Here is a 50,126-nt window from a genome sequence, read left to right on the forward strand (position 1 = left end):
GCGGCCTGCGCCCGGCGCCCGTGCCCCGCCCGCACGGGCACCCGGCGGCGCCCTTCATCCCCTCGCTGCATCCGTGACGGCCTGACGCCGTGCCGCGACCTCGGGCGCCGCCCCGTCGCGCCGGTGCCCGCGCCGTGCCCATGCGCGGGCGTTGCGCACGCACCCGGGCAAACGCCCGGACAAATGCGCCGCGGGCCAGGACATTTTTGTCCTGCCGTCGCCCCCCGCCTTCGCGGGGGCCGGCACGGCGGCGCGGGCCGGGCGGCGTCGGGACGAATCCGTCCACCCCGCCGCCGTTGCCGCTCCAGAAAGGCCTGCGGCGACAGGCACTTGCCGCTCTTCGTTGCGCTGGCACCGCTCTTGCGCTGTAGCGGCACCGCCAGCGAGGTGACTGGTATGCCTTCTGACCCGGACCTCATGACCCTCGTGCAATGCCTCAGCCGCTACCTGCGTGAGCACCCGGACGCCTGCGACACGCCCGACGGCATCGCGCGCTGGTGGATCGCCGCGGAGCTGCCGGCCGCGCCCGTGGCGCTGGTGGAGCAGGCCCTCGACGGGATGCAGGCCTGCGGCGCGGTGGAGTCCTCGCAGGCGGCCGACGGGCGGGTGCGCTTTCGCCGCGCCGGCGCGGCCGCCGGCATCGAGGCGCGGCTCGACGCGCTGGCCGCCGACCCGGGCCCGCTGCTGGAAGCGGCGGCGCGGCGGCCCGGCGGCAAGCGTGGAGGGATGCACTGATGGCCACCGTCTCCGCCATCCACGCGGTCGTCAGCGGCGTGGCGCAGGTGCTGTCGCGGGCCTACCAGCTGCGCCCCATCGCCGGCATCAGTAGCAAGTTCGAGCCGGTGGGGGTGTCGGACTTCAAGAAGCTCGACGGGCAGGACACCAAGGTCACGCTGATGCTTTACCGCGTCAGCCACAACGAGCACCTGCGCAACCGCCCGCCCGCGACGCTGCCCACGGGCCGCGCGGTGCCGCTGACGGTGAACCTGCACCTGCTCGCGACCGTGTGGGCCGACACTGCGCTCAAGGAGCAGAGCCTCGTGGCCTGGACGCTGCGCGAGCTGCACCAGCGCCCGGTGCTGGACCGCGGCAGCTTCGCCGACAGCGGCGGCTTCGGCCCCAACGACCTCGTCACGCTGTTCCCGGAGGAGCTCTCGCTCGATGACCTGAGCAAGCTGTGGCAGGTGCTGACGCCGCCGCTGCGCCCCTCGCTGGGCTACGTGGCGCGCAACGTGATGATCGACCTTGACAGCGCACCCGACGCCGAGCCGGTGGTGGCCACGCGCTTCTCGGTGGGCGACGCCACGGCCAGCGGGGAGGGCGGCCGGTGATCGAGCACGTGGAACGCCGCGTCTTTGGCGCCATCGAGTTCCTCGACGACGTGACCGGCGCGCGCGTGCTCGCGCCGCTGTCCGTCGCCGGCCCCGGCCTGCGCATCGTCCCCAACCATGGCGGGCTGTACGTGCTGCGCGCCTGGGCCGGCCACGACGACTACACCCGCGCCTTCGACGGCGCGCCCGCCGACCCGCCGCGCAGCGAGGTGGCGCTGAGCGTGCACGACCCGGCGCGGCGCTACCTGCCGCGCGCCTTCAGCCTGGCCTTGCCGCGGCGGCTGCCCACGCCCGGGCAACCCGTGCCCGATGCCGACAACGCGCTGCGGCCCGTGCCCGTGCGGCTCGCGCCCGCGCCCGCGCTGCCGCTGCGCGGCAGCTGGGCGGTGCTGCGGCTGCAGGTCGTCGCGGACGGCAGCACGCCGCCGCTGGGCCTGGCCAACGTGCTCGTGGAGGCCACGCCGGCGGTGGCGGGGCTGGCCGTGCAGCGCACGCTCACCGATACGCGCGGCGAAGCCCTCGTCGCAATCGCCGGCGTGCCGCCGCTGCTGCCCGATCCCGGCCCCTCCGGGCTGACGCGCGAGTTCGGCCTGGCGCTGCGGCTCGTGCTCGACCGCGCCGTGGTGCGCACCAGCGCCGAAGCCGCCGATTCCAACCTTCCGCTGGCCGACCCCGACCTGATCGCGCGGCGGCTCGCCGCCGCCGACCCCGCCGTGCGCGCCGTGGCCGCCGACGCGCCCCCGCATCTCTCCGCCGGGACGAGCCGGCGCTTCCAGGCGAGGGTGACATGGCCCTAGCCGCCGTCAACCCACAGGAGGTCCACCGTGCCTGAATACCTAGCACCAGGCGTCTACGTCGAGGAAGTCAGCTTCCGCTCGCGCTCCATCGAGGGCGTGAGCACCAGCACCTGCGCCTTCGCCGGACCCACGCGCAAGGGACCCAGCGGCCTCGCGCCGGAACTGCTCACCAGCTTCGCCGACTTCGAGCGCACCTACGGCGGCGTGGACGACCTGGCCTTCGACGGCACCACCAGCGCCGTGCACAACCGCAACTACGTCGCGCACGCGGCGCAGGCCTTCTTCAACAACGGCGGGGCGCGGCTGTACGTGTCGCGCGCCCTGGGCAGCGGTGCCCGGCCGGCCCGCGCCACCCAGGCGGTGGTGGCCGCCGCGGCGCCCGCGCCGGGCCCGGCTCCCGCACCGGCGCCCGGGCCCGCACCGGCTCCGGGCCCAGCACCGGCTCCCGGCCCCGCGCCCGCGCCGGCCCCCGCCGCCAGCCCGCGCGCGCGCTTCGAGGCGCGTTTCGCGGGCTCGCACTACAACCGCGCCGTCGTCACCGTGACGCAGGTCGCCACGCCCACGGGCCGCCAGGGCATGGACAACGCGCCCGACGGCAGCGTGGTGCGCGTGCACCGCAAGGACGCGGACGGCAGCCTCGTGGGCCTGTGGACCAAGGCCAACGGCGCCTGGTCGGCCGTGGCCAGCCCGGCGCCGCCCGCACCCGCCCCCGGACCGGCCCCGGCCCCCGCGCCGGAACCCGCCCCCGCACCGGAGCCCGCGCCCGCGCCCGAGCCCGCGCCCGCGCCCGCTCCTGGGCCTGCACCTGCGCCCGCGCCGACGCTCACGACCCTGCCGGACGATTTCGACGCCCGGAACTTCAGCGCCGTGCTGCTGAGCTTCGACGTGGCGGTGCAGACCGCCTCGGGCGAGCGCACGGTGTACGAGGGCCTGACGCTGGGCCGCGGTCAGCCGCAGTTCATCGGCACGCGGCTGGCGGCGCAGCCCGCGCGCCGCGCCGACGAGCTCACGCAGGGCATCGCGCTGGTGTTCAGCGGCGCGCCCGTCAGCGCCACCGAGCTGCTCGCCGGCCTGGGCGGCGGGCGGCCCGGCAGCGACGGCGCCGAGCCCGTGGCCACCTTCACCCTGGACGGCGGCAGCGACGGCGCCGCGCCGCAGTTCGGCGACTACGCCGACGCGCTGGCGCTGCTCGAAGGGCTGGACGACGTGTCCATCGTCGCCGCGCCGGGCTACTCGGCCTTCATCGACCTCAACAACGGCGTGACCAGCGGCGCCATCCAGCAGGCGTTGCTCACGCACGTGGCCGACCCGCGCCGCTACCGCATGGCCGTGCTCGACGCCCCGCCGGACTACACGCCCAACCAGATGCGCGACGCGCGCGGGCAGGTGGACTCCACCCGCGCGGCGCTGTACTACCCCTGGGTGGTGGTGGCCAACCCGCTGGCGGGCCCCAGCAGCAGCCAGCCCGCGGAGATCGCGCTGCCGCCTTCGGGCTTCGTGTGCGGCATCTACGCGCGCAACGACATCGAGCGCGGCGTGCACAAGGCCCCGGCCAACGAGGTGGTGCGCGGGGCGCTGCGCTTCGAGCCGCCGGTGAGCTTCGGCCAGCAGGAGCTGCTCAACCCGATCGGCGTGAACTGCCTGCGCGCGCTGTCCGGGCGCGGCCTGCGCGTGTGGGGCGCACGCACCATCTCCAGCGACCCGGAGTGGAAGTACGTCAACGTGCGCCGCTACTTCAACTACCTGGGCGCGAGCATCGACCGCGGCACGCAGTGGGCCGTGTTCGAGCCCAACGGCGAGCTGCTGTGGGCCAACGTGCGCGGGACCATCTCGGACTTCCTCTACACCGAGTGGCGCAACGGCGCGCTGCTGGGCACCAAGCCCGAGGAGGCGTTCTTCGTGCGCTGCGACCGCAGCACCATGACGCAGAACGACCTGGACAACGGCCGGCTCATCTGCCTGGTCGGCGTGGCGGTGGTCAAGCCCGCCGAGTTCGTGATCTTCCGCATCGGTCAGAAGACGGCCGACGCGAAGAACTGAAGGAGCGCTTCGCATGATCCAACGCGACACCCCCTACGGTGCCTTCAACTTCCTGGTGGACCTGGGCACCGGCGTCGTGGCCGGCTTCTCCGACGTGTCGGGGCTGGTCACGGAGATGACGGTGGCCGAGTACCGCAACGGCAACGACGCGGAGAACCACGTGCGCAAGATCCCGGGCGTGCACAAGGTCGGCGACGTCACGCTCAAGCGCGGCCTCATGGGCACGGCCGACCTGTTCGAGTGGATCAAGCAGACGCGCACCGAGGGCTACAAGGCCAAGCGCACCGTCGTGATCCACCTGCAGGACGAGGGCCGCAACGGCCCGGTGGCCACCTGGCGGCTGCAGGGCGCCGTGCCGCTGAAGTACACCGGCCCGACGCTGGCGGGCAAGGGCGGCGGCGACGTGGCCATGGAGGAGCTGGTGCTCTCCTGCGAGGGCTACGTCGTCGAGTGAGGCCGCCGGGCCGCCTGCCACCCCGAGCACCCCCATGGCCGATTCCCGCTTCCAGCCGCGCCCGCGCCTGGGCCTGAGCTTCGAGCCGGCGCCCGCGCCGGCCAGCCACCCGCTGCGCACCGACATCGCCTGCTTCGTGGGCACCGTGGCGCGGCGCCGCCGCGCCGCCGTGGCCGGGCTGCAGCCGATGCCCGCGGTCCTGGCGCGCTGGCTCGGTGCGCGGCAGGTGCGGGCCGTGGGCGGCGTGCCGGTGCAGCAGCTGCGCGTGAGCCTGGAATCGGGGCCGCGCTTCGTGGACAGCGTGCTTGCGGCGGCCGAGCCTGGGCCGGAGCACGCGGCGCTGGCCGAGTTCTTCCGCCAGGCCGTGGCGGCCGGCGCCGCGGCGCCGCGCTTTGCCGCGCTGCTGCGCGCCTGCCGCGAGCTCGCGCCCGTGCCCGAGGGCGTGCTCGAAGACCTGCGCCAGCGCGGCCTGTACCCGGGCCAGCTGCTGGCCGGCGACGAGCTGGGCGCCTGGTTGCGCATGCAGCGGCTGCTCAACCTGCCCGTGGCCGTGGACAGCTTCGACGCCTTCGACGCGCTCTTCGCCTGGGAGCGGCGCGGCGTGCGCGACCGCGTGGTGCGCGAGGGCGACCCGGTGGTCGTGACGGCGCTGGGCGCGGCGCTGCGCGCCTTCTTCGGCGAGGGCGGGCGCCGGGCCTGGGTGGTGCGCACGGGCGACCCGAGCGACCTGTTCGACTCGCGCGTCGGCCGCTTCGCCGCCTGCTTTCCCGAGCCCGCCACGGGCGGCACGGCCTACGACCGGGACGGCGACCGCTGCCCGCAGCTGCCCGGCATCGCCCGGCGCGAGCTGCAGGCCGAGGTGCAGGGCCTGCGCGAGCCGGGCCGGCCGGTGGCGTTGTCGGCCGCCGACTGGGTCGGGCTGGAGCACGTGTACGACCTGGGCGACGTGAGCTTCGCGCTGCTGCCCGACCTGGTGGACGCGGCCGCGCGCGCCGTGCCGGCCACGGTGCCGCCGGCTGAGGTGGTGGCCGCGCGGGAGGCCTTCGCCGAGTGCGTGGAGGAGGCCGCGCCGGACACGCTGCCCGTGGGCCGGCGCCTGCCGCCGCCGCGCCTGGACGCGGGCGGGCTGGCGCTGTGGCGCGAGCTGGTGCTGGCCGCGCTGGCGCTGCTGGACAACGCCGGGCGTGCCCACCACCGGCGCGACGTGCAGCTGCTGGCCTCGCTGCCGCTGCTGGGCGACGCGCGCGGGCTGCCGCCGGCGGGCAAGTGGCTGGCGTGGATGGCGCAGCCCGCCGGCTGGCTCGATGCGGGGGGTGCCCGCGCGCTGCTGAGCGACCGGCTGCAGCTGGCCTATCCCTGGGTCGTGAGCCGCGACAGCGCCGACTGCCCGGGCGGCTGCGAGGCGCCGGAGGGCACGCTCGCCGGCGTGCTGGCGCGCAACGCGCTGGAGCGCGGCGCCTGGCGCTCGGCCGCCGGGCGTGCCCTGCACCGCTGGCAGCGCAGCGAGCCGGCGCTGGCCTGGGCCCAGGCCACGCAGCAGTCGCTGTGGACGCCGCTGGGCGCGCTCACGCTGGGCGAGCGGGTGTGCCTGCTGGGGCCCTCGCCGCGCGGGCCGCGGCTGCTGTCGGACGTGGGCTGCGGCGCCGACCCGCGCACGCGCCAGGCCAGCGTGCGGCGCCTGCTCAACGTGGTGCTGCAGGCCGCGCGCGGCACCGGCGAGGAGCTGGCCTTCGAGCCCAGCGGCGAGGCGCTGTGGGCGCGCGTGCGCGAGCGCCTGGCCGACCTGATGCGCGTGCTGCTGGCCGGCGGCGCGCTGTCCACCGACGGCACGCCGTTCACCGTCCGTTGCGGGCGCGACACCATGACGGCCAACGACCTCGACGCCGGGCGCGTGATCGCGCACGTCGAGATCCTGCCGGCGCAGCCGATCCAGCGCATCGTCGTGGTGCTCAACCTGCGCGACGCGGGGCCGGCCTCGGCCTTCGCCAGCGCCGCCTGACGCGAGGACGCCGCCATGGCCGACACCGCAACCGACTTCGATCCCCCGCTGTTCGGCCTGCGCTTCGCGGTGGCCTTCACGCGCGAGCCCATCGCCGCGCGCGGCGGCGGCAGCGGCGCCGGCGGCGAGGAGCCGCTGTGCCGGGGCGCGTTCTCGGAGGTCACGGGGCTGGACGCGTCGATGGAGGCCAGGACCATCAAGGAAGGCGGCGCCAACTACGGCGCGCATCAGCGCGCGGGCCCGGTGAGCTTCGGCACCGTGGTGATGAAGCGCGGCATGACCGCCGAGCGCGACCTGTGGAACTGGTGGGGGCTGGTCGCCGGCGGCGGCACCAGCGACGGGCGGCAGCGGCCCAACGGCGCCTTCGCGTACCGGCTGACCGTGCGCATCACGCTGCTCGACCTGGACGGCACGCCGCGGCTGAAGTGGCGCCTGGAGCGGGCGCTGCCGGTGAAGTTCAAGACGGCGGACTTCAACGCGCGCGGGGCGGAGGTGGGCATCGAGGAGCTGCACCTCGTGCACGAGGGCCTTTTCATGGAAGCGGTGTGACGGCCATGCGCATTCCCGACGAACACAAGGCCAAGCTCTACAAGGTCAACCAGGCCAGCCCGGGCCAGGAGCCCAATGCCGACAGCCCCGACGCGGTGGTGGTGCAGTTCAACCCGACCAGCCTGTCGTACTCGGTGCAGAACACGCTGGAGAAGAAGGGCCGCGACGCCAACGCCAAGCAGTTCGTGGCGCAGACCACGGCCAAGCTGGAGTTCGACCTGAGCTTCGACAGCACGCACGACGGCAGCGACGTGCGCGGCGAGACCGACCGCATCAAGCAGTTCCTCAATCCCGGCGACAAGAAGGGCAACAAGGACCAGGCGCCGCCGCTGGTGGGCTTCCGCTGGGGCACCTTCCAGTTCAAGGGCATCGTCGAGTCGTTCAAGGAGAACCTGGAGTTCTTCTCCGCCGAGGGCGTGCCGCTGCGCTCCACGCTCAAGATCGGGCTGTCGGCGCAGGACCCCAAGGACGTCTTCGCCGCGCTGCCGCCGGGACACCCCGATGCCGACGCCGCCGCGGGCGCGGACGTGCGCCTGGCCGCGCTGAGCGAGCGGGGCACCAGCGGCACGGCGGCGCAGGGCGGCAATCCCGGCGCGGGCCGCGCGCTGGCCGCGTCCAACGGCTTCGAGAGCATGCGCAACCCCGGCGCGGGCTTCGCCGCCGTGGCCGGCGCGGGGGTCGAGCTCAAGGCGGCGGCGAGCTTTTCGGCCGGCGTGTCGGCGAGCGCGGGCGTGGGCGCCGGCTTCGGCGTCGGTACCGGAATGGACCTGGGCGCAGGCGTGTCGGCCGGCGCCGGGTTGGGCGGGGGCCTGGGCGGCAGCCTGGGTGCCGGCGCAACGGCCGGTGCCACCAGCCTGCAGGCCTTTGCCGGCCTGGGCGCGAGCCGCACGCCCACGGCGGTGCGGCTGGATGCCGCGAAGCTGATGCCGCCGCCGCGCGCGCCGTCGGTGGCGGTGGGCAGCGAGTTCGCGCTGGGCGGCAAGGCCGTGGGCGCGGGCTCCGCGGGCATGAAGGCCGACGTGGGCGTAGGCGCCCGCATCAAGTTCGACTGACACGCGAGGAGGCACGCCATGCCGGTGGAGATCCAGGAGCTTGAAGTCCGCGCGCAGGCGGAGCCGCCACCCCCGCCGCCAAGCGGCGCCGCGGAGTCGGCCGCCGCGGCCGCGGACATCGACGAGCACGCACTGCGCGCCGCGCTGCGGCGCGAGGCGTGGCGCCAGGAACGGCTGCTGGCCGACTGAAGCACCGGGAGCGCTGCACCGTGGGCGAGATGAACCTGTCCCCGCTGGCCTACTACTCGGCGCGGCCGACGCTGCGCATCGACGGCCAGGACCACGACATGGCCGCCACGCTGCTGCAGTCGCTGGTCATGCGCGAGCAGGAGGGCGGCCTGTCCTCGCTGGAGCTGGCCTTCGTCAACTTCGGCGCCCGCGACGGCGGCGAGGTGGGCCTGGCCTTCGAGGACGAGCGCGTGCTGCGGCTCGGGTCGTCGCTGAAGGCGTACGCGGGGGAGGCGGCGGCGCCCACCGAGATCTTCGCCGGCGTGGTCAGCGCGCTGGAATTCGCCTTCGACAGCGAGGGTCCGCCGCGCCTGCTGGTGCAGGCCGAGGACGCGGCGCAGAAGGCGCGCATGGCGCGGCGCATCGCGGTGTACGAGCAGAAGTCGGTGGCCGACATCGTGCGCGAGCTGGCCGCGCGCATGGGCCTCACGCCCGTCGTCACCGGCCTGGACGCGGCCTCCGCGCTGGAGGTGCAGGCCGACGAGAGCGACCTGGCCTTCCTGCGCCGGCTGCTGCGCCGCCACGGCGCGGACCTGCAGGTCGTGGGCAGCGAGCTGCAGGTGGCCGCGCGCCGCGACGTGCAGCGCAACCAGCTCACGCTGCGCCTGCACGGCCAGCTGCACAAGCTGCGCGTGGTGGCCGACCTGGCGCACCAGGTCACGCAGGTGCAGGTCAGCGGCTTCGACCCGGCGCAGGGCGCGGCCGTGCAGGGCAGCGCCGGCGGCGCGGCGCCCGGGCCGGGCCGCGGGCGCACGGGCCCGGAGCTGCTGCGGCAGGCCTTCGGCGAGCGCGTGCAGCACAGCGCGCACCGCCTGGCGCTGAGTCAGGCCGAGGCCGACGCGCTGGCGCAGGCCGAGTTCGAGCAGCGCGCCCGCCGCTTCGTGACGGTCGAGGGCGTGTGCGAAGGCAACCCCGCGCTGCGCGTGGGCACGCACCTGACGCTGGCGGAGGTGTCGCCGCGCTTCGACAACACCTACTACGTCACCGCCTGCACCCACCGCTACGACATGAGGCGGGGCTACGAGACCGAGTTCCAGGCCGAGGGTGCGCACCTCGGCGACGCGGCGTGAGCCGGGATGGAAAGACGCCCATGAAACGAGACCTCGACTTCGCCGTTCCCGCCCACGCGCTGGCGCAGCCCTGGCTGGGCCGCGTGGTGGACGTGGCCGACCCGCAGAACCTGGCCCGCGTCAAGGTGGAGCTCTACGCCATGGACACCCCGGCCGACACCGCGCTGTGGGCGCGCGTGGCCAGCCCGTTTGCCGGCGACGGGCGCGGCGGCTTCTTCATCCCGCAGCCCGGCGACGAGGTGCTGGTGCTGTTCGTGGGCGGCGACGCGCGCCATCCCGTCGTGGTGGGCGGGCTGTGGAACGGCGCGGCCGCGCCGCCGGAGACGATCGGCGCCCAGGTGGACCGCTGGTCGATCACGGGCAAGGCCGGCACGCGCATCGCCATCGTCGAGCAGAGCGCAGCCACCGCGGCCATCGAGTGCAGCACGCCGGGCGGCGTCAAGCTCAGGCTCAGCGACGAGGGCGGCGGCAAGGTCCGGGTCGAGTGCGCGGGCAACACCGTGACCATCGACCCGCAGGGCGTGGCCGTCGAGGCCGCGGTCAAGGTCAGGGTGCAGGCCGCGCAGGTCGAGGTCAGCGCCGCCATGGTCAAGGTGGACGCGGCCATGAGCCAGTTCTCCGGCGTGGTCAAGTGCGACACGCTCATCAGCAACACGGTGGTGTCCACCGCCTACACGCCCGGCGCGGGCAACATCTGGTGAGGCCGGCCGTGGCAGCGCTCCCGCTTCCCACGTCGCCTGCCGCCGCGGCCCGCCCGCTGGCCGTGCGCGGGCCCCGCGCGCCGGGTGACGGCACGCCGCACCCGGTGCACCTGTGCGGCCTGCGCCGCGGCACGCGCGCACCAGCGGTGCCGCCGCTGCTGGTCGAGCGCCGCGACCAGGACTTCGTCCAGGGCCTGCTCGACGACCTGGCCGACCCGGCGCAGCACGCGGCGCTGGCGCAGCCGGCGCGCCAGGACGGCACGCCCCGGCTGTTCCCGCCGCTGCAGCGCGTCTTCAACCTGCTGGTGCTCGAAGCCTTCTGCGACACGCCGGGGCAGCCGCGGCTGGACCCGGCCAAGATCGACAGCAGCGGCTTCGTGCTGCGCCGCGTGGACGGCGCGCGCCACCTGGCCTGGCTCAAGGCCGGCTCCAAAGTGTTCGGCTGGGAGGCCGTGGACGAGGACATGGACCCGGCGCAGGAGCGTCGCGCTCGCGCGGTGTCGCTGGGCCATCCGCTGCTCGATGCGCTCGCACCCAGCCAGCGGCGCGTGCGCACCGCCGGCTCGGCGCGGCTGGCGGCGTCGAACGCGGCGGTGAGCGAGGACGTGCAGCCGCTGTTCGTGGCGCCGCCCCAGGTGTGCGCCGGCGCCGGGCGCACGCTGCTGTTCGGCAGCCTGCGCGTGGTGTCCTCGGAGCTGACCGAGGCACCGTCCGCGCCGCCGGCCTTCGGCACCGACGCGGACGAGCGCGCGGCGCTGCGCGCCGACATGGTCAGCTACCTGCTCGAAGGCGGCGCGCGCAGCTTCCCCGTGCCGGGCCTGCGCACGGTCTCCACCGAGCAGGTGCGCCAGGCGGCGCAGACGCCGGCCGACGCGGCGCAGCAGGGCGCGCTGCGCCGCGCCGAGTACGACGCGCTGGAGCGCACGCTCGGGCTGTTGCTGCTGCAACTCAACAACCAGTACGACGCCTTCGGCGCGGGCAGCGGTGCCGTGGCGCTGCAGCGGGCGCTGGCGGCGCTGCAGGTCGAGGAGGACGTGCCCGCCGCCGCCGGCCAGCCCGCGCGGGTGGAGCGCCGCGGCGCGCTGGACTTCCTGCGCGAGGCGAAAGCCGTGTTCATCGACGGCACGCCGGGCGCGAGCGTGCGCATTCCCAACCGCTGGGGCGCGGTGGACGGCGCCACGGCCGCGTCGATCTTCGAGGCGTCCCTGCAGTGCATGCAGCAGCAGTTCGCGCGGCTGCAGCCGGCCTCCGGGCGCTTCGACAAGGGCCGCAACGGCAGCGAGCCGCGGTACGTGGTGCGCGCCTTCGTGCGCCTGAAGCCCGAGCACGAGGGCTGCCCGGGGCGGCTGCTGTGGTCGCCCTACAGCGAGGCGTTCACGATCGCGCCCTGGTTCGAGAGCGCGGGCGCGCCGGTGCCGGTGATCCCGCTGCCCGACCTGATGGACCGCGCGCAGCTGCGGCGCGTCAAGCCTACGGTGGCCTTCGCGCTGCCGCCGAAGCTGGCCCACCTGCTGCGCCAGGACGCCAAGGCGCTGCGCGACGGCGACGGCAAGGACGGCGGCGGCAGCGGCCTGGGCCTCGGCTGGATCTGCTCCTTCTCGCTGCCGATCATCACCCTGTGCGCCTTCATCGTCCTGAACATCTTCCTGACGCTGTTCAACCTGATCTTCTGGTGGCTGCCCTTCCTGAAGATCTGCATCCCCATCCCGAAGGCGAAGGAGTGACGCCATGGCCGGCCCCGTGAACCCCTTCGCCGAGCCCATAGGCTGGCCGCTGCTGCCCGTGCCCGATGCCCAGGGCCGGCTGCAGTACCCGGACCTGGCGCGCAGCGTGCGCGAGATGATCCAGGTGCTGCTGTCCACGCGGCCGGGCGAGCAGCTCATGCGGCCAGGCTTCGGCGCCGGGCTGGAGAACCTGCTGACCGAGCCCAACACGGTGGCCACGCGCGCGCGCATCAAGGAGCTGGTCGAGGACGCACTCAAGCAATGGGAGCCGCGCATCGTGGTGGACGGCGTCGCGGTGGACCCCGTCGCCGACCCGGCCAGCGGCGTGGCCGATGGCGTGCGGGTGGAGATCGCCTACCGGCTCAAGCGCACCGGCACGCCCGCGCGGGTGGGGCTCACCCTGGTGATGGAGTCGCGCCATGCCCATTAGGCCGCCCGCCCTCGACGACCGCAGCTTCGACGACCTCGTCGCCGAGCTGCTGGCGCGCATCCCGGCGCACACGCCGGAGTGGACGCACCCGCGCCCGGGCGATCCGGGGCGCACGCTCATCGAGCTGTTCGCGTGGCTGGGCGACACCATCCTGTACCGCGCCAACCTCATCCCCGAGCGCCAGCGCCTGGCCTACCTGCGGCTGCTGGGCATGCCGCTGAAGCCGGCGCAGGCCGCGCGCGGCCTGGTGTGCCTGCAGGTCAAGGCGGAGCGGCAGGCCGTGGCGGTGCAGATGCCGCCGGGCTCGGCCATCGACAAGCCCGTGCCCTTCAGCACGCTGGGCTTCTGCACCGCCTACCCGGTGACGGGGCGGGCTTACCTGCGCCGCCGGCTCACGCCCGACGAGCAGGCCGACTTCGACGCGCTGCTGCCCGACCTGCAGGCCGTGTACCGCGCCACCGAGGGGCGGCCGCAGGGCTACGTCACGACCGAGGTGTTCGCGCCGGGGCAGGACCTGGCCACGGGCGTGGACGTGCTGCAGTCCAGCGTGGACGGCGCGCTGTGGATCGCGCTGCTGGCGCCCTCGGCCAAGCTGTTGCCCGACGCGCGCCAGGCGCTGGCGGCCGATGCGCAGGGCACGCCGCGCGCGCTCAACGTGGGCCTGGCGCTGGCCCTGGACGTGGCGGCCGGCAGCGAGGCCCTCACCGCGCGCACGCCGCTGCCGCTGGCGTGGGAGCTGAGCACCGGCAGCGACGCCGCGACGCCCGACGTGCCGGACATGGTGGCGCTGGACGTGCTGGAGGACGGCAGCGCCGGGCTCACGCGGTCGGGCGTGGTGCGGCTGGCACTGCCGGGCATCGAGCGCATCGGTGCGCCCGTCAACGACCCGCGCCGCAACCTGCGCGCCGGCGTGGGCGACGCGCCGCCGCGGCTGGAAAGCGACGAGGACGCGGCACGGCTCGTCACCTGGCTGCGCCTGCGGCTGCAGCCCGGCGCCGCCGTGGACAGCCTGCGCCTGGCCTGGGCCGGCCTCAATGCCGTGGCCGTGGAGCAGCGCCAGGCGCTGCCCGGGCGGGCCATCGGCGTGTCCGACGGCGGCTCGGACCAGGTCATGGACCTGGCCGTGGGCGCGCTGGGCAGCGCCGACCCCGCCACGCTGCAGCTGCTGGTGCACGACCCCGTCACCGGCAGCGCGCCCTGGTCGCCGGTGGACGACCTGGGTCGCTGCGGGCCGCTGGACCACGTGTACCAGCTCGATGCCGAGGCCGGCACCGTGCGCTTCGGCGACGGCGTGCACGGCCGCGTGCCCAGCACCGGCAGCCGCGTGGTGGCCACGGGGCTGCGCGTGGGCGGCGGCGCGGCGGGCAACCTGGCCGCGGGCACGCTGTCGCGCCTGGACGCCGTGATCGACCTGGCCAGCGGCGCCCGGCGCAAGCCGGAGGTCGCCATCGACGTGTGGCAGCCGCTGGCGCTGCGGGGCGGCGCCGACACCGAGACGCTGGACGCGGCCGAGCGCCGCATCCCGGCGTACTTCCAGCACCGCGACCGCGCCGTCACGGCGGCCGACTACCGCGCGCTGGCGCGCGAGGCACCGGGCGCGCAGGTGGCGCGCGTGGAGGTGCTGCCGCGCTTCAAGCCGCACGAGCGCGCCGCGGCGGTGCCCGGCGCGGTGTCGGTGATGGCGCTGCCCGCGCGCGACACGCAGGACTGGGCCGCGCCGCTGCCGCGCGCGGACCGGCCGCTGCTGGAGGCCGTGCACGGCTTCCTCAACGAGCGGCGCCCGCTGGCCACCGAGCTGTACGTGATGGGCTGCGAGTACCGCGAGATCGGCGTGTCGGTGGCGGTGCTGGTGCGCGAGGGCCATGCGCGCGAGCAGGTGCTGTCCGACGTGCGCCTGGCATTGCGCCGCCACCTCTGGCCGCTGCCCATCGGGCTGGACGGGGCCGACGGCCCCTGGCCTGCCAGCGCCGGCAGCGACGGCGGCTACCCGCTTGGGCGGGCGCTGACGGACCGGGAGCTGGAGGTGGTGGTGGCACGCGTGGCCGGCGTGGCCGGCGTGTCGCCACTGCGGCTGTTCGAGAAGCGCGACGGCGCCTTCGCGGCGCTGGCCGACGACAACCGCGGCGTGACGACGCTGGCGCTCGAAGCCTGGCAGCTGCCCGAGCTCACGGCCGTGCTCGTGGTCGAGGGCGCGGTGGCGCCGGGCTCGATGGACGACCCCTTCGCCGGCGCCGGCGGGCAGGGCGGCAGCGACGGGCAGGGCGGCGGCGGGGCCGCGCTGTACCTGCCGGTGGTGCCGGAGTTCTGCTGATGGACGTCAACGGCCTGCGCTGCTTCGGCCTCTCCTGGGGCGGCGGGGGCCTGCAGGCCTGGCGCGTGCCCGTGCCCGGCGGCGTGCCGCAGGCCACCGTGGAGGCCGCGCCGCAGCACCGGGTGGCGGGCGTGCGGCTGGCCAGCCGGGCGTCCGCCGCGCCGACACTGCAGGAGGACGCGGCCGGCGCGGACGCGGTGGCGCTGCCGCCGTCGATGGCGGTGGATGCCTTCGGCAACCACGTGCAGTGGGACGGCACGGCGCTGGTGAGCAGCTCGCACCTGGCGGCGGCGCACGGGCTGGCGCCGCGCGCCTTCAGCCTGCCCGTGCCGGCGCGGCCGGTGTCGGACCTGGCCGTGGGCGACGACGACGTGCTCTACGTCGCCGGCGGCGGCATGCTGTGGCTGATCGACCTGCGCGGGCGCTTCGAGCTGGCGCAGGTGCAGCCGCCCGCAGGCTTCGTGCCGCAGCGCCTGGCCGCGGCGCCGGGCGGGGGCGTGTGGGTGCTGGACACGGCGCAGGGCGCGATCGCGCGGCTGCGCGGCCTGCCGCTGTTCACCAGCCCGGTGTTCGTGGGCCGCGATGCCGGCGCGCGCTTCCACGCAGCCGACCCCAACCCGCAGCCGCCGGCCTGGCAGGCGTGGCCGCAACGCGTGCCCGCCACCGAGCGCGCGGTGGCGCTGGCCGCGGGACGCCAGGGCCTGCCGCTGGTGCTGAGCCTGCTGCGCCCGGCCGGCGGGGCGCGCGTGCGCGCGCTGCTCGACGGCGGGCGGCTGTCGCTGCCGCTGTCGCTGGCCGGCCCGAAGCTGCCCCACACGTTGGGCTGGCTCGACGCCGAGCGCATCGCCGTGGCCACGCGCGGCCACCTGCAGGGCAGCGGCGGCGAGCGGCGCGACCCGGGCGTGTGGACCTACGCGCTGCCCGCGGCGCTGCTGGAGCGGCTGGCCGCCGCCAGCGCCCAGGACCCGCCGCGGCTGCCGCCGGAGCTGGAGGCGCCGCTGCCGCCCCAGGGCGACTTCTACCCGCTGGCCGGCTGGAGCGGCGGCCCCTTCGCGGCCGGCCGGCCCGGCGAGCGGCTGCACTATCCGCGCGAGGCGGACGGATCGACCGTGCCGGCACGGGTGGCGCGCGTGTCGGTGGCGGCGCGCGCGCGGCGCGGGCTGGTGGTCAACGCGGCGCAGGACCGCTCCGCGGAGGCGCGCAGCCGCGCCGCGCTGGGCCGCCTCGACACCCGGCAGCCCGGCACGGTGTGGCACCGCCTGGCCGTCGAGGCGGTGGTGCCGCCGGGCTGCGCGCTGCTGGTGTGGCTGGCGGCCAACGACACCGACGCCCCCGAGTTCGACCCAGCCTATTCCGAGCGGCGCGCGCTGTGGTTCCCGCACCTCGTGGGCGAGCCCGCGGCGCTGCCGGCCGAGGTGCGCGCGGCGCTGCCGCCCGACCTGCCGCGCGCGGCCTGGAGCAAGGAGCCGACGGAGGTGGCCTTCGGCCAGGGCCTGCTGTGCTGCCCGGGCGGCGCGGCGCAGGCCGGCCGGGCCGGGCTGTTCACGGTGCTGATCCAGCGTGCCGGCACCACCGTGCGCGCGCTGCAGGGCGCGCGGCTGTGGGTGGCGGCCGAGCTGTTCGGCGACGGGCGCGCCACGCCGGAGCTGGTGGCGCTGCGCGCCTGGGCCGGGCGCGTCTCGTACCGTGACCGCTACCTGCCCGCGCTCTACCACGAGCGCGTCTTCGGCGAGGACGCCGAGCGCCCGGGCCCGGCCACGGGGGCGGATTTCCTGGACCGCTTCCTGCACCTGTTCGAAGGCCTGTTCACCGACATCGAGGGCCGCATCGCCGCCGCCGCACTGGCCAGCGACGCCATGGCCTGCCCGGCCGAGACGCTGCCCTGGCTGGCCTCGTGGGTGGGGCTGGCGCTGCAGCCGGGGCTGCCGGCCGAGCGCGCGCGCTGGATGCTGGCCAATGCCGGCCGGCTCGCGCGCCGGCACGGCACGCTGGCCGGGCTGCAGCTGGCGCTGGACATCGCCACCGACGGCGCCGTCACGCGCGGGCGCATCGTGGTGGTGGAGGACTTCAGGCTGCGCCGCACGCTATCCACGATCCTGGGTGCCCGGCTGGAGGACACCACCGATCCGCTGACCACCGGGCTGACGCGCTCGGCCAACTCCGTGGTCGGGGACGCGCTGTTCCTGGGCGATGCCCGGGCCCTGCGCGACGGCGAGCTCAAGACCTTCCTGGCGCTGTTCCGCAGCATCGACGCCGACACGCCGGCCGCGCGCGCGCAGCTGCGCTCGGACCGCGCCGCGGCGCAGCGCTCGCTCTACGACGACCTGGCGCACCGCGTCACGGTGCTGGTGCACGAGAGCCTGGATGCCGACGAGCTGGGCCGGGTGCGGCAGCTCGCCGAAGCGGGCGCGCCGGCGCACGTGCTGGTGCGCGTGGTCGCCGCCGCATACCCGTTCATGGCCGGCGTGGCCGCGCTGGTGGGGGCCGACACGTACCTGCGCGCGGCGCCGGCGCCGCGGCCGGTGCGCGCCGGGCCGGGCCCGGAAACCTCGGCCCTGGGCGGCGTGGACACGCTGCGCGGCGAGGCCTCGCTCGACGCGCATGCCGGCGCCTTCGACGGCGTGCTGGCGCCGCACGTGCCGCATGCGCCGCCGGTGGCGCGCGTCGCGGTGCAGGGCCTGGCCGACGGCCTGCACGCCGGCATCGGGCAGCCGTTCCGCCTCGACGGCAGCGCGTCCAGCGCCGACGCGGGCCTGCGCATCGAGAGCTACGACTGGACGCACCTGCCCCCGGAGTGAAGCCCGGACTCCAGCCCAGACACCCGCAACCCCAGCCCCCGAAAGGAGACCGCCATGGCCAAGTTCGTTCCCGGCGTCGATGAACGCGTCAAGTCCGACGAGCCGCTGCTCGACGTCGCCGTCGATGCCAATGCCCTGCTCAAGCCCGGCAAGCACGTGTTCCAGCTCGTCGTCACCGACGACTCGGGCAACGAGTCGGACGTTGCGAGCGTGACCATCATCGTGCAGGACACCGAGCGGCCCACGGCCGTGGTGGACCTCATCGACGAGCGCGGCGAGCGCCGTCCGGAGCCGGAGCAGACGGTGCCTTTCGGCAAGGGCTTCCGCCTCAGCGGCGAGCGCTCCGTGGACACCGGCGGCGGCACGGTCAGGGTCTGGACCTGGACGCTGCTGCGCGGCTGAGCGCGCGCCGGTGCCGCCATGGAAACGCTGAAGCTCTCCGCTCCCCTGACCACGCGCGAGCCCGTGGTGCTGCTCGACCCGCGCCTGCCGCCCGGGCGCTACCGGGTGGAGCTGGTCGTGGCGTCGGCAACCGGGCGCAGCGAGGTCGCGGTGCTGTTCATCAACGTCAAGGAGTAAGCATGGGAGCCGCCAACAACGGCGTGGCCACGCAGCAGGTGGACGACCTCGTCGCCGAGAGCCTGGCCGTGCGCGGCGTGCCGGAGCGCGTCCACTACGCCACCGGCGTGCTGCTGGACGCGCAGGATTTCGCCGCCGAGCAGCTCTACACCCGCGCGCGCCAGGGCCGCGCGCTGGCGGCGCTGCACGGCTTCGGCACGGTGGCGGGGCTGCGCGTGAGCTGCCCGGCCCACGACAACCCGGAGATCGAGGTGCGGGTGCTGCCGGGCGTGGCGCTGGACCGGCTGGGCCGGCTCGTGGAGGTGCGGCGCACGCAGTGCATCCACGTCGCGCGCTGGCTCGCCGAGCGCGCCGCGCAGGCCGCCACCGCCGCCGAGCGCGTGGCCGTGACCGACGCGGTGCGCGAGGACGTGCCCGGCGAGAAGCGGCTGGTGTTCGACGTGTTCCTGCGCTTCGCGCCCTGCGCGCACGGGCGCACGCCGGCCTTCGCGGCGGGCCCCTTCAACGCCACCGACTACGTCGTGCCGGCGCGGCTGGCCGACGGCTTCGAGCTCACGCTGCAGCTCGCGCACGCCACGGGCGAGAGCGAGTCGGCGCCCAAGGGCACGCTGGCCGTGCCGCGGCCGCGGCCGCCGCGGCTGGAGGCCCTGCGCCGGGAGGTGGAGCAGCTCGCCGACCCGGCCGAGCACGCCGCGGCCTGGCGGCTGTGGGCCCAGGAGAGCGTGCTCGATGCCTGGCCCGCCGCCTCGGTGGAGGACCCCGGGCGGCTGCCGTTGCTGGCCGAGCACGCCGCCGTAGCCGACTGGGACAAGGTGCTGCTGGCGCGCGTGTCGGTGCCGGTGCGGCAGGACAGCCCCACGGGCTTCCCGACGCTGGACGAGGCCGCCATTGCCGCCATCGCCGCGCGCACCAGGCCCGCGCCCGGCGAGGTGCCGGAGTGGCAGCGCCTGGCCGACCAGGACCCGCGCGAGCTGGCCGACAACGGGCTGCGGCCCATCGTCTTCAACCCCCACGCCTGGCGCGGCGCGCCCTGAGCGCGGCGCACCTACAGGAGCGACGCATGCCCATTTCCGACAGCGAGATCACCATCCGCGACGCGCAGGACGACGTGCGGCTGCAGGCCCAGCTGGCCGCGGGCGCGCTGCTGGTGGACCCGGGCCGGCGCCGGCCCTTCTACTTCGACGGCCGCTTCCTCACGGCCGACGACCTGACGGCGGACCAGGACTACATCCGCGCCCGGCAGTCCGGCCTGGCGCAGGCGCTGGGCGCGGGCGTGATCCGCGGGCTGCGCGTGGGGCTGGGCACGCAGGCCGCGTCCAACAGCCCCACGCTGGTGATCGAGCCGGGCATCGGCATCACGCCTTCGGGCGACCTGGTGCAGGTCGGCACGGCGCAGACCCTGTCGCTCGGGGCGCTGCCGCAGGCGGCACAGCTCGATGCGCAGCTGGGCGTGAAGCTGCTGCCCGCGGCCGGCTCGGCCAACCGCAGCGGGCTGTTCGTGCTGGCGCTGCGGCCCGTGGAGTTCAGCAGCACCCCGACCGCGGCCTACCCCACCTCGCTGGACGGGCAGCGCACGGTGCGCGACGGCGACATCGTCGAGGCCACCGCCGTCACGCTCATCCCCTACCCGGACCGCGCCGGCGTGGAGGACGCCAACGCCCGGCGCTCGCGCGTGGCGCGCGAGATCTTCTTCGACGCGCAGCGCCCGGGCGTGCTGCAGGACGCGCTGCCGCTGGCCATGCTGTGCCTCGACGGCGGCGCGCTGCGCTGGCTGGACGTGCACATGGTGCGGCGCGAGGTAGGTGCGGAATCGACGCTGTCGGCCGGGCTGGCGCCGCGCCCGCGCGCGCTGCTGGAGGCCTGGCTCCAGCAGCACCAGGCGCAGCTAGACGACGTGGACACGGCGACGCTGCAGGCCGGCTTCGCCGCGGCGCGCCAGTTCGAGGTGCTGCCGCCGGTGGGGCCGATGCCCGCGTCCACGCTGCGCTTCGAGACGCAGCTCGGGGCGCTGACGCTGCTGCAGTCGTACTTCCCGCCGCTGGTGGACTGCGAGTTCGCCTTCGTGCCCAGCGACGAGCTGGCGGCGCTGGTGCAGGAGTCGCTGGCGCTGCCGCCCATCGACCTGCGCGCCGCCGACGCGGAGCTGGACCACCTGTCGATCCTGGTCGTCGCGCCGGTGACGCGCCAGGAGCTGGAAGCGCTCAAGCGCTCGCTGCTGAGCGTGCGCCGGCCGCTGCGCTCGGCCTCGGCAGCACTCGTCGCCAAGCGCTCGCCGCTGGAGTCGCTGCTGCGGCTGTCGCAGCCGGACTCGCTGGCGCGGCCGCAGGTGATGGACGCGGCCCCGGACGCGCTGGCCCAGGCCTGGCAGCGCGCCATCGAGGCCGTGCGCACGCGCCTGGCAGCCAACCAGGGCGGGCGCGCCACCTTCTGGTACCTGCGCAAGCGGCACCTGCCCTACACCGCCGAGATCAGCAGCGCCACGCTGCGCCTGGCCGGCAACGCGCGGGCGCTGGACCAGGAGGTGGCCGCGCGGGTGGCGGCCGACGGGCTGGCCGAGCGCTTCGGCGGCCTGGTCGCGGCCATGCCCACGCTGGCCCGCGCCGAAGCCGTGAACCTGCTGGCCGCGCCGCGGCTGGCACTGTCGCCGACGGCCACGAACCAGGTGCTGGCCACCTCGGACCTGCTGCGGCGCAGCGTCTTCGCCGCGCTGGCCCGGCGCGCCGACGCGCGCGGCGAGGAGGGCGTGGCCCACGAGGACGTGCTGGAGGTGGCGCGCGAGTTCGGCGACCCGCGCCTGGGCGAGGGCTTCGACGCCGCGGCGCAGGCGGCCGAGCCCGAGGTCCGCAAGGACCTGCAGGCACCCGAGGCGGTGCAGGCCGTGGCCGACAGCGGCGTCGCGCCGCAGATCGACCGGGCGCTGCGCGAGCTGCCGACCACGCAGCACGCGGCCTTCGCGCTGCGGCTGCGCGACGCCGCCCTGGACCCCGACGCCGCGGCCAGGCTGCGCGAGCTCGCGGGCCTGAAGCCGGAGCAATGACATGAAGATCCTGCGCGGCATCGACCACCCCTTCGCCGGCGAGCAGGTGCTGGCCTGCGTGCCCGCGCCCGGGCCCTACGCGCGCGCGGGCGCGGGCGAGCCGGCGCTGCGCAAGCGGCTCAACTTCTTCCCGCAGCGCTCGCTCACGCACACGGCGCTCACCGAGGAGCAGCGCAGCCGCATCGACGCGGTGATGCGCCTGGCGCAGGCCGTGTCGCCCGGCGTGGTGAGCGGGCTGGAGCTGTCCATCGAGGGCTCGCGGCTGGTGGTGCTGCCCGGGCACGCGGTGGCGCCGGACGGCGCGGACCTGGAACTGGCCTATCCGCTGCACATCGCCTTCGACGCCATCAGCGTGATCTCGCCGCGCGTGGACGCCGCGCTCGACGCGCTGCACGGCGCCGACCCGGCCTGGGCGCGCGCAGCCGGCCTGCGCCGCCAGGCCTCGCTGGCCCAGGTGCTGTCGGAGCTGAGCGGCGCGGCCGTCCTGCCGCACGCGATGGTGCTGGTGGCGGTGCCGCGCACCATCGCGCTGGACCGCAGCGCCGCGGCGGACTCGCCCTGTCCCAACGCCACCGACGGCGGCGCCACCAGCCGCGCAGCATGGGAGGACGGCTTCCAGCTGGCCTGGGTGCCCTGGCCCGAGGACCGGGCGCTGCCGCCCTGGAGCAGCGACGGCAGCAGCGTCGATGCGCGCTTTCGCAACCGGTTGGCCTACGCGGTGTTCAACGCCGAGCGCCAGCGGCTGTCCATCGAGCCGCCGGGCTCGATGCGCGCCTGGCTGGAGCGCGCGGGCCTGTCGCAGGCCGGGCTCGACGCGCTGGCGCAGCAGGCGGCGCAGCGCGCGGCGCTGGGCCAGCCCTGGCCCTGGGAGTCGCTGGGGGTGCCGCTGTCGATCGTCGCGTTCGACGGTGCCTTCAAGCCGGTGTTCGCCGACCGCGGCACGGTGGTGCGCCAGGGCGGCGGGCGGCGCAACCGCAGCGCGCTGGTGCCCTCGGCCGGCGACGACGTGCTGTGGCAGGCGCGCGTGGCGCAGTGGCTGGAGCACCTGGCGGAGCTGCCGCCCGCGCAGCGCCAGGCGCACGCGCTGCAGCAGCAGTTCGACTGGCTGCCGCCGGCGGGGGTGCTGCCGCTGTCGGTGGCGGACTTCCGGGCCGCGCGCCAGGGCTTCTTCCCGCCGCACTTCGACGTGCAGGCGCAGCCCGTGCCGCTGGACATGGTGGACGCGCTCATCAAGGAGTCCGCGCCGCTGCTGCCCTTCAACCTGTCGCTGCGCGACCAGGTGCAGCTGCTGGTGCCGGTGCCCGCGAGCCATTACGACCCGGAGCTGCTGCAGCTCGATCCGGCCGTCAACCCGCTGTTCGACCTGGAGATCGCGCGGCTGACGCGCGAGCGGCTGCGGCTGCTGACGCGGCGCGACGCGCTGCGCCGGCGTTTCGACGTGCTGACCCGGGCCGTCGCCGGGTCGTGGCCGCGTTATGCCATCGACGACCCCAACGCGCTGCCGGACGAGGCCGGCGGGCTGGCGGCCCAGGGTTTCGCCCGCATCCACCGCTCCCGCGCGCCGGCCGGCGGCAGCGAGGAACACGGCTTCAGCGGCGCGCAGGCCAGGCTGGCGTTCCAGGCCTCGGACGAGTTCTTCGTGTACGTGCGCCTGGACACCCCGGTGCGGGCCATCGCGGTGCGGCTGGCCGGCAGCGGCGAGCCGCCGGACGCCGCCGTGCCGGAGCGCGCCTTCGCGTGGGGCGATCTGCCGGGCCAGGCGCAGGGCCAGCGCATCGGCGCGCTGCCGCCCGTGGGCACGTGGACGCGGCTGTCGCTGCCGATGTCGCTGGCCGGCCTGGCCGGCTCGCGCATCGACGCCCTGACCTTCGCCGTGCTGGCCGGCCGGGAGCCGGCGCAGGTGAGCTGGGGCCACGCCGGCAGGGCCGGCAGCGGCAGCGAGTGCTACTGGGTCGGCGACGCGCTGCCGCCCGGGGCCCGTCCCGGCTCGGCCGCGGGCTGGGAGTGGGTGGAGCAGGGCGACGCGGCCGATGCCGCCGAAGACCTGGGGCTGGGCCTGCCCATCGTGGCGCCGGCCCAGGGCGACGCCGCGCAGCCGCCGGACGCGCACGCGCGCCGCGTCGGCGAGCTCGACGCGCTGCGCGACAACTGGCGCAACTTCCGCAACGGCGTGCTCATGGGCGAGCTGGGCGAGCCCGCGGGCGGGCGCACCGCCACCACGCCGCCGCGCACCGTGGACGGCGGCCTGGACGAGCTGATCCAGCGGCTCGACGGCCGCATCCGCGCCGCCAACGACCACGTGGACTTCGGCTTCCTGCGCGCGCGCGTCGACCTCTTCCGGGTGCGCCAGAGCGTGCTGGGCACCGACGACGCGGGCCGTTTCCTGACCTCGCCGGCCGCCGCCGAGCTGGTGCGGCGCAACGAGAACCCGGTGGCCACGGAGAAGGAATTCGCCGAGTACTTCCAGCGGCTGAACCAGAAGGCGGCGCCCTCGCCCTATCCCCCGTCGCCCGCGCCGGCGCCCGCGTCCGCGCCCAGCGCCACGCCGGCGCCGAACATGCGCGCCGCCGTGCCGCAGGCCGAGGCCGCCGCGCCGGCGCCCCTGTTCATGGCGGACCGGCTGGCAGCCACCACCTCGCCGCAGGCGTCGGCGCGCCTGGCGCTGTCGGCGCAAGGCGGCGCGCTGTTCGGCAGCACCGTGCCCGCCTCGGCGCTCACGCCCGTGGCCGCAGCGGCGGCGGTTTCCGTGTCGCGGGGCCTGACTGGGGAGGTGGCCATGGCGGGCGCGCTGGAGCGCATCGACCTGGCCGGCCCGCGCGTGGGAGGCGGCATCAGCGGCGCGGTCCTGGGCGAGACGGTGCGGGCCCAGCCCCTGGTGAAGGTGGCCACGGTCAAGCCGGTGCGGCTGAGCGCGGAGGTGCCGCCGGCGGTGAAGGACGTGGTGGGCGCGAGCCTCGTGGGCGCCACCTACAACACCGTCACCGTCGCCGAGCGCTTCTCGCTGCCGGCCTCGGTGGTGACGAGCAACGTGGCCGCCACCGGCAAGGACAACTTCGTGCGCGGCGGCCTGGCCGGGCTGAAGGCCGCGGGGCTGGCGGTGGACGACCTGCCGGTGTACGGCTACCAGAAGGGATCGGGCAGCGACGCCCGCAAGGACCTGACCGCCGCGGAGCTGCTGGCGCAGGACGGCGTGAGCGACACCGACAACGTGGTGGACAACAACGGCGACCAGCACGAGTCGGTGTATTTCCGCCGCAGCGTCGATGCCATCGACAACGCCATCCGCTTCCTGCGCGGCATGGAGCTGCGGGCCGAGGACTACCGGCGGCTGCAGGCCGACGCCAAGTCCGCGCGCGAACGCATCACGGCGGCGACCACGCGGCTGCAGGCGCTGCTGGGCGAGCTGGCGCTGCGGCTGGCCGAGGTGCGCCACGACCTGTCGGTGGCGCGCTCGCTGCGCGAGGAGGAGGCGGCGCGGCTGGCGGCGCTGGTGGCGCGGCGCCGCGCCGTCCTGGAGGAACAGGTGCCCTTCCTGGTGTTCCGGCGCCCGCGCTTCACGCTCACGGCCGAGGACGTGCCGCGCCTGGAGGCGCAGCCCGCCGACGTGGCCGACCCCGTGCCGCGCTGCCGGGGCGACGCGCACGACGCCCCGGCGGAGCTGCTGGCGATGGTGGACACGCTGCGCGACGTGCCCGTGCGCTGGCTGCTGCCGATCGTGCGGGCCTTCCCGCTGCTGGACCGGGTGGCGGACCTGGACCGCGTCATCGTCCAGGCGCAGCAGCGGGTGCTCGGCGGCGGCGCCCGGGCGCAGGCCGCCGCGGCGCTGGTGGTGTCCGAAGGGGCCGGCACCGCCACCGGCACGCTGCTGGGCGCCACCTTCGCGCGCCACCTGCAGCGCCTGGCCGACGCCGACGACGCTGCCGCGGTGCGGATGGCGCGCTTCGACGCCGCGTCGTGGCGCCAGGCGATCGAGCCGGCGCAGCACATCGTCAGCATCCGCGACCTGCTGCAGGCGGGCATGCAGCGGCGCGAGCTGGGCCTGGCCGCCGCCGGGCTGCTGGACGACGTGGCCGGCGTGGCGGCGTGCATGCACGCGGCCTTCTGCACCGTGCCGCCGGCCACGCGGCTGCGCTGGGCCGAGCTGTTCTCGCAACTCGACCCGGCCGTGTCGCTGCGCCAGCTCACGGTGCTGCCCGGCTTCGGGCGCGAGAGCCTGGGCGTGGACTACATCGCCTGGCGCCAGATGCAGCGCATGGTGGACTGGCTGTTCACGCAGGTCAGCGACGACGACGCCGCGCAGCAGGCCGTCAACGACCTGGTGCGCGTGTGCCTGCTGCTGTCCGCGCATGCGCCGGTCCGGCGCATCCTGAGCGCGCGCATCCGGCGTCCCGTGCCAGCCGTGGTGAACACGCGGCTGGACATCGCCATCGACCCGCGCGTCACGCGCATCGGCATGCAGGTGCTGGTGCACGAGCCGCGCACGCAGACGCTGCTGGCGCGCGCGGTGGTGGAGGACCTGGCCGAGGGCGTAGCCACCGCGCGCATCACCCACGCGCCGGCCGGCGCGGCGGTGACGCTGGACGCGAGCCTGAGCGTGCAGGTGCAGGCCGGCCCGCCGCTGACCACGGCGGCGGTGCAGCGGGCGGAAGCCGCGGCGGTGAAGGCCGACGTGCTGCCGGCAGCCGCCCGGGAGCCGGCAGCCAAAGGCGCCACCCCGGTCGCGCAGGCCGCGCCGCGTGCCGAGAAGCAGCTGCAGGCGCTGCGCCAGGGCGCGGCACGCGCGGCGAGGATGCGCTGAGATGGCTGCCGCGCGGCTGTCGGCACCGGAGGGCGAGCGCGAGGCCGTGTCGGGACGGCGCGCACGCGTGGTGCGGCAGGCCGTGCTGTGCCCGGCCCGGGCCGAGGAGGCGGCGCAGATGCGCTTCGCGGTGGAAGACGCCCTGAACACGGCCGACTTCGCCGACTGCGGCCGCCTGGTGCTGGTGCGCCGGCTGCGCCTGGACGGCGTGCCGCCGCGCGCGAGCCCGGCGTGGATGTCGCGTGCGCTGGAGGCCGCGTGGCGCGAGGTGGCGGCGCGCGCGGTGCCGGCCTGGCACGAGGGCGCCGATCGGGCCGAGGCGGTGTTCTTCGCATCGCGCTTCGAGGCCCGGCTGTCGTGGCTGGCGCGCGTGGCCGAGGCGGGCGCGGTGTCCGCCTGGTTCTGGAGCGCGGCGCTGCCGGAGCTGCGCGACGAGGCCTGGCACGGCCGGCCGGCGGCGCTGGCGGCGGTCGTGGCGGCGCTGCTGCGTGAAGGCCCCGCGGCCCTGGCCCATGCGCTCGCGGCCTGGCCGCCGGCGCGGCTGGCCGCCCTGGCGCGGCCGCTGGAGCCCTCGGTGCACGCCCGGCTGGAGGCCGTGCTGGCGCCGCCGTCTGCAAGCGCAGGCGTGGCGGGCGGTGCGCCGGCCGGGCCTGCACCCGGCGCGGCGCACGACGCGGCAGCGCCCGCGGCGGCCTCGGCCGCGCTGCTGGAAGTGGCCAGGCGGTTGCATGCGCATTCGCTGGCGGGCTCGCCGGCCTCGCGCTGGGTGGCGGCGGTGTGGTTGACGGCGCCGGCCAGCGGGCCGGCCGCAGCGCCGAAGGACGTGGCCGCGCAGGTGGAGCGTGCCGTGGCGCTCGCCCGGGCACCGGCCGGTCTCGCGGCGGCGGCTGCGGCATCCGTCGAGCGGCCGGCAGCGGCCCGATGCGATGCCCCCGCGCAACGAGGCGGCGCGGTCACGTCGGGCGCCGCCGTGGCGCAGGAGGCGCCGGGGACTTTCGGTGCCAGGCCCGGTACCGGGTCGTTGCCCGAGCCGGCACCGGACCGGGCGGCGGCGCCGCCGCCTGTTGCCGCCGCCCGGCCCGCGGCGCGGCGCGTGTCCGTGCCATGGCTGCCGTGGCTGGCTGACGCTTCTGCCAGCGCCTGCGGTGGCCTCGTGCTGCTGCTCAATTTGCTGCGCGCGCTGCGCTTCGACGACTGGTGGCGCGCGCAACCGCCGGCGCTCGCCGCGGACGTGGCCGAGGCCCTGCTGTGGCGGGCGCTGGAGCAGGTCGGCGCGCCGCGCGACGACGCGCAGCGCGACTGGTTCCGCGATGCGCCGACCGCGGCCGCGCCGACTCGCGCCGAGGCGCGGCGCTGGCTGGCGCGCTCGCGCCGTGCGCTGCGCCGCCATGCGCACATGAGCCTGCGCGAGCTGGTGTGCCGGCCCGCCTGGGTCAGCGCCACGCCCACGCACATCGACGTGATCCAGGGCCTGGACGCCGCCGACCTGCGCCTGCGCCGCCTGGGGCTGGACGTGGACCCCGGCTGGGTGCCCTGGATCGGGCGCGTGGTGAGCCTGCATTTCATCGACCCGGCGCTGCTGCCGCGCGACGGGGAGGCCGGCCATGGATGAGCGCGTGCAAGCACCACTGCAGCGCCGCGTGCTCGCCGCGCTGGCGGCGCTGCTGCCTCAGGACCTGATCGCGCATCCCGACGCGACGGCGCTGCGCGAGCCGCAGGCGCCGCCGCCCCTGGACGAAGGGCGCCTGGCGCGACTGTGCGCGGCGCTGGCGCTGTCGGAGGCCGAGCAGGTGGCCGTGGCGCTGGCGGCGTGGTGCGAGCTCGATGCCGGCATGGCCGCGGCGCTGTCGCTGCTGCAGGGCAACGGGCCGCGCAGCGGCGGGCCGCGGCCCACGCTGGGCCTGGTGGCGCGGCTGGCCGAGGTGCTGGACGAAGCGGGCGCCCTTGACGCGACGCGGGCCATGGCCGCGATGCTGCGCGGCACGGCGCTGTCGTGCGGGTTGCTGCAGTGGGCGGACCCGGGCCAGCCGGCGCACGCGCGCGGCCTGCTGCTGCCCATGCCGCTGCTGCCGCTGCTGGCGGGCGACGAAGCGCTGGCGCAGACGGTGTCGCTGCAACGCCTGCGACTGCGGCCGCTGCATGCACCGGACTGGCCGCTGCCACGCGCCTGGCAGGCCGCGGTCGCCGACCTGGTGCCGCGGCTGCTTGGCGCGGGCGCGTGCGTGCTGGTGCTGCGCGGGGCCGACGCGCAGGAGATGCGCGCGCTGGCCCGGGCCGTCGCGGTGCGGGCCGGCCGCGAGGCGCTGGAGGTCGAGGGGCTGGACGACCCGGGGGCCGCGCCGGAGGCCGAGGTGGCGCGCGAGGGCGTGGTGCCGGCGCTGCTGCTGGCCGGGGCCTGGCCGGTGTGGGCGGTGCAAGGCGCGCCAGGCAGCGTGGTGCGGCTGTCGCCGTGGCCGCTTTGGCCCGGGCCCTGCGTGGTGCTGGCCGCGCCCGACGTGGCCTTCGACACTGCGTTGCCGCTGTTCGAGTTCGAACTGGGGCTGCCCGACGCGGCGGACCGTGTCGCGCTGTGGGCGGCGCGGCGTGGCGTGAGCGAGGCGGCGCTCGCGCCGCAGGAGCGCGACGCGGTCGCGCGCTCGCGTTGCGGCATCTCGGTGCTGGCGCAGGCGGCGGCGTCGGCGGAGCCGGTGCAGGCGGCCATCGGGCAGGCGGTGCGCCGCAGCGCGCGCGCCCTGTCGGCGTGGGCGCAGCTGTCGAGCGACCGCATCCCGGCCGATGCCTGGGTCGGGCCGGCCGAGGTGCGGCGCGAGCTGGGCCTGCTGCTCACGCGCTGCCTGGCGCGCGCCGATGCCTGCGAATCGCTGGGCCCGCTGCTGCGCGGCCGCACCAGCCCGGGGGTGAAGGCGCTGTTCATCGGCGCCTCGGGCACGGGCAAGACGCTGGCGGCGCAGTGGCTGGCCGACCGGCTGGCCCGCCCGCTGGTGCGCGTGGACCTGGCCGCGGTGGTGAGCAAGTACATCGGCGAGACCGAGAAGAACCTGGCGCAGCTGCTGGCGCGTGCCGAGCACCTCGACGCGGTGCTGCTGTTCGACGAGGCCGACTCGCTCTTCGGCGCGCGCACCGACGTGAAGCAGGCCAACGACCGCTACGCCAACATGCAGACGAACTACCTGCTGCAGCGGCTGGAAACCTTCGGCGGCGTGGCGGTGCTGACCTCCAACAGCAAGGCGCGCTTCGACGACGCCTTCCTGCGCCGGCTCGATGCCGTGCTGCAGTTCCAGTTGCCCGACGTGGCCGAGCGGCGCCAGCTGTGGCGGCTGCACCTGGGCGAGACCGGCGCCCTGGACGCGGCGGCGCTGGGCGCCATTGCGGCGCTGGCCGACCTGCCGGGCGGGCACATCCGCAACGCGGTGTTCACGGCGGCGCTGCTGGCGCGGCAGCGCGCCGAGGAGGGCGAGGGCGGTGCCGGCGCCGGCGCCGCGGCGGTGTGCGCGCAGGACCTGCGCGAGGCGCTGGCGCTGGAGTACCGCAAGCTCGGCCAGCGCGCCCCCGACAGCCTCTGAACCGGGCGCACGGCCGTGTTCGACAGCGCCAGCCCGAGCCGAGCCGACCCGAGGCGGCGCCCGCCGCTGCCGGGGGAGCTGCCGCAGCTTGCCGTGCCGGCCGAGGCCGCCGAGGCCCAGGCGCTGCGGCCCGGGGAAGCCGCGGCAGCGGCGACGGCGGCTGCGGCTGCGGAGCAGCGGGCCTTCGCGGCACCGGGCGGCGCTGCCGCCGGGCCGCGGAACACGGTCGAGGGCGCAACGGCCTCGCCCGCCAGCCGGTTGCCCAACTACCTGCTGGGCCGCCGGGCCGTGGCAGGGCCAGGAGGTGCCGCGCCGCCGGCAGGCGCGCGGGCGGGGATGGCGCCGGCGGATGCAGTCCCGCCCATGCCGGGCGTTCCGGTGCCGGGAGCGCGGGCGCCGGACGCGGCCCTTCCACGGGTGGCCGGCGCACCGGCCACGCGTGCAGAGCTGGCCGACACCGCGGTTCGTACCGCGCCGGGGGCGCCGGGCTCGAAGCCGGCGCAGCCGCCGGCCGCTGCGCCGGAAGCGGCGGCGGCCCAGGTTTCCCAGCGTGGCGGCGAGGCGTCCGGCCCACTGACCGGCCCTCCGGCGCCGAGCGGGCAGGTCGCGCAGGACGCGCCAGTCCTGAAGCCACGCAAGGAGGAAGCGCAAGTCCGGCCAGAAATGCAGCAGGCCGCCGCTGGCCGGGCCGGCAGGGCCGAAGCGCCTGCCAAGGCTGCGGCGGGCGGGGCGGCCGGGGCCGGTGCGGACCAGGCGCCGGCGCGGGGCGCCGCAGGCCCAGCCGGCGCCGCGAAGGATGCCGCGGCCCGGCCCGGTTCGGCCGGCGCCAAGGCCCAGGGGGCCGCGCCGGCGGAGAAGCCCAACGAGGCCGTGCAGGGCGAGCTGGCGGCGTCCGGCGCGACCGCCGGCACGGCCTCCGAAGCGCCGGCGGGCGTTGCCGTGGCGTCGGGTGGCGCCGGGGCTGCCGCCGGTGCGGCCGGAGGCGCGGGCAGCGGTGCCGGCGCGTCCCTGGCCGACGCAGGCGGCGGCGGTGCCGAGGCGGCGGCCGAGCCCGGTGCCGGCGGCGAGGCGGCCGGGCCGGCCGAGCAGGCGCAGGACCGGACTCAGGAGCGCATGGCGGCAGCGGCGCCCGAGGCGGCGGAGGAGGAGGCACAGGCCGAGGCCGGGGAGGCCGGTGGCGGCGTTGGCGCCGAGGCGGGTGAGGCCGTGTCGGGGCAGGCGCCGGGCGAGGCCGCGACGGCCACCGGCGGCGAGGCGTCCGGCACCGCCGCTGAAACCGCCGCGGCGGGCGACGAGGCCGCGGCCGGCGGCGGGGATGCCGGGGAGCCGGGCGGCAGCCCCATGGCTGAAGCCGTGGCTGGGACTGCACCCGCAGCGGCGCCTGACGCGTCCGGCGCGGCCGGGACCGATCCCGAGGCGCAGGAGCGCTCGCAGGCCGCGCGCGTGGCGCGCGAGCAGCAGTCCGACGATCGCCGGGTGGCCGAGGCCGGCAGCGAGGAGCACGCGCAGGAGCAGGCCGAGCAGCAGGCCGACTCCGGTGCCGGCGCGCCGGCCGCCGCCGCCAACGCCGATGCCGAGCTCAGCCCCGCGGAGAAGAGCGCGGGCATCGCCGAGCTTGGCGAGAGCGTGGGTGGCGGCGGCGAGGGCGGCGGTGGCGGGGGAGCCGCGGGTGGAGGAGGCGGCGGTGGCGGCGCGCCGGCCGCCGTCGAGGAAGGGCCGCCGCCCGACACCGCCGCGCAGGACCCGGCCGCGGGCCTGGGCGCGGCGGCCGGCCTGGGGCCGGTGCAGGCCGGGGCCGCGCTGCAGGGCGTGGGCAGCGCCATCGACCGCAGCGCGGGCGAGGAAGCCGGCGCGCTGCAGGCGCAGATCCCGCAGGCCGAGGTGGGCGCCGAAGGCGCGCCCGCGACCTGCGTGCAGACCCTCGAAGACGGCGCTGCAGCCGAGCGCCCCGCGCCGGTGGCGGCGCCGGCTTCGGCGCCGCTGCCCGAGCCCGCGCCCACGCCCGCGGCGGGGCCCGCGCCCAGCGCGAGCGTGCCCACGCCGGCCGTCACGCCGGGCGAGGGCGGGCAGGTCTCGCAGGCGGACGGCGCGCGCGTGCAGGCCGCGGTGGACGGCATGCCCACCACCGACCCGGGCCTGGACGTCTCGGCCGGCGCCGCGCCCAAGGTGCAGCTCAGCGGCGACGCCGACCCGGCAAGCGCCGAAGAGCAGCGCGCCGAGCTGCAGCGCACCACGCAGGCGCAGGCGGCGCAGGGCGCACTGGATGCGGCCGCACCCGCCGGCGAGAACGCGATCCGCGTGACGCGTCCGCGCGAGACCCTGAAGGCGCCCAAGGTGGCCGAGCCCGCGGCCGGCGGCGCGGGCGGCGCCGGGGGCGCCGACGCGGCAGGCCAGGAAGGCCTGGCCATCATCGCCAACGAGAAGAAGGGCCCCGAGGTGCGCCAGGCGCTGGCGCAGGCGCAAGGCGACATGGCCGCCAGGAAGGGCGAGCACCAGGCCAAGGTGGCCGAGGAGAAGTCGAAGAACGACCAGCAGATGGCCGCGCTCAAGGAGGACAACCTCGCGCAGCAGGAGGCCGAGAAGGCCGGCGCGCGCGGCGAGGTGGCCAAGGCGCGCGCGGACTGGACGGCCGAGCAGCGCCAGGAGATCGCCACCACCAACGAGAAGGCCGGCAAGGAGGTTGCCAAGGGCAACGAAAAAGTCACGGCCGAGCAGGCCAAGGCGGATGCGGACGCGGGCAGGCACATCGAGGAGGGCGAGCGCCAGGCCGGCGAGGAGAAGGCGCGGGCCGAGCGCGAGGCCGCGGCGAAGAAGGCCGAGGCCAGGCAGGAGTCGGGCGGCGTGTTCGGCTGGCTCTCCAGCAAGGTCGCCTCGTTCTTCGACGCGCTCAAGCGCGGCCTGACCGCGATCTTCGACGCGGCCAAGAAGCTCGTGCGCAGCCTCATCGACAAGGCCAAGAAGCTGGCCATGGCCGTGATCGAGGCCGCGCGCAAGGCCATCGTCGCCGTCATCAAGGCCGTGGGCGCGGCGCTGATCCTGCTGGGCGACGTGTTCCTGGCCGCATTCCCGGGCCTGAAGAAGAAGTGGCGCCGCTTCATCGAGAACCGCGTGCGCGACGCGGAGAACGCCGTCAACCGGCTGGCCGACGCCTTGAAGAAGGGCATCACGCGGCTGCTCGACGCGCTGGGCAAGGCCTTCGAGTTCCTGCTAGACGCCTACAAGAAGGCGATGTTCATGGTGCTCGACGCCGCCCGGGCGGTGGTGGACGGCGCCATCAAGTTCGCCAAGTCGGTGGCGGACCTGGTGGGCACCTTCGTCGTGCTGGTCAAGGACATCGCGTCCAACCCCGGCGGCTGGATCGCCAACCTCGGCGCCGCCGTGATGGACGGCGTGAAGAACCACCTGTGGAAGTCGTTCAAGGCGGCGGTCAAGCAGTGGTTCAACGACAAGCTGGAGGAAGTGCTGGGCGTGGGCACGGCAATCTGGAACGTGCTCAAGAAGGGCGGCATCGCCCTGAAGGAAGTGGGCCACATGGCCTTCGAGGCGCTGAAGGCGGCCATTCCCTCGGCGCTGATCCAGCTGCTGATCGAGAAGGTGGTGGCGATGATCGTGCCGGCCGCCGGCGCGGTGATGGCCATCATCGAGGGGCTGCAGGCGGCCTGGGGCACGGTGCAGCGCATCATCGCGGCGCTGGGCAGGTTCGTGGCCTTCCTCAAGGCGGTGAAGGCCGGCGGCGCGGGGCCGCAGTTCGCCGAGCTGCTGGCCGCGGCGGCCATCGTCGTCATCGACTTCGTGGCCAACTGGCTGCTGAGGAAGCTGCGCGGCCCGGCCTCCAAGGTCGGCTCCAAGGTCAAGGCCATCGCGCAAAAGATCATAGCCAAGGTCAAGGCGGCCATGAAGAAGGTGGGCGCGGGGCTCAGGAAGGTCGCCAGGAAGATCGGCGGCGTGTTCAGGAAGGGCAAGAAGAAGTTCGACGACTGGCGCGCGAAGCGCAAGGCGAAGAAGGCTGCCAAGGCCAAGGACCCGGGCAGGAAGAAGCAGGACAAGGAGGCCGCCAGGCGCGAGAAGGCGCGCCGTGCCGTCGAAGAGACCCAGAAGGAAGTGCAGTCCATGCTGGCCAGGGGCACGGGCGCGCTGAAGATGCGCGCGCGCCTGGCCTTCCTGAAGCTGAAGTGGGGATGGAAGCGCCTGGCCCTGAGCAAGAAGGGCGGCGGCAAGTACGAGGTCGAGGGCCGGATCAATCCCGTGATCCAGATCACGGCGAACGTGGTCTTCGACCTGCGCGATCACGCCAACGTCAGCGTGCGCCACGAGAGCGTGGCCCGCGACGCCGGGCAGGTGAGCAAGACCGAGCAGGAGCGCGCGCTGCCGACGAGCAAGCTCGACAAGATGGACCCGGGCTACGACCCGGGCATCGACCCGCACAAGTTCGAGAAGGAGGCGCAGCGTGCGGCCATCGCCAACCAGGGACGCTCGCAGCCGGTGCTCGACACCGTGACCGGCACACCGGGACCGGTGAGCCAGGCTCGCAAGAATGCTCCCCTGGGGCAGGCGCAGCCGGGCTCGGGCGTGGTCCAGCACGGGGCGCGCAGGATCGATGTCCCGGGCATGCCGGCGCCGGGCGGGCGGCTGCCCGACAACGTGCTGGAGCAGCGCCAGAACGGGCAGCTGGTGCGCAGCATCCTGTGCGAAGTCACCGTGGACTCCAGGCTGCAGCAGGCGCACAAGAAGGGCGGCGCGCAGGCCTTCGACACCATCGCGCGCGCCTTCATGGCCTACCGCGGCGCGGGCAACCTGCATCCCGACTTCGAGATCGTGTACCTGGTGCTGGCCAAGGGCAGCCCCGGCGACATGCTGCCGGACCAGCACAGCCAGATCGAGGCCGGCCTGCGCAACATCGCCAGGGACCCGGCCATGCGGGGCGCGCGCGTGCGGCTGGTCTGGCAGTGGATCCCGGTGGCATGAGGGCCGCGGGCTCCAGCACCGGCAGCTGACCTCGACGTTCGTTGCTTCGCTGCCGGCGTCCAGGCGAAGCAACGCCGGGAACCTCCTGCCCACCTTGCCGTCGGCCCCGTCCAGCACGGGCGTCCGGCCGACCTTGCACCGACCGGGGTGCGGCAGCCGCGCGGCATGAGAAGATCCTGCAAGCCATCCTCCAGGACGATGGCGAGGGCGCGGGCGCGGAGGCGATGGTGCCGCCGGCACGTCACCCGGGCCTCCACCGTCATCGTGGCGCGGCCACCGCCGCGACTGCGCCGGGCACGCCCAGGGGCCGCGCCCGGCCGCCGGCCGCAGCGATGCGGCCGTCATGTCCATGTCCATGTCCATGTCCGGCCATCCTGTCCCGGCCTTTGAAAACGAGCGCTGAAAGGGCGCGTGCATGCTTCAGATCCTGGCCGTGACCTTGCCCTTCTTCGCGATCGTGGGTTGCGGCTGGCTGGTGGCACGCAACGGGGTGCTGCCCATGGAGGCCATTCCCGGCATGAACGGCTTCGTGCTCTTCTTCGCGCTGCCGTGCATGCTGTTTCGCTTCGCGTCGGGCACGCCCATCGCGCGGCTGCTGGATGCGAGCGTCTTCGGCGTCTACGTGCTGTGCGCGCTGGCGATGGTGGCGTTTGCGGTCGCAACCACCCGGCGCCGCGGCACCGGCTGGAACGATGCCGCCTTCGGCGCGCTCGTGGCGGCGTTCCCGAACTCGGGCTTCCTGGGCGTGCCGCTGCTCGTGGCGCTGCTGGGCGCGCGCGCGGCCGGCCCGGCCATCGTGGCGCTGGCCATCGACATGGTGCTGACCTCGTCGCTGTGCATCGCGCTCTCGCGCCTCGACGGCGCCGCGGCGCAGGGCGCGGGCCAGGCGGCGGCGCGCGCCCTCAAGGGCATGGTGCGCAACCCGCTGCCCTGGGCCATCGCCCTGGGCTACGCCAGCTCGGCCACGCAGCTCGTGCCGCCGCCGCCGCTGATGCGGGGCGTGGCCATGCTGGCCGATGCCGCCTCGCCGGTGGCGCTGTTCACGATCGGCATGATGCTCGCGCGGCCCCGGCCGCGGCTGGCGCCGTCGGGCACGCCGGGCCACCGGGCCGGCACCGGCGACGACGTGGTGCGGGTGGTCCTCTACAAGCTCGCGCTGCACCCGCTGCTGGTGCTGGCCGTAGGGCATGCGGCCATGGCGCTGGGCCTTCCGCTGGAGCCGTTCTCGCTGACGGTGCTGGTGCTGTCCGCGGCGCTGCCCAGCGCGAGCAACGTGCCGATCCTGGCCGAGCGCTTCGGCGCCGACGCCGGGCGCGTGGCGCGCATCGTGATGCTGTCCACCGTGGTGGCCTTCGTCAGCTTCCCGGTCGCGGTGGCCCTGGTGCGTTGAGCGCCACGATCCCCCTGCCACGCACCGTCGATGCGGCGAAGTCTCCCTGCTTCACGGTCCACGAGGGGATTGCAGCGCCGGTGACGCCGGGCGTTTGACGTCCGTCAACGGTCCTGCCCGCGTGGCAGGCGCTCCGCCGTGCCGGGAAGGGGACGGGCTGCGGCGGTCCGCGCCATGGAATACTGGGCGCCATGACTGCCGCCCTCGACCGCGACGCCCTCCTGAGCACCGTGCAGCAGCGCCTGCCGGGACTGCTGGGCGTCTACGCCTTCGGCAGCCGCATCCGGGGCACGGCCGGGCCCGAGAGCGACCTGGACCTGGCCGTGCTCGTGGCGGGCTATGCCGACCCGCTGTTGCTGTGGGAGCTCGCCGGCGAGCTCGAAGACCTGGCCGGCTGCCCGGTGGACCTGCTGGACCTGCGTGCCGCCTCCACCGTCATGCAGCACCAGATCCTCACCCAGGGTGAGCGCTGGTGGCGGCGCGACCTGCAGGCGGACCTCTTCGAGGCCGCGGTGCTGAGCGAGAAGACCGCCCTGGACAGCGCCCGCGCGGGATTGCTGGCCGACATCGCGAAGCGGGGCCGCGTCCATGGCTGACGACGTGCTCCTCAACAAGGCCGCCACCATCGAGCGCTGCGTGGCCCGCGCGCGCGAGGAATATGCCGCCAACCCGGGTGGCTTCTCCACCGACTACACGCGCCAGGACGCCGCCATCCTCAACATCCAGCGCGCCTGCGAAGCGGCACTCGACATGGGCCAGCACCTCATCCGGCGCGAGCGGCTGGGCGTGCCGCAAAGCGCGCGCGACGTGTTCGCGCTGCTGGCGCGCGGCGGCTGGATCGACACCGCGCTGGCCGAGGCGCTCAAGCGCATGGTGGGCTTTCGCAACATCGCCGTGCACGACTACCAGGCGCTGCAGTTGCCGATCACGGTGCGCATCATCGAGCGGCACCTGGACGAGTTCCTCCAGTACAGCCGTGCATTGCTGCTGCGCGACGCCGGCCAGGGCGGTGCCGGCGGGTAGGGCGGCTGCCTGGCGGCCAGGGGCAGCGTGGCGGTGGTGACTCAGGCGACGGGTGCACCGATCGTCTGCTCGTCGGCCCGCAATCCCCAGGCCTGCAGCATTGAACCCGCCTCCTCGAAGCGGAATCCATAAAGCGCCTGATCCAGCCGGGCAACCGCTTCAACACCGTATCGCTGCGTCAAGACGCTGCGCAGCGTCTCGAAGCGGTCCAGGGCACCAGTGTCACCCTCCCGCACGGCTTCCAGCAGCGCCGCCACGTGGTCGGGCCGCGGCTGCACGGGCGCGGCATCCTGCCCCGTGGCGGCCGAAACCTTCGCGGCCTCGACCCGTGCCGGCATCGCCCCGATCAACAGGCCAAGCGCGTCGCCCACCGCCTGGATCTTCGCGTCGAGCTCCACCGGCTCTTCCGAGCGCAACGCGGCTTCCAGTTCCGCCGCGGCCGCCGCCAGGGTATCGGCCAGCATGATGCCCGCCACGCCACAGAGCCTGTGCACGCGCATGGCGGCCGCAGCCGGCTGCCCTCGATCCACCTCGGCGCGCACGAGGTCGATCACGTCGGCGAACTCGTCGCGCAGTCCCTGCAACAGGCGCAGGAAGAGTGCCCCGTCGCCCATGAAGCGTTGCCGTGCCTTCTGGCCATCGATGCCGGCGATGACCGGAAAGGCTTCCTGCGGCGGCTTCGCCGCACGGGCCGTGGCCGGCACCGGCTCCCGCGCCGCAGGGCGCCGCGGCGGCGCCCACTCCAGGATCGCCGCCACCAGGCCCTCCGCCTCGAACGGCTTGGCGATGAAGCCGTTCATGCCGACGGCCAGGGCCCGTTCGCGCTGATGGGGCAGGACGCCCGCGCTCAGCGCGATGACGGGCAGCCGCGCCAGGGCCGGCTCGGTGCGCATGCGCTGCGCCACCTCGAAGCCGTCGATGTCTGGCATTTGCAGATCCATGAGCACCACGTCCACGCCGCCAGACGCTTGCCGCAGCCGCTCCAGCGCCTCATGCCCATGCTGGGCCGTGATGCAGACCGCGCCTTCCGCCTCCAGGAGCAGCTGCGCCACCTCGATGTTGGCCGCGACGTCGTCCACCACCATTACCCGAACCCCGTCCAGCCGCGGACCGGCCCCGGCAGCGGCCGGCACCCTGGCCCGGGGTCCCTCGACGGGCACGGTGCCGGCGTCGAAGGACAGCCGTACCCAGAACTCGCTGCCGGCCCCGGGCTGGCTGTTCACGCCGATCCGGCCTCCCATCAGCGTGACCAGCTGGCGGCAAATGGCCAGTCCCAGGCCGGTGCCGCCATAGCGGCGGGTGGTGGAGCTGTCGGCCTGCGTGAACGGGTCGAAGATGTGCCGGAGCTGGTCGGCAGCGATGCCGATGCCGCTGTCGCGCACCGACAACAGCAACTGGACCCGGTCCGGATCCTCGCGCAGCTGGCTCACCTCGATGGCCACGCCGCCGGTGTCCGTGAACTTGATGGCGTTGCCCACCAGGTTGTAGATCACCTGTTGCAGCCGCTGCGCATCGCCCACGAGGGGCGGCAGGTCTGCCGGCAGTGGCCGCAGCGTCAGCTCCAGCCCCTTGGCCAGCGCCATCGGCCCGAGAACCTCGACGATGGCGGCCAACTCCTCGCGCAGCAGGAACGGCCTGCGTTCGAGATCCAGCCGGCCCGATTCGATGCGGGAAAGGTCCAGCACGTCGTTGACGAGTTCGAGCAGCGTGCGTCCGGCCGTGCGGATGGTGCCCACGATGCGCCGCTGCTCCTCGTCGAGGGTGCAGCGCTGGAGCACCTGTGCCGAGCCCAGGATGGCGTTGAGCGGCGTGCGGATCTCGTGGCTCATGTTGGCCAGGAACTGCGACTTCATCGCACTGGCCTGCTCGATCTGCCGGGCGGACTGCTCCAGGTCACGCTGCCTCGCCTGGGCCTGGTCCATGTGGTGCTCATGGACCATGGAAAGGATGCAGATGGAGCAGACCACGATCAGCACCACGCCCGGCACCAGCGTGAAGATCTGCGCCACCGACTGCGCCTGAGGCGCGAAATGCTCGGGGCTGCTCAGCAGTCCGAGCACTGCCCGAAGCGCGAATCCGACGGACAGGAGCGCGTAGGCCACCATCGCCGTCAGCACGGCACGGGAGCGTCGCTCCCGCAGGCGCTGCAGCAGCAGCCAGGCCGTCATGCCCAGCAGCGCTGAAAACGCCAGGGAAATGGTGAAGAACGCCGGCGGGAACGGTAAACCCACGTAGCCAGCCGGCAATACGCCGCCGATTCCAAAGGCCGCCAGGCCCAGGGCCCACTTGCGGCGCGGGGCAACGTTCAGCAGCCGGGCGTGCGCTTCATGGCCCCAGTACGGAAGGCCGATGACCAGCACGTTGGCCAGCACGAACGTCACCAGCATCGGTGCTTGCCCGCGAAAGAAATAAAGCGTGAAGGCCGCGCCGGCGGCCGTCATCGCCTTGGTCCAGGCCACCAGTCCGGCGCGGTACGCGGGCATCGCGCGAGCAAAATTCAGGAACACCACGGCCATCAGAAAGCCCAGCATTCCCAGCGAAAACAACAGCGTTTGCGGATCGAGCGTGTACCTGTTCATGGATGGAAATTGATGGGAATATGCTGCCGCGCATGAACGCCCTGTCCGACACCTCACCGGAATTCATGGCGAAACTGTCGCGAATAACCCAGTGAAAAACAACAACCATCGAATGGTTCGACTTGGAATGCGCCTGGAGAAGCCAGCGGCATCGTTATGGCCAAGCCGTCTCCAGTGCCTTCAACGGCTGGATTCGCCCGGGTTTCCCGGTGCGAAGGGCTCGGCACTTCCAGGTTCCTGGAATCCGGGCATCGCGCCAGGGCCTCGCCTTTTCCTAGCCAGGAGAAATCCGCATGTCGGCGCCTGGCGTCCATCCGCGGGAGAATCTACGAGATCACGCTCACTCCAGATTCCTGATCAGCTTTTATTATTGAATCGAATTCCATGAATCCATATTCCGAATCCCCCGCTGGCTGGTCCACGAAGCGTGAACCTTGTCACGGCCCGCGGGGGCTTTGCATTGTAAGAATGCCTACAGAGAAATCAATTCGCCGGCCGCATCAAGCGGGCGCGCCGGAAATACCAGCCATTACAGAAAGATCACCAGCAGGGCATTCACGCCGACAATAATAAAACAGGTTCCAAACACGATCTTTTCGCTTCTTTTCCGGGCCAGTTCCCAGCCATTGTCCGGACGAACCGCTTCAAGGGCATTTCCCATGTTGAGCCACCTTTGTCGCCATTGCATTGCTGCAGTGCAGCACAGAAACCTGCAGCCGGCAACGAAGCGATCTCCTTGACCCATGAAGTCTTGGGGAAAATGATTATTTTGCCGCAAAAGGTATTTATTCAGGAAATTATTTCCTTACTTCAATATGACAAGGCATGGGATGGCGCCATGGTTACTGAAAATGCTTCAGACCTTGGCAAGCCTGGCCTGAGCCCCTCACCGTGGACGCCCAAAACCGCTGACGCGGACCGTGCGCGCCCGATGCCCCGGTCCACCTTGCGCACAGCGCTGCCGAGTTGACAGAGCCGCCACAGAATTCCTGTCCCGATGTCTGAAAGTAGGGATGCCGCACGACATGCGCGGCGCGTCTTGCCTGAGGCGTTTCTGTGGCCTTGGCGCGGAGCGCCAAGGCTTTCCCACTTTGATGAACTCCACCACGTCTCCCACCGGCGCACCGGCCGGCGCAGCTGGGCCATCGCCTGGCCGGCGCCCGCATGCCTGGACGTCGCTGCGCAGCTGGTTCCGGACTTACGACGCCGACGAGGCGCAGGCGGCGGCCTTCCGTGCCCGGCAGATGCAGGCCATGCTGCGCCTCACGCCGGCGGCCATGGTGGTGAACATCGCCAACGTCGCCGTCGTCGGGGCGGTGCTCTGGCGCCAGGTACCGGCGAGCCTGCTGCTGGCCTGGATGGCGACGGTGGCCGTCCTGGCCGGGCTGGGGTTGCAGGGCTGGCTCAGGACGCGTGCCGCGCCACCGCGGCGCACCGCCTCGCCTCGGGCCATTCGCCGGGCCATGGTCCATGCAGCGCTGCTCAGCGCGGCATGGGCGGCGCTGCCCATGACCGCCTACGACGGTCTCGGCCGCAACGAACAGTATTTCCTGGGCGTGGTGCTCACGGGCATGATCTGCGCCGGCGGCTTCGCGCTGGCCAGCGTGCCGGCCGCGGCCACGAGCTGGGTGCTGGTCCTGGGCGCGGGCACGTCGGCAGGGTTGTGGCGCAGCGAGGTCAACGTCACTGCCGGCCTGGCCGCGCTGCTGCTGGTCTACAGCCTGATCGTGGTCTACAGCGTCTGGACGTCGGCCAAGACCTTCGGTGCCCGGCTGGCGGCCGAGGCCCGCGCGGACCGGCAGCACGAGGTGATCGGGCTGCTGCTGCGCGATTTCGAGGACCATGCCAGCGACCTGCTGTGGGAGCTCGACGCCGCCGGTGGGCTGCAGCACGTCTCGCCGCGCCTGGCCGCCGCGCTGGGCGTGCCGGCGGCCTGGCTGCAGGGCCGCCCGGCGCTGCAGCTGCTGCGCCGGGCTCTGCCCGACGACGCGGAGGCCCGTGCCTCGTGGGACAAGCTGCTGCGCCTGCTGGCCGGCTCCGCGGCCTTCAGGGAGCACACCATCGCATTGCGCCGCGGCGGCGCGCCGGGCTGGTGGTCGCTGAGCGCGCGTCCGCTGCTCGATGGCGCGGGCCGCATGGTGGGGTGGCGCGGCGTGGCGGCCGACGTGACCGAGCGGCAGCTGGCGCACCGGCGCCTGAGCTGGATGGCGCACAACGACGCGCTGACGGGCCTCGTCAACCGCCAGCACTTCCGCGAGCAGCTGGCATCGGCCCTGGCCCCGGGTGCGAAGCCGGCGCGGCCCGTGGCGGTGGTGCTGTTCGACATGGACGGCTTCAAGCAGGTCAACGACACGCTGGGCCATGCCGCGGGCGATGCGCTGCTGCGCCTCTTCGGCGAGCGCCTGCGCGGCGTGGTGCGCAGCGGCGATACCGTGGCGCGGCTGGGCGGCGACGAGTTCGCGCTGCTGATGCGTGACGCGGACGTGGCGGCCCTGGAGGCGCTGCTGCAACGGCTCTTTGCCGCCTTGGCCCAGCCCGGCGACCTGGGCGGCAAGGTCGTGGCGCTGCGCGCCTGCGCGGGCGTGGCATTGGCGCCGCGGGACGGCCTGGACGTGGACACGCTGCTGGGCCATGCCGACATCGCGCTCTATGCCGCCAAGCGCGCCGGCGGCAGCCGCTGGTGCCTCTTCGAGCCTCACATGCACGAGCACCGGCGCCGCCATGCCCAGCTGGCGCAGGACCTGCGGGGAGCCGCCGAGCGCGGCGAGCTGTGCCTGGAGTACCAGCCGCAGGTGCAAGCGGGCGACGCCGGCGTGCGAGGCGTCGAGGCGCTGCTGCGCTGGCGCCATCCGCAGCACGGTGCGGTGTCGCCGGCGGAGTTCATTCCCATCGCGGAGGCAGCGGGGCTGATGCCGCAGCTGGGCGAGTGGGTGCTGCGCGAGGCCTGCCGCCATGCCCGGGCCTGGCCTGCATCGCTGCAGGTTTCGGTCAACGTGTCGGCCACGCAGCTGGGCGACCCGCGGTTCCTGGCGCGGGTGGAGGCGGCGGCGCTGGGCCTGCCGGCGGGGCGCATCGAGCTCGAAGTCACCGAGTCGGCCCTGATCGACGACCCCGATGCCGCCGTGCGCACGCTCAACGCGCTGCGTGCGCAGGGCTTCCGCATCGCGCTGGACGATTTCGGCACTGGCTACTCGGCGCTGAGCTACCTGCGGCGCTTCCGCTTCGACACGCTCAAGATCGACCGCAGCTTCGTGCGCGACCTGGCCGTGAACGGCGAATCGCGCGTGATCGTGGACACCATCCTGGCCATGGCGCGCGAGCTGGGCCTCTCCGCCGTGGCCGAAGGCGTGGAGACCGCCGACCAGGTGCGCATGCTGCGCGAGCGCGGTTGCGCGGCGTTGCAGGGCTTCCTGATCAGCCGCCCGTTGCCGCCGCAGCAGTTGCCGTCCTTCCTCGCGGCATGGGAAGGCGGCGCGGGCACGGTGCGCCTTGCGGAGCTGGCACCGCCGCCGCCGGCACGGCTGGCGGACGCATCGCCGCATGGCAGCGTGCGCGCGGCAGCGGTGCCATCCGGCGCGTGACGCGGTTCGGGGCCCATCAAGTCCCGCCGCCGGCGTGGCGCCCAACCGGCTCGCTCCAAAGTGCGAACTTTTGTGCCCCAGGGACGGCTGCGCGCGGCCCTCTGCCGGAAGCAGCGCACGGAAGACGCCTGCAAGCCTGGCCTCTGGCCAACGCGCTGTTCTTCGTGCGACATGAAAGGCCGTGCGGCGCAACTGCGGCAAAGGTGCGAACTTTTGTGCCGCCGGCCTGGTGTCCGTGCCGCCGCCCGGGTGCGGCGGGCCACGCCTCGTGCCGGGCGGCATGGCTGTCAAGGGCCAGAATCTGGACCGGTGCAGGGCCTTCATCCTCCATACCGCGCACAAAACTTCGCACCTTGGGTTCCGCAGGACCGCGCGACGCATCTCGCTGCACAAAACTTCGCACCTTGCCGGCGCTGCCCGGTCAGGCGCCATCGACGCCGCCGGCACGTCCCAGCACTGCCGAAGGGAGAAGCACAAAAGTTCGCACCTTGTGGTGCGGGGCGGACCGCTTCTCACGCCGGCGGCCGGCACCCTCGAGACACAGGTGGCGCGCAGAAGGCGTGCCGCGTCCGCATTCGGCCGCAGCCGGTCGCAGGCCTTCATGCCCGGGTCATTGGTTTTCGTCCGGACCTGAAAAGGACTCCGGCGCAGCCAGCAAGCATCTTAAAAAGCCAGCAAGCATTTCAGGTGCCAAAAAACCTTTTCAAATCAACAGGTTACGTTCGGCAAAGTGCGAACTTCTGTGCCTGGCCGCAGGCAAGGTGCGAGCTTCTGTGGTGGATAACCGGTCAAGGTGCGAACTTTTGTGAGAGCCATGGTGCGAACTTTTGTGAGGCATAGGGTGTGTTTCTGTGCAAGGTGCGAACTTCTGTGCAAGGTGCGAAGTTTTGTGCCGGGGTGCTCCAAGTGACTGCCGTGCAACGGAAATACGGCTTTTCCACAGGAAGGTGCGAACTTTTGTGCTGGACGTGCCGGGCCTTGCCGAGGTCCGCCTGGAAAGGCCGCGTTGTGCCGCTGCCCTGCCGGGCACTGCGGCAAGTCGCGCGGCGGCAACGGCAAGGTGATAGCCGAGTTTGACGGACTCGCACCTTGCCACTACGCTGCCGGCTTCAAGAACCAGCCCGCACGTTGAAGCCATGGCCGAGATCAAGCCCGTCGGGGAGGTGGGCGGCGAGCAGTACGCGCTGCTCCTGTTCGAGGAAACCATCGGCCGCAAGGGGCGCACGGCCACCATCGCCGATGCCGAGAGCGACATCGCCTTCCCGAAGAACAACGTCTTCGTGGACATCTCCGAGGTCGGCGTGCTGACGCGGCGAGGGCTCAACGTGATGCATTACCTGGCGTGCAACGCGCCGCTGGAGCAGATGGAGTTCGATTGCGACATCGACCTCTTCAAGTTCCTCATCAACTACGCCAGCCGCAACCACAAGCATCTCAAGGACGCGCTGCGCGAGGCGCAGAAGACGAGCATCGTCGTGACCCGCGAGAGGGCCGACGGCCAGCCCGGCAACGGCGACTTCGTCTCGATCCCGCTGGTGGGCATGGTGGGCATGGCCAACGGCCGCGTCTACTTCAAGTTCGATCCTGCCATCCGCAAGCTGCACAAGGACCCGCGCGGCTACACGCTGCTGTCGCTGCGCACGACGTCGGCCTTCACCTCGGCCTTCGCCCACAGCCTGTACGAGAAGCTCAAGTCGATGGCCTACCGCGGCTCGCCGACCGAGTGGCTGACGCTGGAGGAAGCGCGGGCCTGGATGGGAGCGCAAAGCTCGAAGTACATGGACGAGTTCAAGCAGTTCCGCCGCTTCGGGCTGGCCGTGGCGCTGGCGCAGATCAACGAGTTCTCCGACCTCCACGTTGAGTACGAAACCAGGAACGTGCCGGGCTCGAAGAAGGTGTCGCACATCCGCTTCGTGTTCCGGGAGCAGGAAGGTTCCATGGTGGCGGCCCAGGCGCTGCACCAGACCGAGGCCCGCAAGACCCTCTACGACATCCTGCGCGGCGAGTTCGGCATCGGTTCGGTCGACATCCAGGCCATCACCGCCAACTCCGAGCAGTACACGCCCGAGCGCCTGCAGGCCGCCATCGATTTCGTGCGGCACCGCATCGCCACGGCGCGTGGCAAGAAGATCCAGTACCCGGGCCGGCTGCTGATGAAGGCGCTGGAGGAAGGCTGGACGGTGCCGACGGCGGAGCTGGCCCATGCAGCTGCCGAGGCGCAGTCCCCGGTTCCCGCTTCAGCCCCGGCGCCTGCCGCCGCCCCGGCAGCGGCAGGCGCGCGGAGGGCTCGTGCCGGTGACGAGCGGGAATCCGCCGCCCAGCGCCACGAGTACGAGCTTGCCGGCGAGGAGGGGTTCAAGCAGTACACCAGGCTCGGCGGCCCGCAGCGCGAGGAGCTGTGGGCCTCGTTTGCGCGCACGGCCCACTTCAAGGTGCTTGCGGCCCAGCTGCAGCTCGACAGGCACACGGTGCCCTACGAGTCGCTGGTCATCAACGAGCGGCTGCGCCACGCCCTGGGCAAGCACGTGCTCGACGCGCAGAAGAAAGCGGCCAGGAAGCCGCGCGCGACGGCCCAAACCGAGCTGGGGTTGGACTGATCGGTCCGCAAGACAACATACCGGCCGGAGGTGCACGTTGGCTGCTTGGCCTTTGCCGGACTTCGGCTGAATGCGCATGGGATGGTTCGGCCTTGTGCCTGCTGCGTGTCTGTTATGTCAGGGCGAGGTAGGTAGTTGCAGGTGGGGTGTCAGGAGAGTGTGGCGGGGTTGTGTTGCCAAATTTCACGGGTATGTTGTTTCTAGTGGCCCAAGACCGGTTGCAGGGCCTGCCGGCTACCGGAAGACCGGCCTTGAGCCAGGGCCAGCCCTTAGCGCCGCCACAGCACGGGCAGCGCCGACGCCAGCAGCGCGATGCCCGCCAGCGTCAGCAGCACCATCACGACGCGCCGGAACGCCGCCTCGCTCAAGCCCACGTAGACGCGCGCGCCCAGCAGCACGGGCACCAGCACGGCGGCCGCGACGAGGGCGAACATCGGCAGCATGCGCGGCGTCACCATGCCGGCGGCGACGTAGCTGGCGAAGGTCATGGCCAGCATGCTCAGGTTGAAGTTCTGGATCACCGCGCGCTGTGCATCCTTGTCGAAGCCGCGCAACGTGCACCACAGCGTCGGGATGGCGCCGGTGAAGCCGCCCAGGGCACCGAGCAGGCCACCGGCCGCGCCGGCCACGCCGTCGCCGACACGGCCACCGGCCTCGATGCGCGGCAGCCGGGCGCCCACCAGCATCAGCGGGCACCAGGTGACCAGCAGCGTGCCGAGCAGCGCCTTGAACAGCGGCACGTCCAGCCGCGGCAGCAGCCACAGGCCCAGCGGCAGGCCGAGCAGCCCGCCGGCGATGAAGGGCGCCAGCCGCCGCCAGTCGAAGCCGCGGCGCACGGTCACCGCCGCGATCACCTGGCCGGTGAGCCCGCCGAACACCGCCAGCACCGCAGCCAGGCGCGGCTCGATGGTCCAGGCCCAGATCGACATCGAGACCATGCCGAAGGCGAAGCCCGAGAGGCCCTGCACGAAGCCGGCAACGACGGCGCCGAGGGCAACGACGAAGAGGGTGGAGTCCATGTCGGGGAGGGATGGTCCATGTTCAGCGCCCCGGCCCGCGCTCGCTGCCCAGGGTGCGGCGCAGGAACTCGAACAGCCGGGCGTCGAGCGACTGGGCGACGTTGAAGCGCATGAAGTGGCTGGCCGACTGCGACGTGCTGAACACGTTGCCCGGGGCCAGGATGATGTCCCGCGCCAGGGCCGCCTGCGACAGCGCGGTGGCGTCCGCACCCGGCGGCAGCTCGCACCAGAGGAAGAGGCCGGAGCGCGGCTGCAGCCAGGGCCGGATGCCCACCTCCCTCAGCCGCGCGATCACCTCCAGCCGGGCGCGCGCCAGGCGCACGCGCAGGCCCTCGACGTGCTTGCGGTAGCTGCCGTCGCCGAGCACGCTCAGCACCAAGGCGGACGAGAGCTGGCCGCTGCCGAAGCTGGTGGCGATCTTCAGGTCCGTGAGGCCCTCGGTCCAGTCGCGGCGGGCCGCGACGTAGCCCACGCGCGCCGCCGCCGACAGCGTCTTCGAGAAGCTGCCGACCTGCACCACCCGCTGGAGGCCGTCGAAGGCGGCCAGCCGCGGGGCGGGCTCCGTTTCCAGGTCGGCGAAGACCTCGTCCTCGACGATGGTCAGGTTCGCCTCGTCGGCGAGTTTCAGCAGGCGGTGGGCCGTGACCGGCGACAGCGTGGCGCCGGTGGGGTTGTGGATGGCCGCGTTGGTGAGGTACAGGCGCGGCGCATGCTCGGCCACGGCCCGGGCGAAATGCTCCACGTCGGGGCCGGAAGGCGTGTAGGGGACGCCCACGACCCGGGCCCGGTGCGCGCGCAGCACCGCCAGGAAGTTGAAGTAGCAGGGGTCGTCCACCAGCACCGTGTCGCCCGGCTCGATCAGGAAGCGGCACACCAGGTCGATGGCCTGCGTGCCCGAGTCGGTCAGCACGACCTGGTCGGCGCCGGCCTCCACGCCGCGCTCGGCCAAGCGGCGGGCGAGCAGTTGCCGCAGCGCCGGCAGTCCCAGCGGCGAGCCGTAGTCGGCGAGGCTGGAAGCCTCGGCCCGGGCCAGGGCGCGCAGGCCGCGGCGCAGCGCCTCCTGTGGCAGCCAGTCCGGCGGCAGCCAGCCGCAACCGGGCTTGAGCATGCGGTCGTCGGCCTGCAGCGACTGGCGCGACACCCAGAACGGATCGACCGCGCGATCCAGCCGCGGGCCGATCTCGGCCATCGACAGCGGCGCCAGCGTGGTGGCGACGAAGAAGCCCGAGCCGGGGCGAGAGCGGATCACGCCTTCCGCGCTCAGGCGCTCGTAGGCCTCGACCACGGTGGACGTGGACAGCCGCATCGACGCCGCCAGGGCGCGGATCGAGGGCAGCTTCTCGCCCGGCGCCAGGCTGCGCGCCGCGATGCGTCCACGGATGGCCTGCATCACGTCGGCGATGCGGGTGGCCGGCCGGATGGCGGCGGCGGCGGCATCGTCCGCCGCCAACTGTAGGGGATCGTGTGGCATCACAGTTTCTTTGAACCGTATGCCATTGTCCCTGGCGGCCGTGGCCGCGCAAAGCCATAACGGAGGCTGTTGAAGGAGCCTCGATTGGAACGGACGACGCGTGGCTGGCTGAACGGCCTGGCGGGTGTGTTGATCTTCAGCGGCTCGCTGCCGGCGACCCGGCTGGCCGTGGCGGGTTTCGACCCGGTCTTCCTCACCGGCGCGCGGGCCGTGCTCGCCGCGCTGCTGGGCGCCGGCCTGCTGCTCGCGCTGCGCCAGCGCCGCCCGGCCCGGCAGGACCTCGTCCCGCTGGCGTTGGTGGCCCTGGGCTGCGTCATCGCCTTCCCGCTGTTCACGGCGCTGGCCCTGCAGCGCATCACCGCGGCACATGCCATGGTGTTCGTCGGGGCCCTGCCGCTGGCCACCGCCGTGTTCGCGGTGCTGCGCGGCGGGGAGCGTCCGCGCCGGGCCTTCTGGCTGTTCTCGGTGCTGGGCAGCGGGTTGATCGCGGGCTATGCCCTGGCCCAGGGCGTGGCCGCGGCGCCGCTGGGCGATGCGCTGATGCTGGCCGCCATCGTGGCCTGCGGGCTGGGCTATGCCGAGGGCGCCCGGCTGACCGCCCGGCTTGGCGGCTGGCAGGTCATCTCCTGGGCACTGGTGCTGTCGCTGCCGGTGATGCTGCCGCTGGCCTGGCTCACGGCGCCGCCGTCGCTCTCCGGCATCCCGGCGCCGGCGTGGCTCGGCCTGGGCTACGTGTCGGTGTTCAGCATGCTCGTCGGCTTCGTGTTCTGGTACCGCGGCCTGGCCCAGGGCGGTGTGGCCGCCGTGTCCCAGCTGCAACTGCTCCAGCCCTTCTTCGGGCTGCTGCTGGCCTCGCTGCTGCTGCACGAGCAGGTGACGTGGCTGATGCAGCTGGCCGCGGTGGCGGTCATCGGCTGCGTGGCCGGCGCGCGCCGCTTCGCGCGCTGACCGGGCTCATGCCGGCTCGATGCTCAGGCAGCCCGCGCCTGCTGCACGGCCGACACGGCCGCGCGCAGCGCGAGCAGGTAGCTGTCCACGCCGAAGCCGCAGATCTGGCCCTTGACGATCTCGGCGAACACCGAGTGGTGGCGGAAGGCTTCGCGCGCGTGGATGTTGGACATGTGCAGCTCCACGACCGGACAGGTCAGGATGGCCAGCGCATCGCGCAGTCCATAGCTGTAGTGCGTCCAGGCGCCGGCGTTGATCAGCACCGCGTCCACGCCGTCGGCGTAGCCCTGGTGGATGCGCTCGGCCATCTCGCCTTCGCTGTTGGTCTGGAAGCTCTCGACCTCCGCGCCCAGTTCCCGGCCGAGTGCACGCAACTGCTCGTCGATCTGCGCCAGCGTGATGGTTCCGTACTGCTTCGGGTCGCGCTTGCCGAACATGTTGTGATTGATGCCGTGCAGCATGAGGACTTTCATCCCGGGGCTCCTGTAGGGAAGAAATGAAAGGGCGGTCCCTGGCAGACGGCCCATGAGGGGTATGCCGGTCTGCTTGCGCAGCCTGGCCATTTCGGCCGGCGGCAGCTCCGTCACCTGCATGCCGGCCTTCTTCAGGTCCTCCAGCGCCACGTCGGCCTGGCGCACTGCGGCGTCAGGCGAGCGGCACGGTGAGCTGCCTGATCAGCGGGGCCGTGTCCGGGCGCACGCCGCGCCACCACTGGAAGGCCTCGGCGGCCTGCTCCACCAGCATCCCGACGCCGTCGGCCAGGCGCTCGACGCCCGCGCCCTGGGCCAGGCGCAGGAACGGCGTCAGGCCCTTGCCGTAGGCCAGCTCGTAGGCCAGCTGCGCGCTGCCGAACACGCTGGCAGGCACCGCCGGCAAATCGCCGCTGAGGCTGGCCGAGGTGGCGTTGAGCACGATGTCGAAGGCGAGCCCTTCGAGATCGCGCAGGCCGCAGGCGCGGACGGCGTCGGCGCCCTGGCACTGCTGCGCCAGCGCCTGGGCCTTGGCCAGGGTGCGGTTGGCCAGGACGAATTCGGCCGGCTGCTGCGCCAGGAAGGGCAGCAGCGCGCCACGCGCCGCGCCACCGGCGCCCAG

At 74.1% G+C, this 50,126-nt stretch carries 35 protein-coding genes and 1 pseudogene; 30 read left to right on the plus strand and 6 right to left on the minus strand.

Annotated features, from left to right (window positions below; genetic code table 11):
• Window positions 1-396 precede the first annotated feature (396 nt).
• The 26 genes from FJ694_RS25755 (at window position 397) to hepT (ending at window position 36,839) form a co-directional block, all read left to right on the plus strand.
• The gene (locus FJ694_RS25755) at window positions 397-735 is read left to right on the plus strand and encodes a hypothetical protein (protein ID WP_157269835.1); all 339 of its coding nucleotides are present in this window, start codon (window positions 397-399) and stop codon (window positions 733-735) included.
• A complete protein-coding gene (locus FJ694_RS25760) occupies window positions 735-1,331 on the plus strand; it encodes a Pvc16 family protein (protein WP_157269836.1) in 597 nt (198 codons plus the stop codon). The genes FJ694_RS25755 and FJ694_RS25760 overlap by 1 nt, the downstream gene beginning before the upstream one ends.
• Complete coding sequence (locus FJ694_RS25765) at window positions 1,328-2,128, plus strand: hypothetical protein (RefSeq protein WP_157269837.1); 801 nt, start codon at window positions 1,328-1,330, stop codon at window positions 2,126-2,128. Before FJ694_RS25760 ends, FJ694_RS25765 begins: the two co-directional genes overlap by 4 nt.
• A gap of 27 nt (window positions 2,129-2,155) precedes the next feature.
• Entirely contained in the window at window positions 2,156-4,168 is a 2,013-nt protein-coding gene (locus FJ694_RS37335; RefSeq protein WP_157270188.1) for a phage tail sheath family protein, read from the plus strand.
• Window positions 4,169-4,181: 13 nt separating this feature from the next.
• Window positions 4,182-4,622: a phage tail protein gene (locus FJ694_RS25775; RefSeq protein WP_157270190.1), complete on the plus strand. Its 441-nt coding sequence runs from the start codon at window positions 4,182-4,184 to the stop codon at window positions 4,620-4,622.
• Between the two features lie 34 nt (window positions 4,623-4,656).
• Window positions 4,657-6,621, plus strand: coding sequence for a hypothetical protein (locus FJ694_RS25780; protein ID WP_157270192.1), 1,965 nt, complete (start codon window positions 4,657-4,659; stop codon window positions 6,619-6,621).
• 15 nt (window positions 6,622-6,636) lie between these two features.
• Window positions 6,637-7,170, plus strand: coding sequence for a phage tail protein (locus tag FJ694_RS25785; protein ID WP_157270194.1), 534 nt, complete (start codon window positions 6,637-6,639; stop codon window positions 7,168-7,170).
• A gap of 5 nt (window positions 7,171-7,175) precedes the next feature.
• Complete coding sequence (locus FJ694_RS25790) at window positions 7,176-8,222, plus strand: CIS tube protein (protein WP_157270196.1); 1,047 nt, start codon at window positions 7,176-7,178, stop codon at window positions 8,220-8,222.
• Window positions 8,223-8,240: 18 nt separating this feature from the next.
• Window positions 8,241-8,411 carry a hypothetical protein gene (locus tag FJ694_RS25795; RefSeq protein ID WP_157270198.1) on the plus strand — a complete coding sequence of 57 codons (171 nt, stop codon included), beginning with the start codon at window positions 8,241-8,243 and terminating at the stop codon, window positions 8,409-8,411.
• Between the two features lie 29 nt (window positions 8,412-8,440).
• Entirely contained in the window at window positions 8,441-9,520 is a 1,080-nt protein-coding gene (locus tag FJ694_RS25800) for a phage late control D family protein (protein WP_157270248.1), read from the plus strand.
• A gap of 20 nt (window positions 9,521-9,540) precedes the next feature.
• The gene (locus tag FJ694_RS25805; RefSeq protein WP_157270200.1) at window positions 9,541-10,221 is read left to right on the plus strand and encodes a phage baseplate assembly protein V; all 681 of its coding nucleotides are present in this window, start codon (window positions 9,541-9,543) and stop codon (window positions 10,219-10,221) included.
• Between the two features lie 8 nt (window positions 10,222-10,229).
• Window positions 10,230-11,945 (plus strand): hypothetical protein, encoded by a 1,716-nt coding sequence (locus FJ694_RS25810; RefSeq protein WP_157270202.1) that lies wholly within the window; start codon window positions 10,230-10,232, stop codon window positions 11,943-11,945.
• A 4-nt stretch (window positions 11,946-11,949) separates the two neighbouring features.
• Window positions 11,950-12,375 carry a GPW/gp25 family protein gene (locus tag FJ694_RS25815; RefSeq protein WP_157270204.1) on the plus strand — a complete coding sequence of 142 codons (426 nt, stop codon included), beginning with the start codon at window positions 11,950-11,952 and terminating at the stop codon, window positions 12,373-12,375.
• Window positions 12,365-14,686, plus strand: coding sequence for a putative baseplate assembly protein (locus FJ694_RS25820; protein ID WP_157270206.1), 2,322 nt, complete (start codon window positions 12,365-12,367; stop codon window positions 14,684-14,686). Before FJ694_RS25815 ends, FJ694_RS25820 begins: the two co-directional genes overlap by 11 nt.
• Entirely contained in the window at window positions 14,686-17,484 is a 2,799-nt protein-coding gene (locus tag FJ694_RS25825; protein ID WP_157270208.1) for a phage tail protein, read from the plus strand. Before FJ694_RS25820 ends, FJ694_RS25825 begins: the two co-directional genes overlap by 1 nt.
• 54 nt (window positions 17,485-17,538) lie before the next feature.
• A complete protein-coding gene (locus FJ694_RS25830) occupies window positions 17,539-17,886 on the plus strand; it encodes a hypothetical protein (protein WP_157270210.1) in 348 nt (115 codons plus the stop codon).
• Between the two features lie 18 nt (window positions 17,887-17,904).
• Window positions 17,905-18,063 (plus strand): hypothetical protein, encoded by a 159-nt coding sequence (locus FJ694_RS25835; protein ID WP_157270212.1) that lies wholly within the window; start codon window positions 17,905-17,907, stop codon window positions 18,061-18,063.
• A gap of 2 nt (window positions 18,064-18,065) precedes the next feature.
• Window positions 18,066-19,097 (plus strand): hypothetical protein, encoded by a 1,032-nt coding sequence (locus FJ694_RS25840; RefSeq protein WP_157270214.1) that lies wholly within the window; start codon window positions 18,066-18,068, stop codon window positions 19,095-19,097.
• Window positions 19,098-19,123: 26 nt separating this feature from the next.
• Entirely contained in the window at window positions 19,124-21,100 is a 1,977-nt protein-coding gene (locus FJ694_RS25845; protein ID WP_157270216.1) for a hypothetical protein, read from the plus strand.
• A 1-nt stretch (window position 21,101) separates the two neighbouring features.
• The gene (locus FJ694_RS25850; protein ID WP_157270218.1) at window positions 21,102-25,898 is read left to right on the plus strand and encodes a hypothetical protein; all 4,797 of its coding nucleotides are present in this window, start codon (window positions 21,102-21,104) and stop codon (window positions 25,896-25,898) included.
• 1 nt (window position 25,899) lies between these two features.
• Window positions 25,900-27,510, plus strand: a complete 1,611-nt coding sequence (locus tag FJ694_RS37840; RefSeq protein ID WP_157270220.1) for a hypothetical protein — start codon at window positions 25,900-25,902, stop codon at window positions 27,508-27,510.
• On the plus strand, window positions 27,503-29,461 hold the full coding sequence (locus FJ694_RS25860) for an ATP-binding protein (protein WP_198320997.1): 1,959 nt from the start codon (window positions 27,503-27,505) through the stop codon (window positions 29,459-29,461). Before FJ694_RS37840 ends, FJ694_RS25860 begins: the two co-directional genes overlap by 8 nt.
• Window positions 29,462-30,331: 870 nt before the next feature.
• Window positions 30,332-34,426: a phage tail family protein gene (locus FJ694_RS25865; RefSeq protein ID WP_157270221.1), complete on the plus strand. Its 4,095-nt coding sequence runs from the start codon at window positions 30,332-30,334 to the stop codon at window positions 34,424-34,426.
• 415 nt (window positions 34,427-34,841) lie between these two features.
• A complete protein-coding gene (locus tag FJ694_RS25870) occupies window positions 34,842-35,816 on the plus strand; it encodes an AEC family transporter (RefSeq protein ID WP_157270223.1) in 975 nt (324 codons plus the stop codon).
• 191 nt (window positions 35,817-36,007) lie between these two features.
• On the plus strand, window positions 36,008-36,412 hold the full coding sequence (gene mntA, locus FJ694_RS25875) for a type VII toxin-antitoxin system MntA family adenylyltransferase antitoxin (RefSeq protein WP_157270225.1): 405 nt from the start codon (window positions 36,008-36,010) through the stop codon (window positions 36,410-36,412).
• On the plus strand, window positions 36,405-36,839 hold the full coding sequence (gene hepT / locus FJ694_RS25880; protein WP_157270228.1) for a type VII toxin-antitoxin system HepT family RNase toxin: 435 nt from the start codon (window positions 36,405-36,407) through the stop codon (window positions 36,837-36,839). The genes mntA and hepT overlap by 8 nt, the downstream gene beginning before the upstream one ends.
• A gap of 41 nt (window positions 36,840-36,880) precedes the next feature.
• On the opposite strand, the gene FJ694_RS25885 is transcribed toward hepT, so the two are convergent.
• Both FJ694_RS25885 and FJ694_RS37670 read right to left on the minus strand, forming a co-directional pair.
• Window positions 36,881-39,418 carry an ATP-binding protein gene (locus FJ694_RS25885; RefSeq protein WP_157270230.1) on the minus strand — a complete coding sequence of 846 codons (2,538 nt, stop codon included), beginning with the start codon at window positions 39,416-39,418 and terminating at the stop codon, window positions 36,881-36,883.
• A 529-nt stretch (window positions 39,419-39,947) separates the two neighbouring features.
• Window positions 39,948-40,079, minus strand: coding sequence for a hypothetical protein (locus FJ694_RS37670; protein WP_259373181.1), 132 nt, complete (start codon window positions 40,077-40,079; stop codon window positions 39,948-39,950).
• 75 nt (window positions 40,080-40,154) lie between these two features.
• Here FJ694_RS37670 and FJ694_RS25890 point away from each other — a divergent pair, with 75 nt between their 5' ends.
• From FJ694_RS25890 to FJ694_RS25900, 3 genes are all read left to right on the plus strand, one after another.
• A complete protein-coding gene (locus FJ694_RS25890) occupies window positions 40,155-40,388 on the plus strand; it encodes a hypothetical protein (protein WP_157270232.1) in 234 nt (77 codons plus the stop codon).
• A gap of 124 nt (window positions 40,389-40,512) precedes the next feature.
• A complete protein-coding gene (locus FJ694_RS25895) occupies window positions 40,513-42,999 on the plus strand; it encodes a putative bifunctional diguanylate cyclase/phosphodiesterase (RefSeq protein ID WP_198320998.1) in 2,487 nt (828 codons plus the stop codon).
• 1,136 nt (window positions 43,000-44,135) lie between these two features.
• The gene (locus FJ694_RS25900) at window positions 44,136-45,596 is read left to right on the plus strand and encodes a replication initiation protein (protein WP_157270237.1); all 1,461 of its coding nucleotides are present in this window, start codon (window positions 44,136-44,138) and stop codon (window positions 45,594-45,596) included.
• A 269-nt stretch (window positions 45,597-45,865) separates the two neighbouring features.
• Here FJ694_RS25900 and FJ694_RS25905 read toward each other — a convergent pair whose 3' ends face one another.
• Window positions 45,866-46,615 (minus strand): sulfite exporter TauE/SafE family protein, encoded by a 750-nt coding sequence (locus FJ694_RS25905; protein ID WP_157270239.1) that lies wholly within the window; start codon window positions 46,613-46,615, stop codon window positions 45,866-45,868.
• Window positions 46,616-46,637: 22 nt separating this feature from the next.
• Window positions 46,638-48,086 carry an aminotransferase-like domain-containing protein gene (locus FJ694_RS25910; RefSeq protein ID WP_157270242.1) on the minus strand — a complete coding sequence of 483 codons (1,449 nt, stop codon included), beginning with the start codon at window positions 48,084-48,086 and terminating at the stop codon, window positions 46,638-46,640.
• Window positions 48,087-48,170: 84 nt separating this feature from the next.
• Between FJ694_RS25910 and FJ694_RS25915 the strand changes: the two genes are divergently transcribed.
• Entirely contained in the window at window positions 48,171-49,034 is an 864-nt protein-coding gene (locus tag FJ694_RS25915; RefSeq protein WP_157270244.1) for a DMT family transporter, read from the plus strand.
• Window positions 49,035-49,057: 23 nt separating this feature from the next.
• On the opposite strand, the gene aroQ is transcribed toward FJ694_RS25915, so the two are convergent.
• Both aroQ and aroE read right to left on the minus strand, forming a co-directional pair.
• On the minus strand, window positions 49,058-49,507 hold the full coding sequence (gene aroQ / locus FJ694_RS25920; protein WP_157270246.1) for a type II 3-dehydroquinate dehydratase: 450 nt from the start codon (window positions 49,505-49,507) through the stop codon (window positions 49,058-49,060).
• A 172-nt stretch (window positions 49,508-49,679) separates the two neighbouring features.
• Window positions 49,680-50,126 (minus strand): annotated as a pseudogene (gene aroE, locus FJ694_RS25925) (shikimate dehydrogenase); the annotation flags it as partial.

The sequence above is a fragment of the Azohydromonas aeria genome (genome assembly GCF_009760915.1).
Lineage (GTDB): Bacteria > Pseudomonadota > Gammaproteobacteria > Burkholderiales > Burkholderiaceae_C > Azohydromonas > Azohydromonas aeria.

What these genes read in the sequence shown, in the direction of transcription:
- hepT (WP_157270228.1), top strand. Translation starts at nt 36,405, where the DNA reads ATGGCTGACGACGTGCTCCTCAACAAGGCCGCCACCATCGAGCGCTGC.
- FJ694_RS25900 (WP_157270237.1), top strand. Translation starts at nt 44,136, where the DNA reads ATGGCCGAGATCAAGCCCGTCGGGGAGGTGGGCGGCGAGCAGTACGCG.
- FJ694_RS25905 (WP_157270239.1), bottom strand. Translation starts at nt 46,615, where the DNA reads ATGGACTCCACCCTCTTCGTCGTTGCCCTCGGCGCCGTCGTTGCCGGC.
- FJ694_RS25835 (WP_157270212.1), top strand. Translation starts at nt 17,905, where the DNA reads ATGGAAACGCTGAAGCTCTCCGCTCCCCTGACCACGCGCGAGCCCGTG.
- FJ694_RS25825 (WP_157270208.1), top strand. Translation starts at nt 14,686, where the DNA reads ATGGACGTCAACGGCCTGCGCTGCTTCGGCCTCTCCTGGGGCGGCGGG.
- FJ694_RS25860 (WP_198320997.1), top strand. Translation starts at nt 27,503, where the DNA reads ATGGATGAGCGCGTGCAAGCACCACTGCAGCGCCGCGTGCTCGCCGCG.
- FJ694_RS25820 (WP_157270206.1), top strand. Translation starts at nt 12,365, where the DNA reads ATGCCCATTAGGCCGCCCGCCCTCGACGACCGCAGCTTCGACGACCTC.
- FJ694_RS25755 (WP_157269835.1), top strand. Translation starts at nt 397, where the DNA reads ATGCCTTCTGACCCGGACCTCATGACCCTCGTGCAATGCCTCAGCCGC.
- FJ694_RS25805 (WP_157270200.1), top strand. Translation starts at nt 9,541, where the DNA reads ATGAAACGAGACCTCGACTTCGCCGTTCCCGCCCACGCGCTGGCGCAG.
- FJ694_RS25775 (WP_157270190.1), top strand. Translation starts at nt 4,182, where the DNA reads ATGATCCAACGCGACACCCCCTACGGTGCCTTCAACTTCCTGGTGGAC.
- FJ694_RS37840 (WP_157270220.1), top strand. Translation starts at nt 25,900, where the DNA reads ATGGCTGCCGCGCGGCTGTCGGCACCGGAGGGCGAGCGCGAGGCCGTG.
- FJ694_RS25830 (WP_157270210.1), top strand. Translation starts at nt 17,539, where the DNA reads ATGGCCAAGTTCGTTCCCGGCGTCGATGAACGCGTCAAGTCCGACGAG.
- FJ694_RS25850 (WP_157270218.1), top strand. Translation starts at nt 21,102, where the DNA reads ATGAAGATCCTGCGCGGCATCGACCACCCCTTCGCCGGCGAGCAGGTG.
- FJ694_RS25815 (WP_157270204.1), top strand. Translation starts at nt 11,950, where the DNA reads ATGGCCGGCCCCGTGAACCCCTTCGCCGAGCCCATAGGCTGGCCGCTG.
- FJ694_RS25795 (WP_157270198.1), top strand. Translation starts at nt 8,241, where the DNA reads ATGCCGGTGGAGATCCAGGAGCTTGAAGTCCGCGCGCAGGCGGAGCCG.
- aroQ (WP_157270246.1), bottom strand. Translation starts at nt 49,507, where the DNA reads ATGAAAGTCCTCATGCTGCACGGCATCAATCACAACATGTTCGGCAAG.
- FJ694_RS37670 (WP_259373181.1), bottom strand. Translation starts at nt 40,079, where the DNA reads ATGGGAAATGCCCTTGAAGCGGTTCGTCCGGACAATGGCTGGGAACTG.
- FJ694_RS25845 (WP_157270216.1), top strand. Translation starts at nt 19,124, where the DNA reads ATGCCCATTTCCGACAGCGAGATCACCATCCGCGACGCGCAGGACGAC.
- FJ694_RS25910 (WP_157270242.1), bottom strand. Translation starts at nt 48,086, where the DNA reads ATGCCACACGATCCCCTACAGTTGGCGGCGGACGATGCCGCCGCCGCC.
- FJ694_RS25785 (WP_157270194.1), top strand. Translation starts at nt 6,637, where the DNA reads ATGGCCGACACCGCAACCGACTTCGATCCCCCGCTGTTCGGCCTGCGC.
- FJ694_RS25800 (WP_157270248.1), top strand. Translation starts at nt 8,441, where the DNA reads ATGAACCTGTCCCCGCTGGCCTACTACTCGGCGCGGCCGACGCTGCGC.
- FJ694_RS25780 (WP_157270192.1), top strand. Translation starts at nt 4,657, where the DNA reads ATGGCCGATTCCCGCTTCCAGCCGCGCCCGCGCCTGGGCCTGAGCTTC.
- FJ694_RS25790 (WP_157270196.1), top strand. Translation starts at nt 7,176, where the DNA reads ATGCGCATTCCCGACGAACACAAGGCCAAGCTCTACAAGGTCAACCAG.
- FJ694_RS25885 (WP_157270230.1), bottom strand. Translation starts at nt 39,418, where the DNA reads ATGAACAGGTACACGCTCGATCCGCAAACGCTGTTGTTTTCGCTGGGA.
- FJ694_RS25870 (WP_157270223.1), top strand. Translation starts at nt 34,842, where the DNA reads ATGCTTCAGATCCTGGCCGTGACCTTGCCCTTCTTCGCGATCGTGGGT.
- FJ694_RS25895 (WP_198320998.1), top strand. Translation starts at nt 40,513, where the DNA reads ATGAACTCCACCACGTCTCCCACCGGCGCACCGGCCGGCGCAGCTGGG.
- FJ694_RS25760 (WP_157269836.1), top strand. Translation starts at nt 735, where the DNA reads ATGGCCACCGTCTCCGCCATCCACGCGGTCGTCAGCGGCGTGGCGCAG.
- mntA (WP_157270225.1), top strand. Translation starts at nt 36,008, where the DNA reads ATGACTGCCGCCCTCGACCGCGACGCCCTCCTGAGCACCGTGCAGCAG.
- FJ694_RS25840 (WP_157270214.1), top strand. Translation starts at nt 18,066, where the DNA reads ATGGGAGCCGCCAACAACGGCGTGGCCACGCAGCAGGTGGACGACCTC.